This is a genomic window from Streptomyces sp. NPDC104313 (assembly GCF_055583985.1).
Genome location: NZ_JBVJMW010000005.1, coordinates 1 through 57671, shown reverse-complemented (window position 1 = coordinate 57671; position 57671 = coordinate 1). Strand labels below are relative to the sequence as shown.

At 72.0% G+C, this 57671-nt stretch carries 47 protein-coding genes, 1 tRNA gene and 1 pseudogene (1 of these 49 running past the window's edge); 18 read left to right on the top strand and 31 right to left on the bottom strand.

Translation table 11 applies throughout. The features are described from left to right. The 18 genes and pseudogenes from atpB to ACZ60Q_RS13715 form a co-directional block, all read right to left on the bottom strand. Nucleotides 1–822: the 5' portion of a F0F1 ATP synthase subunit A gene (gene atpB, locus ACZ60Q_RS13800; protein WP_469632918.1), read on the bottom strand. Its footprint begins 12 nt before the window's first position; only the first 822 of its 834 coding nucleotides appear in the window; its start codon is at nt 820–822; the stop codon falls past the left edge of the window. A 201-nt stretch (nt 823–1023) separates the two neighbouring features. Then, nucleotides 1024–1464, bottom strand: coding sequence for a hypothetical protein (locus ACZ60Q_RS13795; protein ID WP_469632915.1), 441 nt, complete (start codon nt 1462–1464; stop codon nt 1024–1026). Nucleotides 1465–1731: 267 nt separating this feature from the next. Next, nucleotides 1732–3117, bottom strand: coding sequence for an MraY family glycosyltransferase (locus tag ACZ60Q_RS13790; RefSeq protein WP_469632912.1), 1386 nt, complete (start codon nt 3115–3117; stop codon nt 1732–1734). Between the two features lie 108 nt (nt 3118–3225). Further along, nucleotides 3226–3498, bottom strand: a pseudogene (locus tag ACZ60Q_RS13785) (serine hydroxymethyltransferase); the annotation flags it as partial. Nucleotides 3499–3725: 227 nt separating this feature from the next. Then, entirely contained in the window at nt 3726–4367 is a 642-nt protein-coding gene (locus ACZ60Q_RS13780) for an arsenate reductase/protein-tyrosine-phosphatase family protein (RefSeq protein ID WP_469632909.1), read from the bottom strand. Further along, entirely contained in the window at nt 4364–5011 is a 648-nt protein-coding gene (locus tag ACZ60Q_RS13775; RefSeq protein WP_032763084.1) for an L-threonylcarbamoyladenylate synthase, read from the bottom strand. Before ACZ60Q_RS13775 ends, ACZ60Q_RS13780 begins: the two co-directional genes overlap by 4 nt. A gap of 52 nt (nt 5012–5063) precedes the next feature. Further along, nucleotides 5064–5909, bottom strand: coding sequence for a peptide chain release factor N(5)-glutamine methyltransferase (gene prmC / locus ACZ60Q_RS13770; protein ID WP_469632905.1), 846 nt, complete (start codon nt 5907–5909; stop codon nt 5064–5066). Nucleotides 5910–5951: 42 nt separating this feature from the next. Beyond that, nucleotides 5952–7028, bottom strand: a complete 1077-nt coding sequence (gene prfA, locus ACZ60Q_RS13765; RefSeq protein ID WP_469632902.1) for a peptide chain release factor 1 — start codon at nt 7026–7028, stop codon at nt 5952–5954. A gap of 165 nt (nt 7029–7193) precedes the next feature. Beyond that, nucleotides 7194–7418, bottom strand: a complete 225-nt coding sequence (rpmE, locus tag ACZ60Q_RS13760; protein WP_469632899.1) for a 50S ribosomal protein L31 — start codon at nt 7416–7418, stop codon at nt 7194–7196. A gap of 163 nt (nt 7419–7581) precedes the next feature. After that, entirely contained in the window at nt 7582–8685 is a 1104-nt protein-coding gene (locus tag ACZ60Q_RS13755) for an LCP family protein (protein WP_469632896.1), read from the bottom strand. Between the two features lie 293 nt (nt 8686–8978). After that, a complete protein-coding gene (locus ACZ60Q_RS13750) occupies nt 8979–10694 on the bottom strand; it encodes a trypsin-like serine protease (RefSeq protein ID WP_469632894.1) in 1716 nt (571 codons plus the stop codon). 243 nt (nt 10695–10937) lie between these two features. Then, nucleotides 10938–13013: a transcription termination factor Rho gene (rho, locus tag ACZ60Q_RS13745; RefSeq protein WP_469632892.1), complete on the bottom strand. Its 2076-nt coding sequence runs from the start codon at nt 13011–13013 to the stop codon at nt 10938–10940. Between the two features lie 391 nt (nt 13014–13404). After that, nucleotides 13405–14322 carry a homoserine kinase gene (gene thrB / locus ACZ60Q_RS13740; RefSeq protein ID WP_469632890.1) on the bottom strand — a complete coding sequence of 306 codons (918 nt, stop codon included), beginning with the start codon at nt 14320–14322 and terminating at the stop codon, nt 13405–13407. 404 nt (nt 14323–14726) lie between these two features. Then, nucleotides 14727–15797 carry a threonine synthase gene (gene thrC, locus ACZ60Q_RS13735; RefSeq protein WP_469632888.1) on the bottom strand — a complete coding sequence of 357 codons (1071 nt, stop codon included), beginning with the start codon at nt 15795–15797 and terminating at the stop codon, nt 14727–14729. 7 nt (nt 15798–15804) lie between these two features. Beyond that, nucleotides 15805–17103 carry a homoserine dehydrogenase gene (locus tag ACZ60Q_RS13730; protein ID WP_469633813.1) on the bottom strand — a complete coding sequence of 433 codons (1299 nt, stop codon included), beginning with the start codon at nt 17101–17103 and terminating at the stop codon, nt 15805–15807. A gap of 257 nt (nt 17104–17360) precedes the next feature. Beyond that, complete coding sequence (gene lysA / locus ACZ60Q_RS13725) at nt 17361–18752, bottom strand: diaminopimelate decarboxylase (RefSeq protein WP_469632885.1); 1392 nt, start codon at nt 18750–18752, stop codon at nt 17361–17363. Between the two features lie 32 nt (nt 18753–18784). Then, the gene (gene nrtL / locus ACZ60Q_RS13720) at nt 18785–19933 is read right to left on the bottom strand and encodes an ArgS-related anticodon-binding protein NrtL (RefSeq protein ID WP_469632884.1); all 1149 of its coding nucleotides are present in this window, start codon (nt 19931–19933) and stop codon (nt 18785–18787) included. Nucleotides 19934–20126: 193 nt separating this feature from the next. Beyond that, the gene (locus ACZ60Q_RS13715) at nt 20127–20540 is read right to left on the bottom strand and encodes a response regulator (protein WP_469632881.1); all 414 of its coding nucleotides are present in this window, start codon (nt 20538–20540) and stop codon (nt 20127–20129) included. Between the two features lie 211 nt (nt 20541–20751). On the opposite strand from ACZ60Q_RS13715, the gene ACZ60Q_RS13710 reads away from it, so the two are divergent. Then, a tRNA-Arg gene (locus tag ACZ60Q_RS13710) sits at nt 20752–20823 on the top strand. 357 nt (nt 20824–21180) lie between these two features. On the opposite strand, the gene ACZ60Q_RS13705 is transcribed toward ACZ60Q_RS13710, so the two are convergent. Beyond that, a complete protein-coding gene (locus ACZ60Q_RS13705; protein ID WP_469632879.1) occupies nt 21181–21771 on the bottom strand; it encodes a hypothetical protein in 591 nt (196 codons plus the stop codon). 226 nt (nt 21772–21997) lie between these two features. Beyond that, nucleotides 21998–22189 carry a hypothetical protein gene (locus tag ACZ60Q_RS13700; protein WP_469632876.1) on the bottom strand — a complete coding sequence of 64 codons (192 nt, stop codon included), beginning with the start codon at nt 22187–22189 and terminating at the stop codon, nt 21998–22000. A 251-nt stretch (nt 22190–22440) separates the two neighbouring features. Between ACZ60Q_RS13700 and ACZ60Q_RS13695 the strand changes: the two genes are divergently transcribed. Further along, nucleotides 22441–24126 (top strand): hypothetical protein, encoded by a 1686-nt coding sequence (locus tag ACZ60Q_RS13695; protein WP_469632873.1) that lies wholly within the window; start codon nt 22441–22443, stop codon nt 24124–24126. Here ACZ60Q_RS13695 and ACZ60Q_RS13690 read toward each other — a convergent pair. Continuing rightward, a complete protein-coding gene (locus tag ACZ60Q_RS13690) occupies nt 24095–25981 on the bottom strand; it encodes a serine/threonine-protein kinase (protein WP_469632870.1) in 1887 nt (628 codons plus the stop codon). The two genes, ACZ60Q_RS13695 and ACZ60Q_RS13690, sit on opposite strands and share 32 nt — an antisense overlap. A 180-nt stretch (nt 25982–26161) precedes the next feature. Then, nucleotides 26162–27340: a non-homologous end joining protein Ku gene (ku, locus tag ACZ60Q_RS13685; RefSeq protein WP_469632869.1), complete on the bottom strand. Its 1179-nt coding sequence runs from the start codon at nt 27338–27340 to the stop codon at nt 26162–26164. 78 nt (nt 27341–27418) lie between these two features. Here ku and ligD point away from each other — a divergent pair, with 78 nt between their 5' ends. The 9 genes from ligD to ACZ60Q_RS13640 all read left to right on the top strand — a co-directional run bounded on the left by ligD (nt 27419) and on the right by ACZ60Q_RS13640 (nt 38114). Continuing rightward, on the top strand, nt 27419–28309 hold the full coding sequence (ligD, locus tag ACZ60Q_RS13680; protein ID WP_469632866.1) for a non-homologous end-joining DNA ligase: 891 nt from the start codon (nt 27419–27421) through the stop codon (nt 28307–28309). A 224-nt stretch (nt 28310–28533) separates the two neighbouring features. Next, nucleotides 28534–30741 (top strand): PBS lyase, encoded by a 2208-nt coding sequence (locus tag ACZ60Q_RS13675; protein WP_469632863.1) that lies wholly within the window; start codon nt 28534–28536, stop codon nt 30739–30741. Then, a complete protein-coding gene (locus tag ACZ60Q_RS13670; protein ID WP_469632860.1) occupies nt 30738–31052 on the top strand; it encodes a zinc ribbon domain-containing protein in 315 nt (104 codons plus the stop codon). Before ACZ60Q_RS13675 ends, ACZ60Q_RS13670 begins: the two co-directional genes overlap by 4 nt. 216 nt (nt 31053–31268) lie before the next feature. Continuing rightward, the gene (locus ACZ60Q_RS13665) at nt 31269–32012 is read left to right on the top strand and encodes a hypothetical protein (RefSeq protein WP_469632857.1); all 744 of its coding nucleotides are present in this window, start codon (nt 31269–31271) and stop codon (nt 32010–32012) included. Next, the gene (locus tag ACZ60Q_RS13660) at nt 32009–33388 is read left to right on the top strand and encodes an ATP-binding protein (protein WP_469632854.1); all 1380 of its coding nucleotides are present in this window, start codon (nt 32009–32011) and stop codon (nt 33386–33388) included. Before ACZ60Q_RS13665 ends, ACZ60Q_RS13660 begins: the two co-directional genes overlap by 4 nt. 93 nt (nt 33389–33481) lie before the next feature. After that, nucleotides 33482–33982, top strand: coding sequence for an SH3 domain-containing protein (locus ACZ60Q_RS13655; protein ID WP_469632852.1), 501 nt, complete (start codon nt 33482–33484; stop codon nt 33980–33982). Nucleotides 33983–34130: 148 nt separating this feature from the next. Then, nucleotides 34131–35510, top strand: coding sequence for an FtsW/RodA/SpoVE family cell cycle protein (locus ACZ60Q_RS13650; protein WP_469632849.1), 1380 nt, complete (start codon nt 34131–34133; stop codon nt 35508–35510). Next, nucleotides 35507–36964 (top strand): penicillin-binding transpeptidase domain-containing protein, encoded by a 1458-nt coding sequence (locus tag ACZ60Q_RS13645; protein WP_469632847.1) that lies wholly within the window; start codon nt 35507–35509, stop codon nt 36962–36964. Before ACZ60Q_RS13650 ends, ACZ60Q_RS13645 begins: the two co-directional genes overlap by 4 nt. 46 nt (nt 36965–37010) lie before the next feature. Continuing rightward, nucleotides 37011–38114 (top strand): amidase family protein, encoded by a 1104-nt coding sequence (locus ACZ60Q_RS13640; RefSeq protein WP_469632844.1) that lies wholly within the window; start codon nt 37011–37013, stop codon nt 38112–38114. A 137-nt stretch (nt 38115–38251) separates the two neighbouring features. Here ACZ60Q_RS13640 and ACZ60Q_RS13635 read toward each other — a convergent pair whose 3' ends face one another. Continuing rightward, nucleotides 38252–39124 (bottom strand): hypothetical protein, encoded by an 873-nt coding sequence (locus tag ACZ60Q_RS13635; protein ID WP_469632841.1) that lies wholly within the window; start codon nt 39122–39124, stop codon nt 38252–38254. Nucleotides 39125–39267: 143 nt separating this feature from the next. After that, nucleotides 39268–40380, bottom strand: a complete 1113-nt coding sequence (locus tag ACZ60Q_RS13630; RefSeq protein ID WP_469632838.1) for a ferritin-like domain-containing protein — start codon at nt 40378–40380, stop codon at nt 39268–39270. Between the two features lie 269 nt (nt 40381–40649). Here ACZ60Q_RS13630 and ACZ60Q_RS13625 point away from each other — a divergent pair, with 269 nt between their 5' ends. The 5 genes from ACZ60Q_RS13625 (at nt 40650) to ACZ60Q_RS13605 (ending at nt 47231) form a co-directional block, all read left to right on the top strand. Next, on the top strand, nt 40650–41585 hold the full coding sequence (locus tag ACZ60Q_RS13625) for an AurF N-oxygenase family protein (protein ID WP_469632835.1): 936 nt from the start codon (nt 40650–40652) through the stop codon (nt 41583–41585). Nucleotides 41586–41635: 50 nt separating this feature from the next. Next, nucleotides 41636–42412, top strand: coding sequence for a TetR/AcrR family transcriptional regulator (locus ACZ60Q_RS13620; RefSeq protein ID WP_469632832.1), 777 nt, complete (start codon nt 41636–41638; stop codon nt 42410–42412). A 4-nt stretch (nt 42413–42416) separates the two neighbouring features. Further along, nucleotides 42417–42704, top strand: a complete 288-nt coding sequence (locus ACZ60Q_RS13615) for a hypothetical protein (RefSeq protein ID WP_469632830.1) — start codon at nt 42417–42419, stop codon at nt 42702–42704. Between the two features lie 102 nt (nt 42705–42806). Further along, nucleotides 42807–45701, top strand: coding sequence for an outer membrane protein assembly factor BamB family protein (locus ACZ60Q_RS13610; RefSeq protein ID WP_469632827.1), 2895 nt, complete (start codon nt 42807–42809; stop codon nt 45699–45701). A gap of 162 nt (nt 45702–45863) precedes the next feature. Next, nucleotides 45864–47231: a C40 family peptidase gene (locus ACZ60Q_RS13605; RefSeq protein ID WP_469632824.1), complete on the top strand. Its 1368-nt coding sequence runs from the start codon at nt 45864–45866 to the stop codon at nt 47229–47231. A 62-nt stretch (nt 47232–47293) separates the two neighbouring features. On the opposite strand, the gene ACZ60Q_RS13600 is transcribed toward ACZ60Q_RS13605, so the two are convergent. The 5 genes from ACZ60Q_RS13600 to ACZ60Q_RS13580 are packed head-to-tail and all read right to left on the bottom strand — an operon-like array spanning nt 47294 to nt 53391. Next, nucleotides 47294–48529 (bottom strand): styrene monooxygenase/indole monooxygenase family protein, encoded by a 1236-nt coding sequence (locus tag ACZ60Q_RS13600; RefSeq protein ID WP_469632822.1) that lies wholly within the window; start codon nt 48527–48529, stop codon nt 47294–47296. A 57-nt stretch (nt 48530–48586) separates the two neighbouring features. Then, the gene (locus tag ACZ60Q_RS13595) at nt 48587–49237 is read right to left on the bottom strand and encodes a GTP-binding protein (protein ID WP_469632819.1); all 651 of its coding nucleotides are present in this window, start codon (nt 49235–49237) and stop codon (nt 48587–48589) included. Then, on the bottom strand, nt 49218–49631 hold the full coding sequence (locus tag ACZ60Q_RS13590; RefSeq protein ID WP_469632817.1) for a DUF742 domain-containing protein: 414 nt from the start codon (nt 49629–49631) through the stop codon (nt 49218–49220). Before ACZ60Q_RS13590 ends, ACZ60Q_RS13595 begins: the two co-directional genes overlap by 20 nt. Next, nucleotides 49628–50119: a roadblock/LC7 domain-containing protein gene (locus ACZ60Q_RS13585; RefSeq protein WP_469632814.1), complete on the bottom strand. Its 492-nt coding sequence runs from the start codon at nt 50117–50119 to the stop codon at nt 49628–49630. Before ACZ60Q_RS13585 ends, ACZ60Q_RS13590 begins: the two co-directional genes overlap by 4 nt. Continuing rightward, nucleotides 50116–53391, bottom strand: coding sequence for a sensor histidine kinase (locus ACZ60Q_RS13580; protein WP_469633809.1), 3276 nt, complete (start codon nt 53389–53391; stop codon nt 50116–50118). Before ACZ60Q_RS13580 ends, ACZ60Q_RS13585 begins: the two co-directional genes overlap by 4 nt. 365 nt (nt 53392–53756) lie before the next feature. Here ACZ60Q_RS13580 and ACZ60Q_RS13575 point away from each other — a divergent pair, with 365 nt between their 5' ends. Next, nucleotides 53757–54551, top strand: coding sequence for a hypothetical protein (locus tag ACZ60Q_RS13575; RefSeq protein WP_469633806.1), 795 nt, complete (start codon nt 53757–53759; stop codon nt 54549–54551). 81 nt (nt 54552–54632) lie between these two features. Here the strand turns inward: ACZ60Q_RS13575 and ACZ60Q_RS13570 are convergent, their stop codons facing one another. Further along, on the bottom strand, nt 54633–55115 hold the full coding sequence (locus ACZ60Q_RS13570) for a MarR family winged helix-turn-helix transcriptional regulator (protein ID WP_469632811.1): 483 nt from the start codon (nt 55113–55115) through the stop codon (nt 54633–54635). 539 nt (nt 55116–55654) lie between these two features. On the opposite strand from ACZ60Q_RS13570, the gene ACZ60Q_RS13565 reads away from it, so the two are divergent. Next, entirely contained in the window at nt 55655–56407 is a 753-nt protein-coding gene (locus ACZ60Q_RS13565) for a polysaccharide deacetylase family protein (RefSeq protein WP_469633804.1), read from the top strand. A gap of 127 nt (nt 56408–56534) precedes the next feature. Here ACZ60Q_RS13565 and ACZ60Q_RS13560 read toward each other — a convergent pair. Then, nucleotides 56535–57671: S16 family serine protease (locus tag ACZ60Q_RS13560; protein WP_469632808.1), on the bottom strand; the 1137-nt coding region annotated here is incomplete at its 5' end.

Here is a 57671-nt window from a genome sequence, read left to right as displayed (position 1 = left end):
TTCGAGTGCCTGGGACAAGTACGTGGCGGTCAGCACGGTGAACACGTACGCCTGGAGCGCCTGAATGAACATCTCGAAGACGGTCAGGGCGAGTGTCACGGCGAACGACGCGGTGGCGTACACGGTGCCGAGCACGGTGCCGAGCATGTACCAGGTCGCGATCGTGAAGACCAGAATGAGGATGTGACCCGCGAACATGTTCGCGAAGAGCCGGACCGCCAGCGTGAAGGGGCGCACGAAGATGTTCGAGACGAACTCGATCGGCGTCAGGATCACGTAGATCGGCTTGGGAAGACCACTCGGTACGCACAGGTTACGGATACCGCCGACGAAGCCGTGGGTCCGGAAGGTCACCGTCATGTAGACGACCCAGACGAGCAGAGCCATGCCGACCGGGTAGGCGATGAGCGAGGTCACCGGGATCTGCGCGAGCGGGATGATCGCCCAGAGGTTCATCACCCAGACGAAGAAGAACAGCGACACCAGCAGCGGGACGAACGGCTCGCCCTTCTTGCCGATGATCTCCTTGGCGATGCCCCGGTGCACGAAGTCGTAAAGGGCTTCGGCGATCATCTGCAACTTGCCCGGAACGACCTTGGGCTTGGAGAAGCCCATCCAGAACAGGGTCACGATCGCAATCGTTCCGATGATCGCCAGCAGCATCGGCTTGTTGAACTCGACCGGCCCGATCGTGAAGATCGGGTCGAAGATGAACGACCACGCGCTCGGGGCTGGGAATCCGCACGAGCCCTGGAACAGGTGGCAGTCAACCTCGAAGGCGAGCGTCTGGGCGTCAGCAGTCACCAGGAGCTCCTTCTGCATGGCGCATGGATACGGCTACCTCGTTGGATCGGAGCGGCTGGCAGCCGCAGGTCGGCACCGGACTGGTTTCTTACGGTGGGGAGGCGGCGGCCGGGCCCGAAGCCTCGCGATGAATCAGGCGACAGTCGTGTTGTCCGCGCCCGCGATACCGCAACCGAGACCGGACGATAGCAGCATGTCGAACAGGGCTTTATCCCGGCCCTACTGGTCATGCTTCCCCTTGGTTCCGCCCGGGGTGTTCCGGCTCTCCGCCTCCGGATCGACGTACAGGGTCTTACTCCTGGCGTGCAGCACGGTCTGCGTGATGATCCACGCGATCACCGAGACGACCAGCGTCAGGGCGAAGACCTGGAGATCGAAGAGCGACGTGTCCTTGATGCCCATGATGAACACGAGCAGGAGCACGAGCTGGACCGAGTAGACCAGCAGCCCCATGCCCTGGAAAAGTTGAGGCATGGCCCTGCCGACCCACTGGAGCGCCAGCTGTCCGAGGGCCATGAAGAGAATGACCACCAGGCAGCCCACCACAGCACCGATCGCCCCCTTGCCGCCGACGACGAGCCCGCCGACAAGCGTGGCGATGGCTCCCACCGCGGCGGTGGGGATGGCGATGCGCAGTAGTTCGCGCATGTCGGACTGCATGGCGGCAGCTCCACTGGTCTGAGGGGAGGAATGGGGCGTCGTCATGGACGAGCGTAGGCCCGGTCCGCGAGGCGGATTCTCGGGCCAATGGACCGTCCTACCAGGGTCCTTCGGCTCCGTCACTGGGTCTCGTGAACGCTATCACAAACTATTTGATGAGGTCTTTACCTCAAAAGTGTGCCAACTGTCACACATGAGAGTGAATCCGTGCCTGCACGCAGGACAAGACGGCGCAATGTCTGGTAATGCACCGCGAGTTCCGAATCGTCAGCGCGAGGAGTCGATCGAGCGGCGATCCGGAAACCGCGAACGAGCGCCGATCGCGGTAGCGCCGTTGACGCCGGACACTCCGACCGCCACGGGAGCCCGCTCGGCGGCCTCCTCGCCCATCGACGCGCCCGCCGAGCCCTGTTGGGCCCCGGAGGCCACGGGCGCCGGCTTCACCTCGTACGGGGCGGAATCCGGCTCCGCGGCGCGGTGGCGATAGCGCGGCGGAACGAAGCGGTTGGCCCAGTGCGGGGCACGCGGGGTGAAGCGCGGCATCAGCAGCAGGACGAGGCCCACCGCGCTCGCCGCGATGATGACGAACACGATCCACGAGGACGCCGAGTGCACCGAGTAGCCGACGGCGCCGAAGGCGATGAGGGCCGACCAGAAGTACATGATCAGCACGGCCCGGCTGTGCGAGTGGCCGATCTCCAGCAGCCGGTGGTGCAGGTGGCCCCGGTCGGCGGCGAACGGCGACTGGCCGTTCCAGGTGCGACGGACGATGGCGAGGACCAGGTCGGCGGCCGGGATCGCGATGATCGTCAGCGGCAGCACCAGCGGGATGAAGACCGGGAGCAGCGCGTGGGTGGCCTCGCGCTCGCTGCCCTCGAAGATCTTCATGAGGTCCGGGTCGACCTGGCCCGTGATCGAGATCGCACCCGCGGCCAGCACCAGGCCGATCAGCATCGAGCCCGAGTCGCCCATGAAGATCCGCGCCGGATGCATGTTGTGCGGCAGGAAGCCGAGGCACATGCCCATGAGGATCGCCGCGAACAGCGTCGCGGGGGCCGCCGCCTCGATCCCGTACCCCATCCAGAGGCGGTACGCGTACAGGAAGAACGCCGCCGACGCGATACACACCATGCCCGCCGCGAGCCCGTCCAGGCCGTCGACGAAGTTGACCGCGTTGATCGTGATGACGACCAGCGCCACCGTGAGCAGCGTGCCCTGCCACTGGGTGAGGGCGACCGTGCCGACGCCGGGGATCGGCAGCCACAGGATCGTGAGCCCCTGGATGACCATGACGGCGGCGGCGATCATCTGGCCGCCGAGCTTGATCAGGGCGTCGAGCTCGAACTTGTCGTCGAGGACGCCGATCAGCCAGATCAGGGCGGCGCCGGAGAGCAACGCCCGCGGTTCGTTGGAGAGTTCGAAGACACTCTTCAGGTTGAAGAGGTGGTCGGCGACGATCAGCCCCGCGCACAGTCCGCCGAACATGGCGATCCCACCGAGCCGGGGTGTCGGCTCCCGGTGGACGTCGCGCGCACGGATCGCGGGCATCGCCCCGACCGCGATGGCGAACTTACGCACCGGTCCGGTCAGCAGATAGGTCACCGCCGCCGTGACACAGAGCGTCAGCAGGTAATCACGCACGGGCTGCCCCACAGAACTCGCCGGCCATCCAAAAACCACACCCTAGTCTCTGAAACAAGGACTCCACGGTACGGATGATGGTTGCACAGGGTTCGTGTGCCCCGGACAGCGCGGAGTCCACTACCCCGGATACGGCGGATTGCGCGCGGTCAGTTCACGGACCTCCGCCGCGATCGGGCTCACGTCGCCCGGCTCCCGTACGGCCGCTCCGAACAGGGCGGCGATCGGGGCCATGTCCCCGTCGTCCATCCCCTGGGTGGTGACGGCCGCCGTGCCCAGCCGGATGCCCCGGGCGTCCCCGTACGGCAGGGCGCAGGTGTCCAGGACCACACCGGCCGCCGCCGGCCGCTCTTCGCGCGGAGGACCCCGGCGACCTCGGGGTCTTGGCGGAGCGGGGCGCCGGGGTCATGGGGCAGGGCGCCGGGCGCGGGCGGCACGGCTGCGGGTGCGGCGGGAGAGGTGACCGGCATGGGACGGCTCCGGGCCTGGAGGCGGGTGCGCCGGCGAGGGGTGCCGGTGTCAGCTCCCCTGTAGGCCGGGGCCGGGCGCTGTGCCCGCTGTCGCGGGGTGCCGTACGCCGGTCGACGCACCGGCCCCCGGTGCGGCGCGGATACGTCCCGTCAGTGCGGGGCGCGTACGCCGGTGAGCGCGGTGACCACGGGGTCGAGCGCCTGGTTGATCTCGTCGCCGACGGAGCGGAAGAAGGTGATGGGGGCGCCGTAGGGGTCGTAGACCTCGTCCGCCTCGGCGGTCGGGGCCAGCAGCCAGCCGCGCAGCGCGGCGGCGGCGCGCACCAGGGCGCGGGCGCGCTCGACGACGCCCTCGTCGCGCGGGTCGGGCAGGGTGGCCGGGTCTATGGCCCGTACCAGCCGGGTGAACTCCTTGAGCGTGAAGGTGCGCAGGCCCGCGGAGTGGCCCATGGAGATGACCTGGGCGCGGTGGTCGCGGGTGGCGGTGAGGACCAGGTCGGCGCGGATCACGTGCTCGTCCAGCAGCTCACGGCCGACGAAGCCGGTGGCGTCCGCGCCGAAGTCGGCGAGGACGACCTCGGCGTTGGCCTCCATGGGCGCGCCCTCGTGGCCCCAGGTGCCCGCGCTCTCCACGATGAGGCCGCCGCTGAGCGGGTCGCCGAGGCGGCCCACCAGGGCATGGCGGGTCAGCCGCTCGGTGATCGGTGAGCGGCAGACGTTGCCGGTGCTGACATGGAGGATGCGGAAGGTGTCGGCCCGCCCCGCTATGCCACGCCCCTCGGGCGCGGTCAATTGGCCACCTCGAGGTCGGGGACCACCTTGCGCAGCTCCTCTGCGGAGAGGGCGCCGGCGCGCAGCAGGACCGGGGTGGCGCCGGTGACGTCGACGATCGAGGACGGCACGATGCCGGGCGTCGGGCCGCCGTCGAGGTAGACGGAGACGGAGTCGCCGAGCATGCCCTGGGCGGCGTCGCAGTCCTCGGGCGAGGGGTGTCCGGTGAGGTTGGCGCTGGAGACGGCCATCGGGCCGACCTCGGTGAGCAGCTCGATGGCCACCGGGTGCAGCGGCATCCGGATGGCGACGGTGCCCCGGGTGTCTCCGAGGTCCCACTGGAGGGAGGGCTGGTGCCGGGCCACGAGGGTGAGGGCGCCGGGCCAGAAGGCGTCGACGAGCTCCCAGGCCTCCTCGGAGAAGTCGGTGACCAGGCCGTGCAGCGTGTTCGGCGAGCCGATGAGGACGGGGGTGGGCATGTTGCGGCCCCGGCCCTTGGCGTCCAGCAGGTCCGCGACGGCCTCCGAGGTGAAGGCGTCCGCACCGATCCCGTACACGGTGTCGGTGGGCAGCACGACCAGTTCGCCCCGGCGGACGGCCGATGCGGCCTCGCGCAGGCCCGTGGTCCGGTCGGTGGCGTCGTTGCAGTCGTATCGCCGAGCCATCAGCCGGCCTCCTGGAGCGGGTACGGGTACGGGTGGTGGTGCCGGGGGCCGGTCACGGCATGGCCTTGCGGGCGGTGGCGAACCGGGGCCGCTTGTTGAGGTCGGGGTGGTCGGCGGCATCCGCCCAGCCCCGTTCCTCGGTGAAGATCCACGGAACCTGGCCGCCCTGGGTGTCGGCGTGCTCGATGACGACGAGGCCGCCGGGGCGCAGCAGGCGGTGGGCGGTGCGTTCGATGCCGCGGATGGTGTCGAGGCCGTCCTCGCCGGAGAAGAGGGCCATCTCCGGGTCGTGGTCGCGGGCCTCGGGGGCGACGTACTCCCACTCGGTGAGGGGGATGTACGGCGGGTTGGAGATGACCAGGTCGACCTGGCCGTCGAGCTCCGGAAGGGCGCTCAGGGCGTCTCCGCGGTGCACGGTGACCCGGGACCCGTCGGCGTTCTTCCGCGTCCACCTGAGGGCGTCCTCGGACAGCTCCACGGCGTGCACACGGGAGCGGGGGACCTCCTGTGCCATGGCGAGCGCGATGGCACCCGATCCGGTGCACAGGTCGACGACGACGGGCTCGACGACGTCCATCGCGCGCACCGCGTCTATGGCCCAGCCGACAACGGACTCGGTCTCCGGGCGGGGCACGAAGACACCGGGTCCGACCTGGAGCTCCAGGTAGCGGAAGAAGGCGCGGCCGGTGATGTGCTGGAGGGGTTCGCGGGCCTCTCGGCGGGCGATCGTCTCCCAGTACCGGGCGTCGAAGTCCGTGTCGGGCACCGTGTGCAGGGCGCCCCGCTTCACCCCGTGGACGAAGGCCGCGAGTTCCTCGGCGTCGAATCGCGGTGAGGGGACACCGGCGTCGGCCAGCCGCTGGGTGGCCTGGGCCACCTCGGCGAGCAGCAGGTTCATCGCGGTTCTCCGTACGGGTTACGGGTGTGCGGGGCGGGTCGCTTACGCGTTGGCGAGCTTGGCGGCGGAGTCGGCGTCGACGCAGGCCTGGATGACGGCGTCCAGCTCTCCGTCGAGCACCTGGTCCAAGTTGTACGCCTTGAAGCCGACGCGGTGGTCCGAGATGCGGTTTTCCGGGAAGTTGTACGTCCGGATCTTCTCGGAGCGATCGACGGTGCGGACCTGGCTGCGGCGCACGTCGGAGGCTTCCTGTTCGGCGGCCTCCTGGGCGGCGGCGAGCAGCCGGGAGCGCAGGATGCGCATGGCCTGCTCCTTGTTCTGGAGCTGGCTCTTCTCGTTCTGGCAGGAGGCGACGACGCCGGTGGGCAGGTGCGTGATGCGGACGGCGGAGTCGGTCGTGTTGACGGACTGGCCGCCGGGGCCCGAGGAGCGGTAGACGTCGATGCGCAGGTCGTTGGCGTGGATCTCGACTTCGACCTCCTCCGCCTCGGGGGTGACGAGCACGCCCGCGGCGGAGGTGTGGATGCGGCCCTGCGACTCGGTGGAGGGCACGCGCTGCACGCGGTGCACGCCGCCCTCGTACTTCATCCGGGCCCAGACGCCCTGGCCGGGCTCGGTGGCGCCGTTGCCGCCCTTGGTCTTCACGGCGACCTGGACGTCCTTGTAGCCGCCGAGCTCGGACTCGGTGGAGTCGATGATCTCGGTCTTCCAGCCGATGCGCTCGGCGTAGCGCAGGTACATGCGCAGCAGATCGCCCGCGAACAGGGCGGACTCGTCGCCGCCGGCGCCCGCCTTGATCTCCAGGAGCACGTCCTTGTCGTCGCTGGGGTCGCGCGGGACGAGGAGGAGGCGGAGCTTCTCGGTGAGCTCTTCGCGCTGCTTCTCCAGGTCCTTGACCTCGGCGGCGAAGTCGGGGTCGTCCGCGGCGAACTCGCGCGCGGTCTCGATGTCCTCGCCGGTCCGCTTCCAGGTCCGGTACGTGGAGACGATCGGGGTCAGCTCCGCGTAGCGCTTGTTCAGCTTGCGCGCGCCCGCCTGGTCGGAGTGGACCGACGGGTCGGCGAGCTTCGTCTCAAGACCGGCGTGTTCACCGATCAGTTCCTCGACCGCCTCGAACATTCGGGGGCTCCTGGTTGGTTGTGCGTCTGCGGGCCTGCTGGAGGGCGTACTGCCCGGTGGGGTGTCCAAGGGTCCAAGGGTGGCTCCCCCGGGACACCCGACCGGAAAAAACGCCGGTTCCGACGCCCCCGGGAAGAGGGCGCCGAGAACCGGCGCAGTGGCTCGCTACTTGCTGGCGGAGCCGGCAGCCTTGCCGAAGCGGGCCTCGAAGCGGGCCACGCGGCCGCCGGTGTCGAGGATCTTCTGCTTGCCCGTGTAGAACGGGTGGCACTCGGAGCAGACGTCGGCACGGATGGTGCCGTTGCCGAGGGTGCTCCGGGTGGTGAACGCCGCACCGCAGGTGCAGCTGACCTGGGTCTCGACGTACTCGGGGTGGATCTCGCGCTTCAAGGTGTCTCCTAGTTTCGGGAGGGCGCCGGGTCGTCCGCGCGGATTGCGCGGCCGTGAACCGGGGCCGACGTACCAGTCTGCCAGGACCGGCCGTATCTCCCAAAACCGGGGGCGGAGCGCAGGTATTCCCCGACCGGCCGCACACACAGGGTGACCGGTGGGGCTACTCGAGGACCTCCGCGGCGTCGCCCTTGTCGCCGGCCGACTTCTCGGTGGCGGAGGCGGGGATCGGCAGGTCGTTCCTGAGGGCGGCCCAGACCTGCCGGCCGGCCTCCTCCTGCGGCAGGACCCGGTTCGGGTCGGCCGGGTCGTACTCCACGGGCAGGGTCACCATGTCGACGTTCTTCGCGTCCAGCTCCTTGAGGCCGCCCGCGAAGCCGGTGAGCTTCGTGACGGAGCCGAGCGCGGAGTCGGTGGTGACGGCCTTGGTGGCGGCGTCCGCGAGGCCGTAGAGCTTGGTGGGGCTGGTGAACGCCCCGACGCTCTTCGTCTGGTCCATCAGCGCCTTGATGAACGCCTGTTGGAGCTGGATGCGCCCGAGGTCACTGCCGTCGCCGACGCTCTCGCGGGTACGGACGAGGCCGAGGGACTGCTCACCGTTCAGGGTGTGGGTGCCCGGCTCCAGGTCCAGGTGGCTCTTGGAGTCGTCGATTGCGGTCTTCGTGGTGATCTCGACGCCGCCGAGCTCGTCGATGAGCTTCGTGAAGCCGGTGAAGTCGACTTCCAGGTAGTGGTCCATGCGGATGCCGGACATCGACTCGACGGTCTTCACCGCGCAGGCGGGCCCGCCGACCTCGTAGGCGGTGTTGAACATCGCCCGGTGTTCGGCGGCGACGGGGTCGCCCGTCGTGTCACTGGCGCAGGCGGGGCGCTCTATCAGGGTGTCGCGGGGTATCGAGACGACGCTCGCGGACTTGTGGCCCTTGTCGACGTGCAGGACCATCGCCGTGTCGGAGCGGGCCGCGCCCTCGTCGTCGCCGTACTTCCCGTTGTCGCCGGAGCGCGAGTCGGAGCCCAGCACCAGGATGTCCTGCGAGCCGTCGTCCACCTCGTCGGGACGGTCGGCGCCGAGCTTGGCGTCGATGTCGATGCTGGAGAGGTTGCCGTCGAGCGCCAGGTAGGCGTATCCGAGTCCGGTCCCGCCGACGACCACGACGCCCGCCACCGTCCAGGCCGCGACGACCTTGGCACGGCGTCGGCGGGACGGCCTCCTCCGTCGGCTGCCGGTGCCGCGTACGCGGCCGGTGCTCCTGCTCTGCTCGCTCACGCGTCTCCTCGTCACTCCTGGTGCCCGTGTGCCCCCCCTGCCGTGGTGTTCCACGCGCGGTCGGCCTCTCCCGGAGGGACGGCCGAAGCAGCAAGAAGGGTTGCATACGCGCCTGTGGCCCCCGTCGGACGAAGGGGGCCACAGGACGTTCGGGCGAACGGGCCGTGAGGCGGTGTTCACCTGGGGTTTCGTGCTCGGTACAGCGATGCGTCGGACGGTTCGGGGACCGAGGCCGGTGTGGCCAAGGTCTCGGGCCGGCCGACGTCGGCCGAGGACGGCGGGATCGGCCGAGGTCAGCCGAAGAGGTTGAATCCGTTCCAGCCGGTGCCGGCCTTCAGCTTCGGCCCGAAGGGCTTGGTCGCCGAACCACTGGTCGGGTAGAACCACATCGCGCCGGCGCTGTCACGGACGGTGATATCCGCCTTGCCGTCACCGGTGTTGTCCCCGGTGGCGATGTACGCCGAGAAGTTCCAGCCGGTGCCGACCAGGACCTTGTTGGCGAACGGCGAGGCCACGTTGTGGCGACCGGCGTAGAGCCACAGCCGGCCCTGGGCGTCCCGGGCCAGCAGGTCGGGGATGCCGTCACCGCTGTAGTCGCCCTTGCCGAACACCGTCAGCGATCCCCAGCCGGAGCCCGCCGTGACCTTGGACGCGAAGGTGCCGTCGCCGCGGCCCGGGTAGGTGACGAGGGTGCCCGTGCTGTTGATACCGACGAGGTCGGGGTTCCCGTCACCGGTGATGTCGCCGGGGAAGAGGATGTTCTTGAACGAGGACCAGCCCGTGCCGATCTTCTTCTCGGCCCAGTCCGTACCGTCGAAGTAGAACCAGTACAGGTCGCCGCCGACGCGGTAGACGTAGTCCTGGTAGAAGTCGCGGTCCCAGTCGACCTGACGCACCAGATCGACCGCGCCCCAGTCGCCGAGGGCCACCGGCGCGGTGAGCGCCTTGCCGTTGGAGTAGTACTCCAACGCCTCGCCCTTCGACTGCCGGGCGAACAGGTCCGCCGTGGTGTCGAAGTTGAGGTTGGCGTCGTCGACCCGGGGGTTGATCTGCCCGAAGAACGAGCTGACCTTGGAGTAGACGCTGTACGCGCCGGTGGCGACGCAGTCCCGGACACCCCACGAAACCACGCCCGCGATACGGCCGTTGACCACGAGTGGACCACCGGAGTCGCCGTTGCACGGCGATACGGTGCCCTCGTCCTGGCCCGCCGCCGGCACTCCGGCACACGTCATCTTCCCGGCCGTGAACTCGGAGCCGTAGAAGGACGCGCAGGTGGAGTCGGCGTTGACCGGCACCATGGCCTTGCGCAGCGTCGGCGAGATGGCCTCGCTGGTGGAGCTGGTGCGGCCCCAGCCGTAGACCGTGGCTCGGGTGCCCTCCTTGTACAGCGCCGTCTCGGCACCGGAGGCAGGCTGGAGCGTCTTGTACGGCAGGGCCGCGCCCAGCGTCAGCACGGCGACGTCGCTGCTCAACTCGACGTCGTCGTACGCGGGGTGGACCCACTGCCGCCAGACGCCGACGGCCTGGCCGCCGTTCAGGTCACTGCCGACCGGGAGCTTGGCGGTGCCGCCCACGACGGCGCCGTACTTGTTCCAGTCCAGTCCGTCCACGCAGTGCGCGGCGGTCAGGACCTTGGCCGGCGCGACGAGCGTGCCACCGCAGAAGTAGCTGTCGTCGTCCGCGGTGCCGGATGTTCCCTTGTCGTCGTAGTAGTGCAGCTGCACCATCCACGGCGCCTCGGAGATCAGGGCTTCGGACCCTCCGATGATCTTCGGATCGGCGGTGCGCTCCGGCGCCGGTTCCGTGACTCCGCCGGGCGCGGGCGCACCCGACTCGCCCTCCGCCAGCCGGGCGGCCGACCCCTTGACGGTGTCGAGCAGTTCGGCCCGCGGTACGTCGGACCGCTTCTGGGTGCTCTGCTTGCCCGGAAGCGGGACCGTGTCCGTGGCCTGCGCGGGAGTGGAGGCGAGTGCCCCCGCTCCCAGGGCGAGCACGGCAGTTGCCACGGGGAGGGTAAGGAAACCCCTCCGTCTGCCAGATGTCACAGGACTCCCCTCGATGAACACGGCGCACCTCGGTGACGGCGCCGTGTACGTGCACGCGAAGGAGAAAGTTCTCCCCACTGGAGACACATCACAGTGGGAATATAGAAAATACGTTCCCCCCACCTGGTGGCGCTGATCGTATAACGCGAAAACGCCCTCGTCACCGGAGTAACGGGGCGCTTTCGCGGAACAGCGGGAAGAACGTCAGTCGTTGCCGTTACCGCTGCCCGGCGTCGTCTTCTGGATCTGGAGCAGGAACTCCGCGTTGGACTGGGTCTTCTTCATCCGGTCCAGGAGGAGCTCGATCGCCTGCTGCTGGTCGAGCGCGTGCAGCACCCGGCGCAGCTTCCAGACGACCGCCAGCTCGTCGGTGCCGAGCAGGATCTCTTCCTTACGGGTGGAGGACGCGTCGACGTCCACCGCCGGGAAGATGCGCTTGTCCGAGAGCTTCCGGTCGAGCTTGAGCTCCATGTTGCCGGTGCCCTTGAACTCCTCGAAGATCACCTCGTCCATGCGCGAGCCGGTCTCGACGAGCGCGGTGGCCAGGATGGTCAGCGAGCCACCGTCCTCGATGTTGCGCGCGGCGCCGAAGAAGCGCTTCGGCGGGTAGAGCGCGGTCGAGTCGACACCACCGGACAGGATGCGGCCGGAGGCCGGCGCCGCGAGGTTGTACGCGCGGCCCAGGCGGGTGATCGAGTCGAGCAGGACGACCACGTCGTGGCCCAGCTCCACAAGGCGCTTGGCGCGCTCGATGGCCAGCTCGGCGACGGTGGTGTGGTCCTCGGCGGGACGGTCGAAGGTCGAGGAGATGACCTCGCCCTTCACCGACCGCTGCATGTCGGTGACCTCCTCCGGACGCTCGTCGACCAGGACGACCATCAGGTGGCACTCGGGGCTGTTGACCGTGATCGCGTTGGCGATGGCCTGAAGGATCATGGTCTTGCCGGTCTTCGGCGGGGCCACGATGAGCCCGCGCTGGCCCTTGCCGATCGGGGCCACCAGGTCGATGATCCGCGTCGTCAGGATGTTGGAGTCGGTCTCCAGACGGAGCCGGTCCTGCGGGTAGAGCGGCGTCAGCTTCTGGAACTCGGGGCGGCCGCGGCCCGACTCCGGGGCCATGCCGTTGACCGAGTCGAGGCGGACCAGCGCGTTGAACTTCTCGCGCCGCTCGCCGTCCTTGGGCTGGCGCACCGCGCCGGTGACGTGGTCGCCCTTGCGCAGACCGTTCTTGCGGACCTGGGCCAGCGAGACGTACACGTCGTTCGGGCCCGGCAGGTAGCCGGAGGTCCGGATGAACGCGTAGTTGTCGAGGATGTCCAGGATGCCCGCGACGGGGATCAGGACGTCGTCGTCGGCCACCTGTACATCGCTGGCGAAATCGTCGCGGCCACGACGGCCACGGCGGTCGCGGTAACGGCCGCGACGGCCGCGACGGCCGCCCGCCTCGTCGTCGAAGTCGTCCTGCGGACCGTTGTCACGGTTCTGCTGACCCTGACCCTGGCCTTGGCCCTGACCCTGGCCCTGGCTCTGCCCCTGGCCCTGACGCTGCGGGCGCTGCCCGCCGCCGCCCTGCTGACCCTGGTCGTCGCCCTTGCCGCGGCGGTCACGCTGACGCTCACGACGCTCGCCGCGCTCGCCACGGTCGCCCCGCTCACCGCGGCCCTGACGGTCGCCACGACGGCCCTCGGCCGTGTCGGCGGCGGCCTCTGCCTTGGCGTCGCCCTTCGGCTCGCCCCGCTCCTCGGTCTTCTGCTCCGCCTGGGGCTCCGCCTTGGCCTTGACCTCGGTCTTCGCCTCGGTCTTGGTGTCGGGGCTGCCCGCCTGCGCGGTCGCACGACGGCGACGACGCTCGCCCGAGGGCTGGTCGTCGCTGGCCGGCTGACCGGGGATGTCGATCTGCTGCTGGGCCGTGTCCTTCTCGGTGGCGGCAGCGGCGGCCTCGTCCCCGGTGCGCGCCTTCGAGGTCGCGCGGCGCTTCGGCTTGCCCTCCGCCTCGGCGGGGGCCGCCGCGGCCTTGGAGGAGGCCTTGGGGGCTGCGGATCCGCCACCCGCCTGCGCCTCCTTGATGACCTCGATCAGCTGGCTCTTGCGCATCCGCGCAGTGCCCCTGATACCGAGGCCGGACGCGACCTGCTGCAGCTCGGCCAGGACCATGCCCTCAAGGCCGGTGCCGGAGCGGCGGCGCCGTGCGGTGGTGCCAGTGGCAGCACCTTCGGCGGGCGCGGCGCTGTCGACGCTCTTGTCGGCAGTCACGCCCATCAGATCGGTGGTGTCGCTCACGAAGGGTCCTTCCCTGGAGCGGACGTCGGCCTTCTGGCTCGGCGACCGGTTGTGCTGTCCGACTGCGGTCTGTTGATCTTGCTGGATCGCGGACCTTGCCGGGGCGGTGGTCCGCCGGGTGTACGGCGGAGAGATGAACGTGCGGGGTCCGGCGCGAGATCCCCCTGCTCGGCCCACTCCTGGACCAGCGAGGGGTGTCGTGCCGGTTCCGGAGCGTGCTCGAAACTGCTCAGGCAGGCTGCTCAGGCAGTTGGGGAGGCTCCCGGAAGAATGGTGGTCCCGGAGGGGGACACGAAGCAACGCGCCTAGAAGACGTCGGTTGCAGACTTGAGGTTAACACTACCGGCTCCAACAAACATTCCCCCTCTCGCCCACCGGTAATCACATGCGGTTACGCGGCCAGCGGCAGCACCATGGCGCCCCTCGCGTCGAGGGCCAGCCGGTTCGCCGCCCAGCCCTCCCCCGCCAGTCGGGCGACCTTGTCGGCCGAGCCCTCCTCCGTCAGCGCGAGGACCGTGGGCCCCGCACCGGAGATGACCGCGGGCACACCGTCGGCGCGCAGACGGCCCACCAGCTCCACGCTCTCCGGCATCGCGGGGCCCCGGTATTCCTGGTGGATCCGGTCCTCGGTGGCGGCGAGCAGCAGTTCCGGGCGGCGGGTCAGGGCCTCGACGAGCAGGGCCGCCCGGCCGGCGTTGAGGGCCGCGTCGACGTGCGGGACGGTGCGCGGAAGCAGGCCGCGCGCCGTCTCGGTGAGCACCGGGCGCCCCGGTACGAAAACCACCGGGACGACGGATTCGGCGGGGTCCATCCTGATCGCCCGGGCCGCGCCGCCGTCCATCCAGGCGAGCGTGAATCCGCCGAGCAGACAGGCCGCGACATTGTCGGGGTGCCCCTCGATCTCGGTCGCCAGCTCCAGCAGGGCCTCGTCATCGAGGCGGACGTCGCCGCCCGTCGTCACCGCGCGGGCGGCGACGATTCCGGCGCAGATGGCGGCGGAGGAGGAGCCGAGGCCTCGGCCGTGCGGGATGCGGTTGGCGCAGACGATCTCCAGCCCACGGGGCTGGCCGCCGAGCAGGTCGAACGCGGTGCGCAGGGAGCGCACGAGCAGGTGGCTCTCGTCGCGGGGCAGCGTCCGGCTGCCCTCACCTGCGATGTCGATATGCAGCCCGGAGTCGGCGACCCGGACGACGACGTCGTCGTACAGCCCCAGCGAGAGGCCCAGGGAGTCGAACCCGGGCCCCAGGTTGGCACTGGTTGCGGGGACGCGCACCCTGACGGCGGCGGCTCGGAACGCGGGACCGGCCATCGGTCGGACCACTCCTTGTAAGGCGGCGGGGATGCAGTGCGGGTGGCTCTGCGGCGGCGGGGCGTGCGGACGGGCTCACGGGCGGGGGCGAACGGTGGGGGTCGGGGCGGTGGGGGTGGGGGTCGGGGGGTGCGGAGGGATCCGAAACGGTGCGGGAATCCGGCGGCCGGCCCGACGGCCACGACGGGAACCGCAGACGTGGCGGTCCGGCGGGCGGATGCCGGGCGGATGGGGTACAGCTTATCGAAGGAAGGTTCTGTGGCGACATAGGGCGCACAGGAGGCGCACGATGCGTGTCGCCCGCCTCCCATGCGCTCTCCGCCCCGGAAAGGGGCTGGTTGAGCGGGTTGCCGCCGTCGCCCGGGCCGGTCGCGGCGCTTGCCGGCGCCCGGCCCGGGACCCGATCAGAGGAGTCCGAGCTTCTCGGCGGCGGTGGCCGCGTCGACCGGGACGGTGACCGGCTGCGGTGCTCCCGCGACGGCCCAGTCGGGATCCTTGAGGCCGTTGCCGGTGACCGTGCAGACGATGCGCTGGCCGGGGTCGACCTTGCCCTCTTCGGCGGCCTTGAGCAGGCCGGCGACGGAAGCGGCCGACGCGGGCTCCACGAAGACGCCCTCCTGGGAGGCCAACAGCCGGTACGCGGACAGAATCTGCCGGTCCGTCACCTCGTCGATGAAGCCGCCCGACTCGTCGCGGGCGGCCAGGGCGTAGTCCCAGGAGGCCGGGTTGCCGATGCGGATCGCGGTGGCGATCGTGGACGGGTCCTTGACGACCTCGCCGCGCACGATGGGAGCGGAGCCGGAGGCCTGGAAGCCCCACATGCGCGGGGAGCGGGTCGAGACGCCGTCACCGGCGTACTCGGTGTATCCCTTCCAGTACGCGGTGATGTTGCCCGCGTTGCCGACCGGCAGGACATGGATGTCGGGGGCGTCGCCGAGCGCGTCGACGATCTCGAACGCGGCGGTCTTCTGGCCCTCGATACGGACCGGATTGACCGAATTGACCAGCGCCACCGGGTAGTTGTCCGAGAGCGAGCGGGCCAGCGTCAGGCAGTCGTCGAAGTTGCCGTCGACCTGGAGGATCCTGGCGCCGTGCACGAGCGCCTGGCCCATCTTGCCGAGCGCGATCTTGCCCTGCGGCACGAGGACGGCGCAGACCATCCCGGCGCGCACCGCGTACGCCGCGGCGGAGGCCGAGGTGTTGCCGGTGGAGGCGCAGATGACGGCCTTCGCCCCCTCCTCCTTGGCCCGGGTGATGGCCATGGTCATGCCGCGGTCCTTGAACGAACCGGTGGGGTTGGCGCCCTCGACCTTGAGGTGCACCTCGCAGCCCGTGCGCTCGGAGAGGACCTGCGCCGGAACGAGCGGCGTACCGCCCTCACGAAGCGTGACGACGGGCGTCGTGCTCGTGACCGGAAGCCGGTCCCGGTACTCCTCGATGATGCCGCGCCACTGGTGGGTGCCCTTGCTGGTCATGGGTCCTTTACTCCCCTTCAACACGCATGATGCTGGCGACACCGCGCACGGTGTCGAGCTTGCGCAGCGCTTCGACGGTCCCGGAGAGGGCGGCGTCGGGCGCGCGGTGGGTGACGACGACGAGGGATGCCTCGCCGTCCGAGTCCGGCCGGCCCTGCTGCCGCACCGTGTCGATGGATACGCCCTGCTCGGCGAAGACCGTCGCCACCTGGGCGAGCACGCCCGGCTTGTCGGCCACGTCGAGGCTGATGTGGTAACGCGTGACGACCTCGCCCATGGGGCTGACCGGCAGGCGCGTGTAGGCGGACTCACCGGGGCCGGTGGCCTCGCCCAGTTTGTTGCGGCAGACCGCGACGAGGTCGCCGAGAACCGCGGAGGCGGTCGGCGAGCCGCCGGCGCCGGGCCCGTAGAACATGAGCTGCCCGGCCGCGTCGGCCTCGATGAAGACCGCGTTGTACGCCTCGCGGACCGAGGCCAGCGGATGGCTGAGCGGGATCATCGCGGGGTGCACGCGGGCGGTGACGGAGGCCCCGTCGGCGGCGCGCTCGCAGATGGCCAGCAGTTTGACCGTGCAGCCCATCCGGCGGGCGGAGGCGATGTCGGCGGCGGTGACCTCGGTGATGCCCTCGCGGTGCACCTCGCCGATCTTCACGCGGGTGTGGAAGGCGATCCCGGCGAGGATCGCGGCCTTGGCGGCGGCGTCGAAGCCCTCGACGTCGGCGGTCGGGTCGGCCTCGGCGTATCCGAGGGCGGTGGCCTCGTCGAGCGCCTCGGAGTAGCCGGCGCCACTGGTGTCCATCTTGTCGAGGATGAAGTTGGTCGTGCCGTTCACGATGCCGAGCACCCGGTTGACCTTGTCCCCGGCGAGCGACTCGCGCAGCGGACGCACCAGCGGGATGGCCCCGGCGACGGCGGCCTCGTAGTAGAGGTCCCGGCCGTACTTCTCGGCGGCGGCGTGCAGGGCCGCGCCGTCCTCGGCGAGCAGCGCCTTGTTGGCCGAGACGACGCTCGCGCCGTTCTCGAAGGCGGTGGTGATGAGCGTCCGGGCCGGCTCGATGCCGCCGATGACCTCGATGACGACGTCGATGTCGCCCCGCTCCACGAGCGCGGTGGCGTCGGTGGTGACCAGTGCGGGGTCGATGCCCTCACGCACCTTCGAGGGCCGACGGACGGCCACGCCGGCGAGCTCGACCGGCGCGCCGATGCGCGCCGCGAGGTCGTCGGCGTGTGTCGTCATGATGCGCGCCACCTCTGAGCCGACCACACCACAGCCCAGCAGCGCCACCTTCAGCGGACGCGTACGCATCATCCGACCTCGTCTCTCATACCTGGACCCTCCGGCGATGGGGGGCGGCGTCGCGGTGCTGGGCACGCGCGTCTGCGGCGTTGTCGTCAATCACCATGGCTCCGCCATGCCTCAATCCTCCGCCTTGCAGCCGCACGCACCCGGCAGCGCTTCTTCTCCCGCCCCCATCGCCGGAGGGCCATGCTCATGTGTGGACCAGTCTCACTCACCGGACGGGAGTTTCTGACCCTCGTCCGGATCCTGAGATAACTATTTCATCAGCCGACATCGAGACGCAGGAGATCTTCCTCCGTCTCGCGCCGGACGATGACGCGCGCCTCTCCGTCGCGGACCGCGACGACGGGCGGGCGCAGTGCGTGGTTGTAGTTGCTGGCCATGGAACGGCAGTACGCGCCGGTGGCGGGGACGGCGATCAGGTCGCCGGGAGCCAGATCGGCGGGCAGGAACGCGTCCTTGACCACGATGTCGCCGCTCTCGCAGTGCTTGCCGACGACCCGGACGAGCATGGGTTCGGCGTCCGAGGTGCGGGAGACGAGCGCGACGCTGTATTCGGCGTCGTACAGCGCGGTGCGGATGTTGTCCGACATGCCGCCGTCGACGCTGACGTACGTCCGCAGCCCCTCCAGGGGCTTGATGGTGCCGACCTCGTACAGCGTGAACGCGGTCGGTCCGACGATGGCGCGGCCCGGCTCGACGGAGATACGGGGGGTGCGCAGCTTCGCGGACTCGCACTCGCGGGTGACGATGTCACTGAGCGACTTGGCGATCTCGTGCGGTTCGCGGGGGTCGTCCTCGGAGGTGTACGCGATACCGAGACCGCCGCCCAGGTCGATCTCGGGCAGTTCGACGCCGTGCTCGTCGCGGACCTCGGCCAGCAGCCGCACCACGCGTCGGGCGGAGACCTCGAAGCCGGCCATGTCGAAGATCTGCGAGCCGATGTGCGAGTGGACGCCGATGAGTTCGAGACTGTCGAGCGAGAGGGCGCGGCGCACCGCCTCGGCGGCCTGCCCGTCGGCGAGCGCGATCCCGAACTTCTGATCCTCGTGCGCGGTGGCGATGAACTCGTGGGTATGGGCCTCGACGCCGACGGTGACGCGGATCTGCACCCGCTGGCGGACGCCGTGACGCTGGGCGATGTGGGCGACGCGGGCGATCTCCTGGAAGGAGTCGAGCACGATCCGCCCGACGCCCGCCACGACGGCCCGCTCGATCTCGGCGACGGCCTTGTTGTTGCCGTGGAAGGCGATGCGCTCGGCGGGCATGCCCGCGTCGAGGGCGGTGGCCAGCTCACCCCCGGAGCAGACGTCAAGATTCAGCCCCTCTTCCTTCAACCAGCGCACGACGGCGCGGGAGAGGAAGGCCTTCCCGGCGTAGAAGACGTCGGCGTCCGGCCCGAAGGCGTCCGACCAGGCGCGGCAGCGGGCGCGGAAGTCGCTCTCGTCGAGGAAGTAGGCGGGGGTGCCGAACTCCTCCGCGAGCCGGGCGACGGTCATCCCGCCGACGGTGAGGGCGCCGTCCGCGTCGCGGGTGACGGTGCGCGACCAGACCTTCTCGTCGAGGACGTTGAGGTCGGCGGCGGGCGCGGAGTAGTGCCCCTCGTTGAGGACGTCGGCGTGACGGGGTCCTGCGGGGTGTGCGGAGCGGCTCATCGTGATGTTCTCTCGGGTCTCTTCTGATCGCGTCAGAGGTGTTCGGGCGCGCGGATGCCGAGCAGGGACAGGCCGCCTGCCAGCACCGTCCCGGCGGCTTCGGCGAGAGCCAGCCGGGCACGGTGGGCGGCCGAGGGTTTCTCGTCACCGGCGGGCAGGGGCGGGCAGGAGTCGTGGAAGTCGAAGAACGCGTGGGCGACGGCTTCCAGCTGCCGGGCGACCCGGTCGGGCGCACGGTGACGAGCTGCCGCGAGCAGGACGCCGGGGTGGTCGGCGATGAGATCGAGGAGGGGGCGGGCGGCGGCGTCGTCATACAGGGGGCCTTGGCCGTGCGTGGCGTGCGTGGCGTGGCTCTCACGGTACGCGGCGGGCTCGGCGTGCGCGGCGGGCTCGGCGTCCGGCGCGTGCTCGGCGCTGAAGCCGAGGAGGGCGGCCCCGCGGGTGAGGGCATGGGCCCTGGCGTGGGCGTAACGGACCCGGAAGAGCGGGTTGGCCTCGCCCTGGACGAGCAGTTCGGGTCCGAGGGCGGCGCGGTCGTGTCCGGCAGGCCGCAGGAGCCCCCAGCGGGCCGCGTCGGACCCGAGCCGCTCCAGCAGCTCCCCCGCGGTGGCCCCGGCGGGGACGGGCCGGATCCCGGCGAGCGGCACGGGGGGCGTCCCGTGCGCGTCGACGGTGACGCCGAGGCGGACCCAGTCCGGGTCGGACGCCTCCTGGCAGCTGACCCGGACCCGGGCGCCCTGGGCGATGACGAGCCGGCGCACGGCGTGGGCGGTGACGGCGGCACGCACCTCCCGCGCGTGGTGGAACTGAAGGACCTCCTCCCGGAGCGCGTCCCCGTGTCCGTACGCGAGGCCCTGTTCCCGTACGGCGTCGAGCACGGCCCTGTCACCCTCGGCCGGGGCGTCGAGGGTGAAGCTCAGGAACCCCGGTCCGGTGATCTCGACCCGTCCGACACCGGGATCGGCGGCGAGGCGTTCGCGCAGAACGCGGGCGACCTCCAGAGCGGGCAGCCCGGCGGGCCCGGCGAGCTGGAGCGCGACGGCGCAGGCGTAGTCCCCGCTGCCGCCGGGCCGGGTCCTCTCCACCCGCACGCGCGCGGGCACGGGTGCGCGCAAGGCATCCTCGTCGACCGCGCGGCGCACGGCGTGCAGCACGGTCCGGGAGAGGTCGGCGGGGGTCACGGGTCAAGCGTAGGCGAGAGAGGGGGGCACTTCGCGACCCGGTTTCGCCATACGGTCGGCCGACCTCGGTCCGACGCCCTTGACCAGCCGGGCCCGGGACAGCTGCCCCGCTCGGCCGGACCGACGGTGGCGCCCCGGTCGGCCGGACCCGGCGGCGGCGGCCCGGGGAGCCGGAACCCGCCGGACGCCCCGGTCAGCCGGTGGCGCTCCCCGCCCGCCCGGCACCGCGCCGACCGTCCACCGAGGTCGCGTCCTCCCCCGTCACCAGCCGGCGCATGATCCGCACCAGCTCGCTCGGCTCGAACGGCTTCGCCAGGAACGCGTCGACCCCGGCCGCCACGCCCGCGTCGACCTCACAGGGCGTACAGGCGCTGATGACGGCGATGGGAAGACGGCAGGTCCGGGGGTCGGAGCGCAGGCGGGTGGCGGTCTCCAGGCCGTCCAGCCGGGGCATCACGACGTCGAGGGTGATCGCGTCGGGGCGGACCCGCTCGACCAGGTCCAGGCATTCGACACCATCGGCCGCGGTCACGACCTCGAAGCCCTCCAGCTCGAGATTGACCCTGATCAGCTGCCGGATGGCCTTGTTGTCGTCGACAACAAGCACGCGGCCGTACGCCCCTGACACCCTTCGAGAATAGGCCGGTCGAAGGGGCGGCGTCAGGGTTTTGTCCACTTCCGCCCCGGACGGGTGGCAACCGCTTCCGAGCCTCCCGGACGAGGACGGATGAGGGGCGGCGGCACGGCGGAATACCTGTTCACGGACACCCTGTGGGAGCTGGTAGTGTTTCACCCGTCGCAGAGCAGCACCGCGATACGCCCCCGTAGCTCAGGGGATAGAGCATCGGCCTCCGGAGCCGGGTGCGCAGGTTCGAATCCTGCCGGGGGCACTTCCGGAAAGAGGGCCTGGCCTGTGTGTGAACACAGGCCAGGCCCTTTCTCGTGCATGCCGAACGTGAACGGTCCTCCGACCGCGTGATTTTCCCCGCGGCACCGGCTCCCCGAGCACGGCGAGACCGAAGTCGATCACCTTGGGGCCGTAGCGGGCGAGCAGCACGACTCGCCGTGCTCCCCGCCGGCTCGGGTCCGCCAACATCCTTCACCCTACGGGCTGTTACGCGGCCGAGCGTTTGGCACCCGATCGAACCCCCGGCGACCACGGCACGGCCGTCGGCGGTGCGTGCGAGAACGCCGCGGCTTCCCCCCGGACGAGGGCGGGGCAAGGCAGCACCGCCCCGTCGAGTGGGTCAGAACCTCCCGTTGACCGGGATCCAGCCGGACCAGGTCTCGGGCTGGTAGAACCTGCCGGTGTCGCCGTCGTAGCGCAGGACCCGAAGACGTACGTTCCCGTCCTCGTGGTAGTCCTTGTCGCAGGTCGCCCAGGTGTCCACGCCGAGCTTGTTGACACAGACCTCCTCGGCGCGCCCGTAGTCGGTGTAGACGCCGACGGCCGCGGACATGCCGTCCTTCTTCGTATCGCCCGCCCAGATGATGTCCCCGTTGTGCTGGAAGCACCCGCCGACGCCGTAGGCGGAGATCGAACCGAGGCACGTGTTCGTCGACGGAGCGCCCTTGGCCGCTGCCATGGCCTCAGCCCGTCCGGCCGGCTCCGCGATCTCCAGCAGTTCCGCAGGTTCCGCAGGTTCCGCAAGGAGGGGAGCAGTCGCCCCGGGCTCGGTGGCCCCACCTTCGACGATCCGCACGTCCGCCGGTATCCGCACTTCCCGGGGGCTCGCCGGTGCGTCGGCGGCCACCGCCGGCGTCGCGGTGACCGCCGAGAACACGAGCGCTGACGCCCCGGCGAGAACGCTCGACTTCGAGCGCCAGTTTTCACGCATGCTTCACTACCCCCGCGCCTGACCTCTGTTACGAGATCACATTTCACTATGTGAACAGAATGTGAGACTAAGAGATCACCGTGACCGATGGAAGGGGCCTCTGTGACGCAGGGGCTCCATGGTGCGGATGGTGCACACATGACAGGCACGCCGCGGACACAGCGGGAGGGGCGGGCACACGCCTGTGACTGCCCGCCCCTCCCGCGTACCGGCGCGCGTACCGACGTCACCGCACGGGAGGCCCCTGGGCCGGCTCTCCCTCGGCGATGTCGTGGAACGAAAGATCGAGGGCGCACTCCGCGGGGATCGCGGCGGAGTCCGCCTCGCGCTCCGCCGGGCCCGCCCCGACCCGCCCGTCCGTCTCGGGCGGAGCTGCCTGACGCTCGCCCGCCTCCAGGCAGCCCGCCGGGCCGTCCACGGGAACAGGCGTCGTGAAGGGCCGGGTCGGTGGATAGGGTGCGCTGCCCGGCGAGCCCGGGCGCGAAGGTGATCGGACGGATCCGGGCCGCGAGCGGCGGGAGGCGGGAGGCGTGATGGAGGGGCACTGTTCGACACCGGCCGGCCTCCGATGTGGCCGCACAGCGATCTCCTGTGGTCGTCGTGCTTGGAGCGGGACGGAACCGGGCAGGTTTGCCAGGACTTATGAGGCTCGACGGCGGGGGGACCGTTATGGAGTCCGATGACCGGTACGGGGCCCCGGGGCGGAGCGCCGAGGGGAGCGGGTGGGGCGGGGCTGTGCCGCCGCCTCCGGACGGGGCGCCCGGGTTCGGGCCGCCGCCACCCTCCCACGCGCCGACCGTTGGGCCGCCGCCGCCCGGTGCGCCTCTGCGTGCGGTCGGCGCCGCGCTGCTCAATCTGACCGGGCTCGGGCTCGGTTACGCCCTGTTGGGGCGCTGGGCGCGGGCCGCGGTGTGCTGGGCGGCGTCGGCGGTGCTGTTGTGGGCGGCGTTGCCGGCCGATCCGGACGGGGTGCCCGGGGGCGTCCTCGTCGGGTATCTGTTCGTGCTGGTGCTCGCCGCCGCCGACGGGGCCCGGATCGCCCGGCGTTCGGCGCTGGGCGGGGCATGGCGGCCCGTTCTCGCGGTCGGGCTCGGCATGGTGCTGCTGGCCGTTCCGGCGGGCGGGGCCGTGGTGTACGGCTCCGCACGGGACGAGGCGCGGGAGCAGCAGCTGCTGGACCGACTGGCGGGCGGGGACGAGCGGGTCGCGGCGGCCTCACGGCAGCCGTTCGACTCGGCGAAGGGCGAGTACGAGCGGGCGCTCGACGTCTATCGCGCGCTCGGCGAGGACCATCCCGGCTCCCGGGCCGCGAAGCTCGTCCCGGACCGCCTGAAGGCGTACTACGACGCCGTCTCCGCCCCGTACGCCGAGAAGCGACTCTGTGAAGCCGTAGCCCCGTTGACCTATCTGCGGACACTTCCGGACTCGGTGGACGAGAGGCTGCTGGGCGCGCTCGCCGCATGGCCCGACGAACCGCTCGCCGCGTCGTTGTACGGGTGCGGTGTGTCGCGTCTGGGCGGGCCGGGCGGCGGCGGTACGGAGCTGGGAGAGCTGTTGCGCACGTTCCCCGACTCCGCCTCCGCGCGGCAGGTGGGGCCGGCGATCGGGAAGCGGATCAAGGACCAGGTCGCGGCGTTGAAGGGGGCCGAGCCGTGTGCGGCCACGGAGGTGCTGCGGGGCCTCGGAGCCACCGCGTCCGACCTGCCCGCCGAGGGCGTGAGGGCGCTGCGCGGCGATGCCGACCAGGGTGTTGTGGACGGGGTGTACGCCTGTGGGGTCGACCAGTTCAAGGACGAGAAGTTCGGCGACGCGCGCACGACGCTGACCGATTTCGCGCGGACGTACAAGAGCGACGGGCGGGTGCGGCAGGCGCGGAACATCGCCATAGCCGCGGAGATCGCCGAGGACCGGCCGGCGGCGGGAAAGCGGCTGCCGCCGTCCAAGCGGCCCGGCGGGGCCCGGATGGAGCTGGTCATCAGCAATGACGCGCCGAACGCGGTCGAGGTGCTCTACACCGGCCCGGTCACCGGCACCGTCACGCTGAAGGCCTGCGCGGGCTGTGAGCGGTACAGCGCCTCCGAGGGCTCGCGGCGGGCTTGCGGGGCGAGCGGCAGGAACTACCCGAAGGCCCGGCTCCAACTCCCCGCAGGGGCGTACCACTTCCTCTACAAGCACGGCACGGGCGCGACCGCCCGGGTGGACAGCTACTCCTCCGGGACGAAGGTCCAGCCGGGCTACACCTTCACCAGTTGCACGTATGTCATCGAGCGGAACCCGTTCGACCTGGACCTTCCGCAGCTTCCGGATCCGATCCGGCCGGTGCTCAGCCCTTGGGGCGCGGGCTCTTCTCGATGACCCGGCCGTCCAGCTCGGCGGTGAGGAAGGCGCCGCCGTGCGAGTCGGAGACGTGGACGCGCAGCACCGGGCGGTCGTCGTGGAAGGGCGACGAGGGGTCCACGATCACGTAACGGCTCTCCGGCTCGTCGACGTTGAGCGTCCTCTCCGCCGTCTTCAGCAGGGCGGGCAGCGCGTCCCAGTCGACGGAGTTCAGGTCGATCGTCGTGGACCCGGACATCAGGGTTCCGCCCATGTCGTCGTTCTTCGCCCGACCGTCGCGGTAGCTGAAGCGGTCGTACAGCGCGGCGTTGGACTTCAGCGGCGCATCGGCGAAGGCGTGCTCGCCGTAGAGGGTGAAATCGGTGACCTTCGTCCCGCCCATGAGCGGCTTCATCGCCTTGACAGCCGCCCGCGCCCCGTCCGGGGTCAGCAGGTCCACGGTCTCCGGTGCCTTCTCCTCGGACCCGCCGGTGTCACCGGGCCCGTCGGAGTCGTCGGCCGCCGGGTCCGGTGCCGGAGCGGAGGCCGAAGGGGCGCCCGCCCGGTCGCGCGGGCGGTCGTCGCTGTCGGAGCCCTTGGAGGAGAACGGGTCGACCGTCCAGAGGACGGCGCCCGCGATCACCACGGCCGAGACGACGGACGACGCGGCGCTGATCCGCCGGACCCGGCGGCCGACGCGGCGGCCGCGCTCGTGCGGGGCGTCGTAGGGGTTGGTGGTGGGCTGCTGGTACGGGTTGCCGCCGGGTGCGGGCGTGGGGGCGGAAGCGGGGGGCGGGAAGCCGTAGCCCGTCGGGACGCGGTCCTCCGGGCCCCCGGACGGGGAGGGCGGGGCGAAGGGCCCGCCGGGCCGGGCGGACGCGGGAGGGTTCCGGTCGGACACGGGTGACGGGAACGGCATGGGCTCAGACGCGGGTCCCGGCCGGGGCGGCGGCGTGGCGGCCGTCCGCGGGGGTGTGCTGTGCACGGCCCCGGGGCGCGCGGACGCGGGCCGTCCCCGTACGGGCTCCGTAGGTGTCGGGGCCGGGCTCCCGCCGGTGCGGGCGGCCTCGGCCAGCAGGCGGTCGAGTGCCTCGGCGTCCGGGCGGGCCGGGACGTCCCTGGTGAGGAGCGCGTTCAGCACCGGGGTGAGGGAGCCGGCCCGTACCGGCGGCGGGATCTCCTCGTCGAGCACGGCGGCCAGGGTGGCCAGGGTGGTGGCCCGGCGCAGCGGGTGGCGGCCCTCCACGACGACGTACAGCATCATGCCGAGGGACCAGAGGTCGGAGGACGGGTCGCCCTCGGTGCCCCGGATCCGCTCGGGGGCTATGTAGTCGGGCGAGCCGATGAGGGCGCCGGTCGCGGTGAGGCTCGTCGATTCCCGGATCGCGGCGATGCCGAAGTCGGTGAGGACGGGGCGGCCGTCGGTGCGCAGCAGCACGTTGGCGGGCTTGACATCGCGGTGCTGGATGCCGGCGGCGTGGGCGGCGCGCAGGGCGGAGAGGATGCCGCGTCCCAGTTCGGCGGCCTCGGCGGGTTCCATGGGCCCGTCGGCGAGCCGGTCGTGCAGGGAGGAGCCGGCCACCAGCTCCATCACGATCCACGGGTAGCCGTCCTCGCCGGGGTCGACGATGTGGTGGACGGTGACCACGTTGGGGTGGTCGACCCGGGCCAGGGCGCGCGCCTCGCGCAGCACCCGGGCGCGCAGGGTGCGGGCGCCTTCGGGGTCGTATTCCGCGAGCGCCGGGTCCGGGGGCCGTACCTCCTTGAGGGCGACATCGCGGTGGAGCGCCTCGTCGCGGGCCCGCCAGACCATGCCCATGCCACCGCTACCGAGCCGCTCCACCAGCGTGAAGCGGCCGTCGATCACCCGTCCCGAAGGGGCCTCTGCGCTCATGGGCCGTAGCGTACGGGGGGCGTACGACAGTGGGGCGGCGGGCCGTGCGGACTGCCGGGCGGCCATGGCGCCGGGCGGCAACACACCGTCGGCCGCGGCTCGTCGACGCGGCGCCGCCGGGCCGCGGCGGCCTCGGGTCGCGTCTCCGTTCGGCCGCCTCTCCGTCAGGCCGCCTCTCGGTCAGGCCGACGTTCGTCTGCGGGAGGATGTCGTCTTCTTCGCCGCCGTGCCACCGCTCGACGACGTCCGCTTCTTCGCCGTGGTCTTCTTCGCGGTGGTCTGATTCGCCGTGGTCTCCTTCGCCGTGGTCTCCTTCCTGGTCGTTCGGCTTCCGCCGCTTCCGCCGCCCCCTGCCGACTTCTTCGCCGCCGACGTGGACTTCTTCTCGCCGGTGGACTTGGGGGCGGGCTTCTTCGTCGTGGAGCTTCCGGAGCGGGTGACCGTCTTGCCGGTCGGGGTGCGGTGCGTGGTCTTCCGCGCGGCTTCGGTGGTCTGCGAGATCTTCCCGGACGTCTTTGACGAGGCCTTCTTGATGGGGTGGACATCGGCCATGTCGCCTTCGCCGCTGCCGCCTTCGTCGTCCCGGGACTTCCTGGCCGCCCGCACGCTGTTCTCCAGGGCCGCGATCAGGTCGATGACCTTGCCGCCGCCGGTGTCCTCGGGTTCGGCCGGGAGCACACTCCCGCCGGAGGCCTTCGCGGCGACGAGTACCTCCACCGCCTCCCGGTAGTCGTCGTGGAGGCTGTCCATGTCGACCTCGCCGAGGGTGTCCATCAGGGCGTCCGCCAGGTCGAGTTCGACGTCGCGGACCGTGACGTCGCCGTCCGGGGCCGCGTCCTCGGGGGCACGGATCTCGTCGGGCCACAGAAGGCCGTGCATGGCGATCACCTCGTCCACGACGCGAAGCATGCCGAGCCGTTCGCGGCCACGCAGGGCGTACTTGGCGACGGCGACCTTGTTGCTGCGCTTGAGGGCCTCGCGGAGCAGCGTGTACGGCTTGGCGGCCGGGACTCCGTTGGCGGAGAGGTAGTACGCCGCGTCCATCTGGAGGGGGTCGATCCGGTCGGCGGGCACGAAGGCGACGATCTCGATCGTCTTGGCCGTGGGCAGCGGGAGCTGGGCCAGATCCTCGTCGGTGATCGGGATCATCGTGCCGTCGACGTCCTCGTAGGCCTTGCCGATCTCGTCGCCGGAGACCTCCTCCTCGTCCAGTTCACAGACCTTGCGGTACCGGATCCGGCCACCGTCGGCGAGGTGGATCTGCCGGAAGCTGATCGAGTGGTTCTCGGTGGCGTTGACCAGCTTGATCGGGATGCTGACCAGCCCGAAGGAGATCGCGCCGTTCCAGATGGACCTCACCGTTCACCCCTTGCCGACCGTTGAGCACCCTTGAGGCACTTAAAGAGCTTTGGCATGGTTTCGTGTGACTCTTATCGTATGACGCCGATCACCGAGGTGGAGGGGCGACGGGTCTCGCTCAGCAATCTCGACAAGGTCCTGTATCCGGCCACCGGAACGACCAAGGGCGAGGTGCTGCACTACTACGCGGCCACTGCGGGCAGCGTGATCCTGCCCCATCTCCGCGATCGCCCCGTGTCCTTCCTGCGCTACCCGGACGGGCCGGACGGCCAGCTCTTCTTCACCAAGAATCCGCCACCCGGTACACCCGCCTGGGTGGGAACCACCGCCGTTCCCCGGAGCCAGGACCCGGGCGCCCGGCAGGTGGTGGTGCGGGATCTGGCCTCCCTGATGTGGGCGGCCAACCTGGTGGTGGAGTTCCACACCCCGCAGTGGCGTGAGGACGCACCGGAGATCGCCGACCGCATGGTTCTCGACCTGGACCCCGGCTCCCCCGCGACCGTCGTGGAGTGCTGCACGGTGGCGCTCTGGCTGCGTAAGCGCCTCGCGGCCGACGGGCTGACCGCGTACGGGAAGACGTCCGGGTCCAAGGGAATACATCTGCTGGTCCCGCTGGAACCGACCCCGTCCGGCGAGGTGTCCACGTACGCGAAGCGGCTCGCCGTGGAGGCGGAGGCGGCCCTTCCGGCGCTGGCCCTGCACCGGATGAAGCGCGCCCTGCGGCCGGGCAAGGTCTTCGTCGACTTCAGCCAGAACGCCGCGTCCAAGACGACCGCCACGCCCTACACCCTGCGCGCCGGGCCCGAGCCCACCGTGTCGGCCCCGGTCACGTGGGACGAGGTCGCCGAGTGCCGGGAGGCCGGCGCCCTGGTGTTCCGGGCCGGGGACATGGCCGCTCGGCTGGATCTGCACGGCGATCTGCTCGCGCCCCTGAACAACCCGGGACAGGCGCGTCCGCTGCCCGCGTGACACACCCCCGGTTCACAGGAATCCACAGCCGAATCGTCTTGACCGGGTCATGACCTTGTTACGGCGCGAGGAAAGGCCACAAGTGGCGGGTGGATTGTCGGACCCGTGGTGCACACTCTGCGCAGGCGCTTTCTCCATGGCGCGCCGGGAGGGGTGTGACGGACAGGGCTCGCCACGGGGGCGCACCTGTCCGGGCGCTGCCGTGATCGTGGGGAGGGGATGGCGTGTTCTCGGGGATCGACGAGGTCGACTGGGCCTCGATGGAGCATGCCTACGGGCCTGCCGATGATGTGCCGGAGCTCCTGCGGGGGCTCGCCTCCGCCGATCCGGCGGAGCGCGAGGCGGCGCTCGACGGTATGTACGGCGCGGTGCACCACCAGGGCGACGTGTACGCGTGCACGCTCGCGTGCATCCCGTTCCTGTTCGAACTGGCCGTGGACCCGGGGGTGCAGGACCGCGGGAGCGTGGTCGAACTGCTCACCAGTATCGGCGGCTTCGACCTCGACGAGGACGACGAGGCGGAGATCGACGAGGACGAGATCGAGGGCGCCGCGAACTACGCGATGGCGGCGGCGGCGGTCACCGCGGGTGCGGGGGTGTTCTTCGAGCTGATCGCCGACGAGGACCCCGGGGTGCGGCTCGCGGCCCCGCTGGCGCTCGCCACGCTGCACCGGCACCCCGTGCGGGTGCTCGCGCTGCTGCGGGAGCGACTGCCGGTGGAGCCCGACGAGGAGGTGCGGCTCGCCCTCGTGGAGGCGGCCGGGCGCGTCGCGCTGCGGCACCGGCCGCTGGCGGGGCGGGTCGCGGAGTGGCTGGGCCGGCTGGTGTCACGGGCGCACTCCCCGGGTCTGCGGCTCGCGGCCCTGGCCCAGCTGGCGCGCTGTTCACCCGACGGGCTGCCCGGCGATGTGGTGCCGGTGGTCTCGGGGCTGCTGCGCGAGATGCGTGAGACGCCGGGCGAGTCCACCCCGGAAGGGGGCGGGCCGGAGGGGGACAGACCGGATCCCGGCCGGGGCCCCGACGCGGAGCCGGTGGATCCGGACTCCGAGCCGGTGGACGTGGACGCGGAGCCGGTGGCCACCGGGGAGACCTGCCGGGGCGAGCAGGTCGCGACGCCGACGCTCGTGGGGCAGTTGCGGTCGCTGTCCGCGCAGGAGAACGCCGGGCGCGGCACTCCTTGGGCCGCCGACCTGCTGCGCACCCTGCATGTCGGCCTCGACGACCGGGTGGGCGACCGCACGGCGCTGCTCGCCGACCAGTTGCGCAGCCCGGACAGCCGGCAGCGCATCGACGCCGTGCGGATGAGCGGCGGGCTGATACGGGCCTGGCGCGGCCCCTACGAGGAGTTGGTGGCGCTCGTCGGCGATCAGCTGTCCGCCCCCGAGCCCCGGCTTGCCGAGGCCGCGTCCCATGTGCTGGAGGAGTTGTTCGGCCTGGCCGCGCCCGCCGCGGACGCCCTGGCCGCCCGGCTGGCCGACCGCCCCGGGGACTGGGTGAAGTCCTGGGCCAGTGGTCCGCCCGGGCTCGGCTCCACGGTGAAGGCCCTGGCTCGCCTCGGCGACGCCCGGGTGGTGCCCGCGCTCGCGGCGGCGCTGGAGCTGCCGCAGGTGGCGCACGACGTGGGCCTCGCGGTGGGCCACCTGGGAGCGGCGGCCCAGCCGCTCGCCGGTGCGCTGCGGCACCGGCTCGCGGAGGTGAAGCTGGACGAGGGCGCCTACGACCGGGCGAGCCCGCTGCTGGCCGGGCTGACCGGGCTGCGGGCGGGCGAGGCGACCCCCGAGGTGCTGCGGGTGCTGCGCGGGGCGCCGGAGTACCGGGGCGAGTGGCTGTGTACGGCGGCGCTGCGGGCGCTGGGTTCGTTCGGGCCGGCGGCGCGGGAGGCCGTCCCGGAGTTGCGGGCGCTGATCCGCCGCCCGGGGTCGGCCTCCGCGACGGAGGCGGCCGAGGCACTGTGGGCGATCTCCGGGGACGCGGACGCGGTGCTGCCGGCGCTGATCGAGGGCCTCCAGTCGCACCATGTGCACGACCGGCGGGCGGCGGCGGTGGCGCTGGGGGCCCTCGGGCCGCGCGCCGCGGTGGTAGCGCCCCGGCTGCGCGGGCTGCTGGCGCATGAGGAGCTGTGGCTGCGGGTCGACGCCGCGATCGCGCTGTGGGAGGTGTCCGGCCGGTCGCGGGAGACCGTCGAGTCGCTGCTCGCCGACTGGGAGCGGAGCCGTCATGTGCGGGTCCGGGTGGCAGAATGTGTGGCACGGATGGGGCCGGTCCCGGAGGGGTCGGCCGCGGCACACGTCCTGCGGAGCGAACTCGCCTCCGTACGCCGTCACAACGCGATGGACGGCGGGTACGGCAGTCATGACATCCATGAGGACGAGAAGCTCCTGGCACTGTGCCGACGGGCACTCCGGGGGACGGGGAAAGGAACCACGGCATGATCATTTTCGGAACCAAGGGCTACCTCTACCAGCTGGCCATCCTGACGATGGTGTGCGGCTGGTGCGGCAATCCGGCGGCGCACACCCTGCGCAAGCGGGTCACGAAGTTCACGCTGTTCTTCGTGCCGCTGTTCCCGTTCTCGTCGAAGTACGTCACGCAGTGCACGTTCTGCGGTGGGGAGCGGCAGATACCCAAGGAGGAGGCGGACCGGTTGCTCGCCCAGGCCGCGGCCGGGCAGGACGGCAACGCCCACGGCCAGGCCCAGCAGCCCGGTTTCACGCCTCCTGGGCAGAACCCGTACCAGCGCTGAACCCGTACCGGCGCTGATCCGTACCAGCGCTGATCCGTACCGGCGCTGATCCGATTCGGCGCTGATCCCGCGGCCCTCCTGACCGCCCCGGCCCCGTGGTCCCACGACTGCGGGGCCGCACAACGTTACGCAGGGGTACGAAGTCGGCATTGCGCACGGTCGTCCGATTAGGGTGTGAGACCGCTGTGTCGTCCGTCGTCGAAGAGGAGGCGAGCCGTGCGCCCGCACCGCGTCCCGGCGGCGCCCCGTACCGCCGTGTCCGCCCTCGCCTCGCTCGTCCTGCTGTCCGGCTGCGGCGCGGCCGGCGAGCTGAAGAGCGCGGGGGACGCGCCGTCGGCCGTCCAGCCCAAGAGCCTCTGGCCGGATCTGCCGCCCGCCTCCGCCGCCCCGTACGACTACGGCGAGGGCGAGACCGCGCGTATCCCAGGGATCCGGTTGACGGACGGCGACGTACGGCGGCTGGACCCGGTGACCGTGGCGCAGGCCGGGCTGAAGGCGAGGACGGACCGGGACAGCGGCCTGGACGAGCTGCCGGACGGGACGGTCCGGCAGATCGAGGCGTGCCGGACCGCCCCGGACGACTGCCCGGTCCTCCCGCCGTACTACCGCGACCTGACCGGCGACGGCAGGGACGAACTGGTGCTCGGCATCCGGATGCCCGACCGACAGCTCGCCGTGCGCGTCTACATGCCGGACGAGGGCCGGCTGACCCGGATCATGTCCACCTACGACGCCGTCATCAGCGTTGAGCTGGCGGGCCGGGACCTGATCATGCGGGCTCCCTCGGTGATCCCGGGGTACGAGTACCGCACCGCGTGGTCCTGGGACGACCGGCAGCGAGCGATGCTGCCCACCCGGGACGAGATCCTACGGACGCCCGAGCACCGGAAGGCACCGAAGCCCTCCCCGGAACCATCCGCGTCCTCCGCGTCGCCCACGTCCGCCACGGGGGCGCGATGAGGCGGCGTCGGTTCCGCTCGCCCTCCTGGACCGCGAGCCTCACCTGGAAGTCCGCGGTCTTCCTGACCGTCATGTGCTGCACCCTGGCCGCCCTCCTCGGCTTCCTGGTGCACACGGCGGTCACCCGGCAGACGGTCGAGCAGGCCCGGGAGAAGACGCTGAGCCGGCTGGAGGTGGTCACCGACGCGTACGAGGCCGGGGAGCCGCTGCCCCCGGGGTCCGGCATCGACCCGCCGGGCCTGCCCGCCTCGCTGCGCGCCCTGGCCGCGAGCGGCGAGCGGGGCACCGTCGTCGCGGACGGGCCGCACCGGCCGGGCGACCCGGACGGGCGGAGCGACCCCGCCATGTGGGCGGCGGGCCCGGCGGACGGGCGGGCGCTGGCCACCTGGACGGACTACGGCCACAGCGCCCGCACGATCGGCGGCCTCGACCGGGCGATCATCGGCTCCTCACTGCTGGCCATCGCCGCCACCCTGCTCGTCGGACTGTTCGCCGTCGGCCGGGTGACCCGCCGGCTCCACCAGAGCGCCCGGGTGGCCCGCCGGATCAGCGCGGGCGATCTCGACGCCCGGGTGCACGATCCCCGGACCGCGCGCCCGGTCCGCGCCCAGGACGAGGTGGCGATCGTGGCGGGCGCGCTCGACACCATGGCCTCGACCCTCCAGCGCAAGCTCCAGACCGAGCAGCGCTTCACCGCCGATGTGGCGCACGAGCTGCGCACCCCGCTGACCGGCCTGTCGGCCGCCGCCGAACTGCTGCCGCCGGGCCGCCCGGCGGAGCTGGTGCGCGACCGGGTGAAGGCGATGCGGGCGCTGACGGAGGACCTGCTGGAGATCTCCCGCCTGGACGCCCGTACCGAGCAGGTCGACCTCGCCGTGCATGATCTCGCGCCGGTCGCGGAGCGGGTCGTCCGGGCGTCGGGCACCGACACCGAGGTGCGGGTGGCGGGCGCGGCCCGGGTGGAGACCGACCGGCGGCGCCTGGAGCGGGTGATCGGCAATCTGGTGGCCAACGCCCATCGGCACGGGGGCCCTCCCGTGGTGCTGAGCGTGGACGGCCCGGTGGTCTCGGTGCGCGATCACGGCCCGGGTTTCCCCGCGTATCTGCGGGACGGCGGGCCGCAGCGGTTCCGCACGGACGGCGCGGGCAAGGGGCACGGGCTGGGGCTGACGATCGCCCTCGGCCAGGCCCGGGTGATCGGCGCGCGGCTGGATTTCGGCAATCCGCCGGACGGCGGGGCGCTCGCCCGGTTGACCCTGCCGGAGTACGTGACCCTCGACGACGGTGACGCCGACGGGAATCCCGGTGGTGACGGGGGCCCGGCGGGGACGGACGACCCGGACGGCTCAACGGGGAACAGCCCTCACACAACGTGACGCATTGCGGACCGTGAGTGGCGATTCTAGCGTGGTCGGCACGAGCCCAGCTCGTGTCCCCCACGACCCCTTTCCTCATCGCATGGAGGCAGCATGTCCCCCCTGTCCCGCCCCTCGCGGCTCCGCCGGCTCGGTCTCTGCGTCGCCACCGGCACGCTCGCGGCGCTCACGGCCGCCGCTCCCGCCGCTCTGGCGGCCGACCCCCAGCCCGTCGGACAGCGCGCGGAGGCCGCCGTTGCGGACCCGACGTCCGACGAGCTCTCCGCCTCGGCCCTGCAGCGCGAGCACGAGGCCCGCCAGCAGGCCGACAAGGAGGCACAGGCCCCGGGCGAGCAGGCTCGCCCCCAGGCGCCCAGGAGGACCTACAAGGGACGGGTCATCGCCCAGCCGTACCTGCTGCTGCGTGACAAGCCGACCCGCAGCAGCCGCATCGTCGGCTCGGTGGACCACGGCGAGGTCGTCAACATCTTCTGCAAGACCACGGGCGAGAACGTCGACGGCAACGACCGCTGGTACCTGCTGACCGACGGCACCTGGGCCTGGGGTTCGGCCCGCTACATCGAGAACATCGGCGACGCGCCGAAGTGGTGCTGACCTCACATCACCCGCACACCCGCCCGCCCGTGGAGCCCGGCCGTGTCGCCGTCGGCTCCGCGGGCGGGCGCATGTGCCGATGGGATCCAGCCTCGACAAAGGTGTGACATAAAGGAAATACTGCCCACCTCTTGCTACGTTGCGGGGCATGACCGCAACGACGGCGGACGCTCCCCCGCCCGAGCTACGCCTGCCCAAGCGGCGCGGGATGGAGCTCACCCTCCTCGTCGGGGGCGTCCTGATCTCCGTCTTCGGCTACACGGCGGTCGGCCTCGCCCACGACGGCACCGTGCCCCCCGACGTCGCCGGGTACGGCGCCGGGCTCGGCACGCTCGCGCTGCTCGCCCATGTCGCGGTCCGCTTCCGGGCCCCGTACGCCGATCCGCTGCTGCTGCCGATCGCCGTCCTGCTCAACGGGCTCGGCCTGGTGCTGATCTACCGGCTCGACCTGGAGACCCCGAGGGACCAGGCGGCGCCCACCCAGCTCGTCTGGTCCACGCTCGGCGTCGCCCTGTTCGCGGCCGTGGTGGTGCTGCTGCGCGACCACCGGGTGCTCCAGCGGTACGCGTACCTCTCGGTGGCCTCGGCACTCGCGCTGCTGATCGTGCCGATCTTCTTCCCGGCGGTGAACGGGGCGAAGATCTGGATCCGGATCGGCGGACTCTCCTTCCAGCCCGGCGAGTTCGCCAAGATCCTGCTCGCGGTGTTCTTCGCCGCCTACCTGGCCGCCAACCGCAACGCGCTCGCCTACACCGGCCGCACGGTGTGGAAGCTGCAACTGCCCGCCGGCCGGGTGCTCGGGCCGATCGTGGCGATCTGGCTGCTGAGCGTCGGGGTGCTGGTGCTGGAGCGCGATCTGGGCACCTCGCTGCTATTCTTCGGGCTCTTCGTCATCATGCTGTACGTGGCGACCGGCCGGACCGGCTGGATCGCGGTCGGTCTGCTCCTGGCCGCCGTCGGGGCCTTCGTCGTCGGCTCCTTCGAACCGCACGTCCACAGCCGGGTGCAGGACTGGCTGGACCCGTTCGCCTCGATCGACGCGGGGCAGGGGCCGGGCCAGCTCGCCCAGTCGCTGTTCGCCTTCGCCGCGGGCGGGATGCTCGGGACCGGGCTCGGCGCGGGCCACTCCATCCTGATCGGCTTCGCCGCCAAGTCCGACTTCATCCTGGCGACCGCGGGCGAGGAGCTGGGCCTGAGCGGGCTGACCGCGATCTTCCTGCTCTACGCGCTGCTCGTGGCGCGCGGCTACCGGGCCGGGCTCGCCCTGCGCGACCCGTTCGGGCGGCTGCTCGCCATCGGCCTGTCGTCGATCCTGGCGCTCCAGGTGTTCGTGATCGCGGGCGGGGTGATGGGGCTGATCCCGCTGACCGGGATGGCGATGCCGTTCCTCGCGCAGGGCGGCTCGTCGGTCGTCACCAACTGGATCATCGTGGCGCTGCTGATCCGGGTCAGCGACGTCTCGCGCAGACCTCACCCCGAACAGGCCGAGACCGGGATCATCGCCGCGGCCGTGGAGGAGGACCGGTGATCCGCTACATCCGGCGTGCCGCCGCCTTCTGTCTGCTGCTGTTGGTGGCGCTGCTCGTCAACGCGGCCCGGGTCCAGGTCTTCGAGGCCGACGAGCTGGACGACAATCCGGCCAACCGCCGTAACACCATCGCCCGTTACGACCAGCCGCGCGGCAACATCCTGGTCGGCGACCGGCCCGTGACCGGCAGCAGGGAGACCGGCGAGCAGCTGAGCTTCGAGCGCACCTATCTGCACGGCCCGCTGTACGCCCCGGTGACCGGATACGCCTCGCAGACGTACGGCACCACGCTCATCGAGAACGCCGAGGACTCCGTCCTGTCCGGTACGGACTCCTCGCTGGCGCCGCTGCCTTTCTGGAACGAGCTCACGCGGGGCAGGCAGCCGGGCGGCGATGTCGTCACCACCATCAAGGCGTCCATGCAGCAGGCCGCGTACGACGGGCTGAGCGGGCGGCGGGGCGCGGTCGCGGCGCTGGATCCGTCGACGGGCGAGATCCTGGCGCTTGTCTCGACCCCGTCGTACGACCCCGAGCGGCTGTCCGGGACCGGTTCCGCGGTGACCGACGCGTGGACCCGGCTGAACGCGGCCACAAGTCTGCCGATGCTCAACCGGGCCATCCGGCAGACCTATCCGCCGGGCTCCACCTTCAAGATCGTGACGGCGGCGGCGGCCCTCGACGCCCGGGCGGTGACGGACGCCGACGCCCCCACGGACACCCCGTCGCCGTACGTCCTGCCCGGCACGAGGACGACCCTGCCGAACGAGGCGAGAGGCTGCGAGCAGGCCTCCCTGGCGGACGCGATCCGGGTCTCCTGCAACACGGTGATGGCCCATCTGGGGGTGGAGGTCGGCCTGGAGGGGATGGTGGAGACGGCGGAGCGGTTCGGCTTCAACGACACCGGGCTGCGCATCCCGTCCGGGGTGGCGAAGAGCAACTTCGACACGGAGATGAGCGACGATCAGCTGGCCCTGTCCTCGATCGGGCAGTTCGACACGACGGCGACCCCGCTCCAGATGGCGATGGTCGCCTCGGCGGTGTCCAACGGCGGAGATCTGCGCCGTCCGCATCTGGTGGGCCGCGTGACCACCAACGACGGGGACACGGTCCGGCAGGAGGGGTCCGACCCGTACGAGCGGGCGATGAGCCCGTCGACGGCCGTGCAGCTCCAGCGGATGATGGTCGACGTGGTGGAGAACGGCACCGGGGCGAACGCGGCGATCGACGGGGTGAGGGTCGGCGGCAAGACCGGCACCGCCCAGCACGGCGTCGACAACTCCGGGCTGCCGTACGCCTGGTTCATCTCCTGGGCCCAGGCTCCCGACTCCGGCCGCCCCGCCGTCGCGGTGGCGGTCGTCGTGGAGGACGCCTCCGCCGACCGGGACGACATCAGCGGCGGCGGCAGCGCGGCCCCGATCGCCCGGGCCGTGATGGAGGCGGCGTTGGAGGAGTAGCCGGGAAGCCCGGGCGCGCGGAGCGGCGCACCGGCAGACTGGGCCCATGACACGGACGACCTCCGCGGTGGCGCGGGCCCTGGAGCGGATCGGCCGGCTGGACCCGGCGCTGCACGCGTTCACCGAGGTCTGGCCGGACGGGGCGCTCGCCCGGGAGCGGGAGGCCATGGCGCACCGACTCCCGCTGGGCGGACTGCCGTTCGCGGTGAAGGGCCCCTCCGGGATCCGGTCCTTCGCGGCGCGCCGACTGATCGCGGCGGGCGGGTCCCCGGTCGGTGCGACCTCGGTGCCGGGACCCGGCACCCACTGGCAGACCTGGGGCTTGGGCGCGCACGGCCGTACGGTCAACCCGTGGCGGGCCGACCGTACTCCGGGCGGCTCATCGGCCGGGTCGGCGGTCGCGGTGGCGGCGGGGATGGCGGAGCTGGCGACGGGCAGCGACGGGGCCGGGTCGGTCCGTATCCCGGCCGCCTGGTGCGGGGTGTTCGGGCTGAAGACGACGAACGGGCTGCTTCCCTCCCCCGACCGGTCGGGACTGGCCTCGGCCGGGGTACTGGCCCGGTCGGCGGCCGCGGCGGAGCCGTATCTGCGCCATGTGCTGGACGGCCACGAGCCGCCGGCCCGCCCCGTACTGCCGCTGCCCGCCGTGTACAGCGAGGACCTCGGATACGCGGCGGTGGACCCGGAGGTGGCGGCCGTCGTCCGGGCGGCGGTGGACCGGCTCGTCGCGGCGGGGACCGTGCGCCTGCTGGGGCGCGAGGTCGCACTGCTCGACCCGGTGGGGGCCTGGACGGCGGTACGGGGCGGGTCGCCCGACGACCCGGAGGCGGTGCGGGTGCGGCGGACGAACAACGAGCGGCTGGAGGAACTTCTCGGCGGCGGGGCCCTGTTGCTGACCCCGGTCACCCCGAACCGGCCGCACGGCCACGAGGGCCCGGGGGACCTCTACTCCACAGCGCTGACCTGGGCGTTCAACCTGAGCGGGCACCCGGCGGCGAGCCTGCCCGCGGGATTCACCGGGGACGGCTGCCCGGTGGGGCTCCAGTTGGCGGCGGCGCGCGGCGCGGACGTCCGGCTGCTGGCCGCCGCCCGCGCGGTGGAGGACACCCTGCCCGCCGCACCGATGCCGCCCACCGCCGGGCTGCGCTGACGGACGGCAGAGCCGGCAGGGCGGAGGGGCGGCAGGAGGCAGGAGGCAGGGCGGAGGACAGGTTGCCCTGTCGGCGCGTTGCCCTTCCGGGACCGGGCGGGCACTCCGGTCTCCGGTCTCCGGTCTCCGGTCTCCGGTCAGCCGATCGGCTTGCGGGCCTCCTCGCGGACCTTGGCCGTCTCCGCCGCGACCGCCGCCAGGTCGATGGACTTGGCGTCCTTGACCACGCTCTCCGGACGGATCACCGCGATCATCGCGGCGGTGTTGTCGTCGCCCCAGGCGCACATGGGGATGTTCGCGACGCCGCCGGCCTCGTTCGACTGCACGACCTGGCACTCGATCGTGATGTCGTACCCCTCGGGCGTGAACTCCTCGGCGGGTACGACGAGCTTCGCGCCGTCGGCCCCCGCCGCCCCCTCCATGATCTTGCCGCGCATGAAGCCGGGGCTGGCCAGCCGCCCGTACATCCCCGAGAGCACCAGGGCGCCGCCCTTGTCCGAAGCGTAGTGCGCGATGACCGCCTCGCTGTCCCGGATGCTGGGGTCGGGAGTGTCCTCGATCTCCTTGCCCTCGGTCTCCGAGAGGTCCTGCCCCAGGCTGAACTCGCCGTCCAGGAGCTTCTGCTGCACGAGGAGCTTGTACTCCGCCTTCGGGTACGCCAGTTCGGCCCCCTCGTCGGCGAGCCGGGCGACGCCGAAGACGATCGCCCCCGCCACCACCACCGCGCCGACCGCGATCCCGACGATGAGTCCGGTCCGCTTCCCGCGCGGCGGCTGCGGGCCCTGGGGCGGCCAGCCGCCGCCCGCCCCCGGGCCGCCTCCGCCGGGTATGCCGGGCTGACCCCAGCCGCCCTGCTGGGGCGGCGCCGGAGGCTGCTGCGGGTAGCCGTAAGGATGCTGCGGCACGGACGCGGGCGCGGCCGGCGGCGCGCCGTAGGGGTTCTGGCCGTACGGGTTCTGCGGAGACGGCGGCCCGTACGGGCCCTGCGGCGGGTGCGGCGGGGTGGTCATGCGCTCACCGTACGACACGTTTACGAACGGACTTTCGATGCGCCCGATATCGGTATCAGGTCGAGAGGATCGCCCCTGAGCAGCCCGCCCGCCCACCGCCCGATCCCCACCGCCTCCCCACACCGCCACCTCACCGCACCCCCTCAGGCGGCCTCGGCCGCGCCCTCCCCGATCGCCTCCGCGATCTCCGCCACCCGGGCCTCCTCCTCGGCAGCGAAACGTTCGCGGTCCAGTTCCTCGGCTATCTCCTCGTCCTGGGACATCAGCAGGTCGAGGTTGGAGTCGCCGAGTTCGAGGACACCCATGTCGACGTACGCCTTCTGGAGCCGTGGGCCCCACAGGCCGATGTCCTTGACGCACGGGACGATCCGGCTGAACAGGAGCTTGCGGAAGAGCTGGAGGAATTCCGAGCGCTCCGTGAGGTCCTTCGCCTCCTGCTTGCCGATGCCGAAGTTCTCCAGGACCTCGGCGCCGCTGAGCCGGTCGCGCATCAGGTAGCAGCCCTCGATGACGAACTCCTCACGCTCGCGGAGTTCGGCGTCGCTCAGCTGCTTGTAGCAGTCGCGCAGCGCCATCCGCCCGAAGGCGACGTGCCGGGCCTCGTCCTGCATGACGTACGCCAGGATCTGCCGGGGCAGCGGCTTGGTCGTGGTGTCGCGGATCATCCCGAAGGCGGCCAGCGCCAGGCCTTCTATCAGGACCTGCATCCCGAGGTAGGGCATGTCCCAGCGGGAGTCGCGCAGGGTGTCGCCCAGCAGCCCCTGGAGGCTGTCGTTGACCGGGTAGAGCATGCCGACCTTCTCGTGCAGGAAGCGGCCGTAGATCTCGGCGTGCCGGGCCTCGTCCATGGTCTGCGTGGCGGAGTAGAACTTGGCGTCCAGGTCGGGGGCGGACTCCACGATGCGCGCCGCGCACACCATCGCGCCCTGCTCGCCGTGCAGGAACTGGCTGAACTGCCAGGAGGTGTAGTGCTTGCGCAGCTCACCCCGGTCCTTCTCCGTCATCTTCGCCCAGTGCGGGGTGCCGTACAGGGTGAGCGCCTCGTCGGGGGTGCCGAGCGGGTCTGCGGGGTCGACCTCCAGGGCCCAGTCGATGCGCTTGTTGCCGTCCCACTGCTTGTCCTTGCCCTTCTGGTAGAGGGCGAGGAGGCGTTCGCGGCCGTCGTCGTAGTCCCAGTTGAACCGGGCGGCTCCGGTGGCCGGGACCTGCCAGACCGGTTCGGCGGGCGGAGTGGTGTAGAGATCATGGGTGGACACGGACGGCTCCTTCGCCTCGAATGGCTCGACTGGATCGACAAGTTCCGTGACACCGAGGGCAGTTGGGCCCGCCCGTCGACCGCCTCCCTGGCAGGTTCACACGCTGATAGACAGCGGGTCAACAAGTCGCACGAAGTCGCGCCCAAGGGATTGACGGCCTTACTGACAGGTAGTCTCATAAGAGGTGACCGCCGGTAACTCCCGTTCCCGGTCCACCCAGTTCCCGGTGACCCCAGTTCCCGGCAACACCCGTGTGAGGTATTCCCGCCATGACGCCCGTCACCGCTCGCGATGTCACTGTGCTCCGCGACGCACTCGGCCCGCTCCGCGACCGCGAACAGGTCGCCCTGCGGCTGCTCGAATCCTCGGCCAAGCACTCCTTCGATCCCGACACCGAACTCGACTGGGACGCGGCCGTCGAGGAGGGCAAGTGGTTCTGGCCGCCGGAACTGCTCTCGCTGTACGGGACCCCGATGTGGGACCGCATGTCCGAGGAGCAGCGCCTGGACCTCTCCCGGCACGAGGCGGCCGCGCTGGCCTCGCTCGGCATCTGGTTCGAGATCATCCTGATGCAGCTGCTGGTCCGGCACGTCTACGACAAGCCGGTGACCAGCAACCACGTCCGCTACGCGCTCACGGAGATAGCCGACGAGTGCCGGCACTCGATCATGTTCGGCCGCATGATCGACTGGGGCGGCGCGCCGACGTACCCGGTGCCGCGCGTCTACCACAATCTGGCACGGGTCCTGAAGACCCTCTCCACCACCCCCGGTTCGTTCGCCGCGACCCTGCTCGGCGAGGAGATCCTGGACTGGATGCAGCGCCTGACCTTCCCGGACGACCGTGTGCAGACCCTGGTGCGCGGGGTGACCCGGATCCATGTGATCGAGGAGGCGCGGCACGTCCGGTACGCCCGGGAGGAGCTGCGCCGCCAGATGGTGACCGCCCCGCGCTGGGAGCGGGAACTCACCAAGGTCAGCTGCGGCGACGCGGCCCGGGTCTTCTCCATCTGCTTCGTGAACCCGCGGGTGTACGAGAACGTCGGCCTGGACCGCCGCGAGGCCCTGGCCCAGGCACGGGCCAGCGGCCACCGCGCCGAGGTCATGCGGTCCGGCGCGAAACGGCTCACCGACTTCTTCGACGACATCGGCCTGCTGAACGGCGTCGGCCGCCGGCTGTGGCGAAGCTCCGGGCTGCTGGCCTGAAAGCCGTGCGGACGTCAGGTGCGGGTCCCGGTGGCCTTAGGGTCGGTGGCATGACCCCCACCGCCGCAGTCCCGCCGCCCCGGGCGACGTACCGCAGGCTCAGCGTGGAGGAGCGCCGCGCCCAGCTGCTGCTCGCCGCGCTGGGGCTCTACGCCCACCGGGCTCCCGACGAGGTCTCGCTCGACGAGGTGGCGGTGGCGGCCGGGGTGTCCCGGCCGCTCGTCTACCGCTACTTCCCGGGCGGGCGGCAGCAGTTGTACGAGGCCGCGCTCGGCTCGGCGGCCGACGAGCTGACGCTGTGCTTCAGCGAACCGCCGGTGGGCCCGCCCACCGAGCGGGTCGCCCGGGTGCTGGACCGCTATCTGCGCTTCGTCGACGAGCACGACACCGGGTTCAGTGCCCTGCTGCGCGGCGGCAGTGTCGTGGACACCTCCCGCACGACGACGATCGTGGACGGGGTGCGACGGGCGGCGGCCGACGAGATCCTGCGCCACCTCGGGCGGATGGCCGGGGCCGGGGAGCAGCCCGCCGGGCCACGCCTGCGGATGATGGTGCGCAGTTGGATCGCCGGCGTCGAGGCGGCCTCGCTGATCTGGCTGGACGACGGGAAGCGGCCGGCCGCGGCCGAGCTGCGCGGCTGGCTGGTCGACCAGCTGATCGCCCTGCTCGCCGCGACGGCCGCCACCGACCCGGAGACCGCGGCGGTGGTGAACGACCTGCTGGCCCTGGAGACCTCCGACGGCCCGGCCGGGCAGCTGGCGGAACGGGTGATTCCGGTCGTCGCGGAGGCGGCGCACCTGCTGCCCGCCGCCGCTGCGTCAGACTGACCGGGTGAAGAGCGAGAACACCCCTTTCCGAGGCGGCCCCCTGGACGGCCGGGTCCTGCCGGTCCTGCTCGGCCCGACCGGCCATCCGCCGAAGTGGTACGAGGTCCCGGTGCCCTCGCCCGACGGCGGCCCCGCCACCGTGTACGCCTACGCGCGGGTCCCGGCCGGCTACACCAAGCGGCTCGGGCTCCAGCGCGGCTGGGTGTACGAGTACGCCCCCGGGGGCCGCGAGCACCGCACCCTCAAGTGGCCCTGGTCCAGGACTCCCCCGAGCTCCCCGAGCCGCGACTGAGCGGCGGGCGACCGTCCGTGGGGCGCAGGCCCTAAGATCGACGGTCAGGCGCCGGAGGACGGGTCACCCGGTCGCCGTCGGACGGTCACAAGGGGGTGCGCCATGGAGGCGCTGCGTCAGGACGATCCACGCCGCTTCGGCCGTTTCACCGCGCTGGCCCGCTTCCACGAAGGTGCGAGCGCGGTGCGGTACGTGGCGCGGGACACCGCCTCCGGCGAGATGGCCCTCATCACCGCCGCGCGCCCCGGGCTGGCCGGCCTACCGGCGTTCCGCCGCCGCTTCCTGGCCGAGGCGCGGACCGCCGAACGCCTCGCGGGCGGCTGGGTGGCCGCGCCCCTGGACACCGGTGATGAGCCGGAGGTCCCGGCGGACGGGCCGGAACCCCTGTGGACGGCGGCGGTCTACGTCCCCGCGCTGCCACTGGCCGAGGCGATCGGGATCGCCGGTCCGCTGGGCGAGCGGTCCCTGCGGATACTGGGCGCGGGCATCGCCGAGATCCTCTCCCGGGTGCACGCCGCCGGGGCCGTGCTCCAGGGACTGGCCCCCGGCACGGTGCTGCTGGCGGCCGACGGACCCCGCCTCACCGCCTTCGGCCCGCTGGGCGCGGCAGCCTCGGCCCAGGCCGGGCCGGGCGGCCAGCTCTCGGTGCGGCTCGGTTATCTGACACCCGAGCAGATCGAGGGCAAGGAGGTCTCCGCCGCCTCCGACCTGTTCGTGCTGGGCCTGCTGCTGGCGTACGCGGCGACCGGGACGACCCCGTTCACGGAGGGCCCGGCCGAGGAGGCCGCCCGCCGGATCGCCGGGGACGAGCCCGAACTCGACGGCGTACCACAGGCGTTGCGGGAGGTGATCACGGCCTGCCTGGCGAAGGACCCGGCCGAACGGCCCACCGCCGGCACGGTCGCCGCCGAACTGGCCCTGGAGGGCGCCGCGGGCCTCGCCCGGGGCGGCTGGCTCCCCGAACGGCTCGCGGCGGCGGTCGCGGACCAGGAGGCGCGGGTCCTGGCCCTGGAGGTGCCGGAGGAGGAACCGGCGACATCGGAGGAGGACCCGGAGCCGCTGGAGAGGGACCGGCGGACTCCGGAGAAGGCGCCTACTCCTGTCGCGGCAAAGGACCCGGAGCCCGCGGAAGGCCCGGCGGTCCCGGAGCCCGAGGACGCCCGGCCGGTGGACGCACCGCTGGTGGACACGCCGCCGGTGGACACGCCCGCCGCGCCGGTGGAGACCTCCGCCGCCCCGGAGCCCGCGGGAAGCCCCGCGCCCCAGGAACCGCAGGACGCCCGGCCGGTGGCAGTGCCCGCGCCGCGGGACCCCGCCGCCGCACCCATGTCGGCGGGCGAGGGGGCCACCGGGGAGGACCGGGGCACCACCCGGTTCCTCGACACCGGGCCGCGACCGCCGCAGAACGACCGCCCGACGACACAGCTCGCCCTCCCCCACGAACTCACCGCACCCCCGGGGACCGCCTCCGTCCCGGCGGGCCGTCCTGGGCCTCCCGCCCCGCATCCCGCCCTGCCCGCCGCGACCGGCGCCCCGCAGCGGCCGGGCCCTACGCACGGCGGGCCCGCCCCGTACCCCGCGGCGGCGCTCCCCGCCGGGTCCGCCGGTCCCGGCGGCATGGGCAGGGGCCCGATGGTGTCGTTGCCACTGCCTCCCGCGCCGGCCCCCGCGCCCGACCCCGCCGCGAGCCGTCGTACCCTGCTGACCATCGCGGCGGCGGCCGTCGGCGGGCTGATCGTGGGCGGCGGTTCGGTCGCCGCTCTCGGGTCCGGGGACACCGCGGTGGCGACGGACGACAAGCCCGCGCCGAAGCCCCGCCGCACGCTCCCCGGGCAGCCCCCCGAGCCGCGCTGGATCTACGCGCACCCGGCCTCCGAGTCGTCCCCGCTCACCACCGCCGTCTGGCGGGACAGGCTTCTCGTGGTGACCAGCGAGAGCCAGGCGAGCGCCGTGGACCTGCGCACCGGCAAGCGGCTGTGGCAGCGCGCGGACGCGGCGAAGGGGCAGGCCGCACTGGAGGCGGGCGCCGATCTGGTCTTCGTGGCGAGCCCGACGGAGTTCCTGTGGCTGTCGCCGAAGAACGGCAAGGTCGTGCACCGCGTGCGCTACACGGACGCCTTCGGCGACCTGCCGGGGCTCGCCGTCGGGCGGCTGGCCGGGAGTTCCGGGCCGGTCATCTGGTTCCCCGGTTCGCACACGGTCACCGTGAAGGCCCCGAAGCCGAAGAAGGGCAAGAAGAAGAGCAAGGACAAGGAAGTCGTCCAGGCCTACTTCTTCGCGTACGACACCGTGCGGCGCAAGGAGCTGTGGCGGGCTCCCGTACCCGCGGGCCGCGCCCCGGGAACGCCTGCCTACCGGGTGGTCGTGGAACGCTCCTCCGACGTCCTCGTACGGCAGGAAGCGGTCAGCCTGACGGCGGCCGAGGTCAAGGCGGCCAAGGGGAAGGGCTCCATCCGCTCGTTCGACCAGAAGACCGGCAAGCTGCTGTGGACCAAGCAGTACGGGGCGGCCTCCCCCGAGGCGGCCACCGCGGGCGATGAGGACGGGACACTGTACGCGGCGGTCGGCAAGGACCTCCAGGCCTTCGAGACGGACACGGCGAAGCCGCTGTGGCGCGTCGAGGGCGGCGACGGCTCGGTGTTCGGCACCCCACTCGCCGCCGGACACCTGATCCACACCACCGAGCGCAGCCGGCTGGTCGGCGCGGTGGAACGGGAGAGCGGCCGGCTCGTGTGGCGGCGCTCCACGGAGGTGCCGGGCATCGGGAACGCCCCGTCGCTCACGCTCAGCGGCAGCGGGAAGACCCTGATCGCCGCCGACGCCGTCCAGGTCACGGCGTTCTCGGCGGCCGACGGCGAGCGGCTGTGGAAGTTCCAGGACATCGGGTCGGCCGACCCCAAGGGGGCGACGGTGAGCGCGCCGTACCGGGCGCTCGCCGCCGGGAAGACCGTCGTCGTCCAGCGGGACAGGTCCTTCTACGCCTTCCCGGTGGCCTGAGGCCCCGGCCCCCCTTTCCTCACCACCGCCGTCCGGGGGGTCCCCCGGGCGGCGCGCCGCCCGGTGCTTGCGTCACCTGACCACACGTGACCCGATGATCGGATTCGCCCATTTAGGGACGAGCCCGTAGCCGGGCCGCGTCTCCGTCACGGAGGTGATGTCGTGTCAGGCAGACTCCTGCGCGTGGTCTGCACGGCCTCGCTGGCCGCGGCGCTCACGGTCTCCCCCGCCACCGCCGTGCCGGCCGAGCCCGGCCCCGTACCGTCCGAGGAATCCGCACCGCTCGCCGAGGAGGCCGCCGGGACGGACTCCGCGGACTCCACCGGCACGGAGGACGCAGAAGGCGCTGAGGATCCAGTGGACGCTGCGGGCCTAGAGGATCCGGTGAGTCCCGCGGACGCGGAGGGCCCTGCGGAGGAGTCCCCCGGCGCGGCCGATCCGGACGCGGCGGAGGTCGACGCCGAGACGGCTCTCGCCGCACCCGAGGCGCCCAGGAGCGTCGCCGCCCTGCTGCGCGAGCTGCGGACCCGTTACCAGGCGACGGAGGAGGCCAGCGAGGCCTACAACGCCACCGCCGAGAAGCTGAAGCAGCGGACCGCGCAGGTGAAGAAGGTGAACGCCGACCTGGCGAAGACACGGGCCGCGCTGGAGCTCAGCCGCGGGGACGCCGGGCGCCTGGCCAGGGAGCAGTACCAGGGGCGTACCGAGTTCTCCGCGTACCTCCGGCTGCTGCTGTCCCGTGATCCGCTGCGGGCCCTGGACCAGACCCATGTCGTGGGGCGGCTGGCCGCGAACCGCGCGGCGACGGTGGACCGGCTGACCGACCACGCACGCCGGGCCGACACGCTGGCCGCCGCCTCCCGCAAGGCGCTGGACCAGCAGAAGAGGCTGGCCCACCGGCAGAAGAAGCAGCGCGACGCCGTCCGCGGCAGGCTGAAGGAGGTCGAGGGGCTGCTGGCCACGCTCTCCGAGGAACAGATGACCCAGCTCGCCGGTCTCGAACAGCGGGGCGTGGACGAGGCGCAGCGCGACCTGGTCGCCTCCGGGGCGCTCAGCTCCACCCGGCCGCCCACCCGGCAGGGCGGCGACGCCGTCGCGTACGCGGTCCGGCAGATCGGCAAGCCGTACGTGTGGGGGGCCGAGGGCCCCGATTCCTTCGACTGCTCCGGGCTCACCTCCCAGGCCTGGTCGGCGGCGGGGCGGACGATCCCGCGCACCTCGCAGGAACAGTGGAGGCAGCTCCCCAGGCTGCCGGTCTCCGCGCTGCGCCCCGGGGACCTGGTGATCTACTTCCCGAAGGCGACCCACGTGGCGCTGTACATCGGCAACGGCCTGGTGGTGCAGGCGCCCCGCCCCGGCACGACGGTCAAGGTCTCGCCGCTCGCGTCGAACCCACTGCTGGGCGCCGTCCGGCCCGACCCCGGCGGCACCCCACTGTCCACGTACACGCCCCCGGAGCTGCCCGAGGGCGCACGCGACGGCGCGGACACCGGGTACGGCACGGACGCGGCACCGGACGCCACTCCGTAGACCTGGACCCCGGCGGCCGGACCGGCGGTGCGGGTCCGGCCGCCGAAGCGGTGGGCGGGCGCTCAGGCTCCGGTGAGCGAGGCCAGGTAGGCGTTCGTCTTCTCCGGCTCGTAGAAGAAGTTCTCGAAGTCCGCCGGGTCGTTGAACCCGTTGGCGAAGCGGTCCGCGGCCGGCTGGAGCTGACCGGCCGCGCCGATCAGGTTCAGCACGTGCTCCGGCGGGACGCCGAGCATCGCGTTGGTCCACTTCGTGACGTGCTGCGCGGTCTCCCAGTAACCGTCGAACGTGGACTGCATCCACTCCGCGTCGAACTCCTTGTCGCCGTGCTCGACGATCGAGTCGAGGTAGGCATTCGCGCACTTGGAGGCCGAGTTGGAACCCTGGCCGGTGATCGGGTCGTTGGCCACGACGACGTCCGCGACGCCGAGGACCAGTCCGCCGCCGGGCAGCCGCCCGATCGGCTTGCGGACCGTGGGGGCGTAGCGGCCGGCGAGGGTGCCGTTGGCGTCGGTCAGCTCGACCTTGGTGGCACGGGCGTACTCCCAGGGTGTGAACTTCTCCATGAGCTCCAGCGTCTTCGCCAGGCGCTCGGAGGGGTCCTTGATGCCCTGGAAGGTGTCCAGCGGTCCGCCCGGGACACCCTCCCAGAAGAGGATGTCGGCGCGGCCGGAGGTGGTGAGCGTCGGCATCACGAACAGTTCGCCGACGCCCGGGACCAGGTTGCAGCGGACCGCGTCGAACTCCGGGTGCTCGGGACGTGGGCCCATGCCGTGGACGTAGGCGACGGCCAGCGCGCGCTGCGGGGCGTCGAACGGCGAACGTGCCGCGTCCCGGCCGAACATGGAGACCAGCTCGCCCTTGCCGGCCGAGACCATCACCAGGTCGTAGATGCGGGCGAAGTAGTCCAGGTCGGAGACGGCCGCCCCGTGGATGACGAGCTGACCGCCGCGCTGGGCGAAGGTCTCCATCCAGCCGGCCATCTTCACGCGCTGGTCGACGGACTGGGCGAAGCCGTCCAGTTTGCCGACCCAGTCGATGGCGCGCGAGGAGTCGGGGGCGGCGACGGAGACACCGAGGCCCTCGATCCTCGGGGCCTGGGACTCCCAGAAGTTCAGCTGGTAGTCCCGCTCGTGCTGGAGCGCGGTCTGGAACATGCACTGCGTCGACATGACCCGGCCGGTGCGGATCTCGTCGGCCGTGCGGTTGGACATCAGGGTGACTTCGTAGCCTCTGGACTGAAGCCCCAGGGCCAGCTGGAGCCCGGACTGGCCGGCTCCGACTATGAGTATCTTCCGCATCGCGGCTCTCCGTTGTGTGTGATCCAGCGCTCCGCCGCTCCGTGCGGAGCCGCCGGGCTATGCGGGGGTGGCGTCGAGAGCATGGCCCACAAGGGCCAGGAGCGACTCGACCACCGTGATCCTGTGACGAGCGTCCATGATCACTATCGGGACCCGCGGGGGTACGGTCAGGGCTTCCCTGACGTCCTCCGCCTCGTAACCGGGCGTCCCCTCGAAGTGGTTGACGGCCACGATGTACGGCAGCCCGCAGCTCTCGAAGTAGTCGAGCGCGGGGAAGCAGTCCTCCAGGCGCCGGGTGTCGGCGAGGACGACCGCGCCGATCGCCCCGCGCACCAGGTCGTCCCACATGAACCAGAAGCGCTGCTGGCCCGGGGTGCCGAAGACGTACAGGACGAGGTCGTCCTCCAGCGTGAGCCGGCCGAAGTCCATGGCCACGGTGGTGGTGGTCTTCTCGGGCGTCGCGGTGAGGTCGTCGGTCTCCTCGCTGGCCTGGGTCATCAGCGCTTCGGTCTGCAGCGGCGTGATCTCGGAGACCGAGCCGACGAACGTTGTCTTGCCGACGCCGAATCCGCCCGCCACCACGATCTTGGTGGCGGTGGGCGCGCGGGTGTGGTCGAGCTGCCAGGCCTGGAGGGACTCCTCGGCCTGTTCCCGGGGCCCCGGCTGGCGCGGGGCGAAGAGCGGCGCCTCAGAGACGGCGGAGTCCATTGAGCACCCTTTCGAGCAGTGCGCGGTCGGGCTGGCCGGCGCCGTGGCCGGTTCCGTACACGCGGATCTTTCCCTGGTCGGCCAAGTCGCTGAGCAGCACCCGGACGACTCCGAGCGGCATCTTCAACAGGGCCGAGATCTCCGCGACCGTACGCATCCGGCGGCAGAGTTCGACGATGGCCCGGAGCTCCGGCATCACTCGCGAGGCGAGGTTGCCGTTGGTGAGCTCGCGGCGCTCGTCGGGTGCTTCGAGGGCCGCGACGAACGTCTCGACCAGCAGGACGTGCCCGAACCGGGTGCGACCGCCGGTGAGGGAGTATGGGCGGACCCGGGCGGGGCGTTTGTCCGCCCCGCGGACGGGGAGTCGGGGGGCGGGTTCCGCGGCGGTGGTCACAGGGCGCTCTCCATCGATGTGCGCAGCTCACTGCGGAGTTCGGGGGTGAGTACGTGTCCGGCCCGGCCGACGAAGAGGGCCATGTGGTAGGCGACGACGCTCATGTCGCAGTCCGGGGCGGCGTGGACGCCGAGGAGGGAGCCGTCGCTGATCGACATGACGAAGACGCTGCCCTCGTCCATGGCGACCATCGTCTGTTTGACGCCACCGCCGTCCATCAGCTTCGCGGCTCCGACGGTCAGCGAACCGATGCCGGAGACGATCGTGGCCAGGTCGGCGCTGGATCCCTTGGGCCCGTCCGACGTTCCGGCGGCCGGTCCGGCCGCCTTCGCGGTCAGATGGCCGGGGTCGGAGGAGAGCAGCATCAGGCCGTCGGACGAGACGACGGTGACCGAGTGGACCCCTGGCACCTCCTCCACGAGATTGCTCAGCAACCAGTGAAGGTTCCGGGCTTCGGTACTCAGCCCGAATGTGCTGGGCGCAGTCAACTGCGTGCCTCCTCGACTGTGTCCCCCGTCTCTTCGTTCCGGCCGTCCGCCCAGCCGCCGGTCTCGGCGGTCCGTGCGGTCCTTGCGTCAGGTGCGTCCTGTGCGGCGCCTGTGGCGTGTGCGGTGGTGGTCGGGTGCCCCGTACGCCCGGTGGGTACGCCCCCGGGGTCGGCGACGGTGATGCCGCCGGTCTCGGCGATCTCCGCCTCGACGTCGCGCCGGCCCTCCTTCGCCGCCTGGTGGAAGCTGCCGAGCCGACGGCGCAGGGCGTCCCGGTCGAGGCTACCGGGGCGTCCGGGGGCGGGGGTCGAGTCGGGCCGGACCACCTTGGGGGTGCGCTTCGGCAGCCCCTTGTCGGTGATCCGCCCGGCCTCCGGGCGGCGGGGGCCGGGAACGGTGTCGGCGGGGGTCGAGGCCGCTTCGGCGTGGGGGGCGGGGCGGAACGCGGGCCCGTCCGGGTCCTGGCCCCCCGGGCCGGTCTCGGCCGGGCGCTCGTGGCGGTCGGGGCCGATCGCGTACGGGTCGACGGCGGCGGGCACGGCAGGGGTGTCCAGCACTGCCGGGACGTCCGGAGCCGTGGGTACCACCGGGGCCGTCGGGCCGGCCGGGGCCGGAGGAGGCTTCGGAAGCCGGACCTGGATGGTGATCTCGGAGTCCGACTCGACTCCGGCCCCGTCCTCGGTCTCGGCCCCGCCTTCCGTCCCGTCTTCCGTCCCGGATTCGGCCCCGGACCCGGCTTTGGTCCCGGTCCCGTTCTCGGCGACCGGCTGCCTCGCGTCCTGCTCCTGCTCCTGCGGCGGTACGGCGGTGGCTTCCGGGTCCTCGTCGGCCACTGCGTTCTCGGCCACTGCGTTCTCGGCCGCCGCGCTCTCGCGGATCGTCCGCTCGGCGGCGATGATCAGCGGGTCGACGGCGGCCAGGGGCCGGCCAGCCGTCTCGGGGGCGTTCTCCGCGACCGGGTCCGACGCCGCCTCGGGCTCCGGAGTCGGTGCCGGGCCCGGCGTCGGCTCCGCTTCAGTGGGCGTCCCGGGCCCGGGCGCCGAGGGCGGCAGGGGTGAACGACTGGGCAGGGCGTTGGAGTTCGCCTCCGCCACCGAGCCCGGCAGGTTGAGCGTGGGCGCGTCACCGGGCAGTTGCACGGCGGGCGGTGAGGAGGCGGGCAGGGAGTTGGGCAGCAGGGCGCTCGGCAGAACGACGACGGCCGTCACACCACTCCCCTTCTGCTCGCGCAGCTGGACCCGCACTCCGTGGCGGGCGGCCAGCAACGACGTGACCTGGAGGCCGAGTCCGGCCCCGGTCATATCGACGTGCCGCTCCCCCGGCTCGAACGAGGCCGCGTCAGCCAGCCTGGCATTGAGTTCGCCCATCCGGACCGACGACATGCCGATGCCCGCGTCCGACACGGAGAGCATCACCTCGCCGCTTTCCAGCAGCCAGCCGGACAGCTCGACATGGGAGTCGGGCGGCGAGAAGGAGGTCGCGTTCTCCAGGAGTTCGGCGAGGAGGTGGCTGAGGTCATCGGCGGCGAACCCGGCGATCTGGGCGTGCGGTGGCAGGGACTGGATGGTGACCCGCTCGTACCGCTCGATCTCGCTGACGGCCGCGCGCGCCACGTCGACCAGCGGGATCGGCCCCGCGTGGCCGTGGCCGTGCTCGGCGCCGGCGAGGACGAGCATGTTCTCGCTGTGGCGGCGCATGACCGTGGCCATGTGGTCCAGCTTGAACAGGGTGGCCAGGTGCTCCGGGTCCTGCTCGCGCTCCTCCAGGCCCTCGATGACGCCGAGCTGTCGCTCGACCAGTCCGAGGGTGCGCAGGGAGAGGTTGACGAAGGTGTGGTTGACCGTGTTCCGCAGCTGCTCCAGCTGGGTGGCGAGCTCGGTGGCCCGCGTCTGGAGTTCGGCCCGCTGGGCGATGAGGGTCTCACGGCCCGCGACCAGCTTGGACCGTTCGCCGGTGAGGCTGTCGACGCGTCCGCCGAGGTCCTGGTGCAGGGTGGTGAGCCTGCCGTGCAGGGAGTTCATCGACCGGACGACCTGGGCGAACTCGTCGTTGCGGCCGGTGTAGCGGACCGGCTCGGCGCCCTCGGGGTCCTCGGCGAGGCGCGCGGCGCCGATGCGCAGGACGGCGAGCGGCTGGGTGAGGGTACGGGCGACGGCGGTGGAGACGCCGACGGCGAGCAGGAAACAGCCGCCGAGCAGGGCGATGCTCAGTTCGAGGGCGGTGACATCGTCGTCGCGGAGTCCCTCCAAGTGCTGGACCTGGCCGGTGGTCAGGGCCGACTCGACGCTCCGCATCCGGTCGACGCGGGCGGAGAGCGCGGCCTCCAGCTTCTGGGGGCTGATCCCGCGCTCCGCCTCCGAGAGCTCGGGGCGGTCGGTGAGGCGGGTGAGGTGCTTCTCCGCGTCGTTGACCTCGGATCCGGTGACGGTGGCGGAGAGCTTGTCGCGGGCCTCCGGGTCCGCCGCCTGGTCGAAGTCGGCCAGCGCGGCCAGCTCCCGGACGCGGGCCTGCTGGGCGGCGGCGCTCAGCTCGTCGCGTTCGCGGTCGAACCGGGTGTCGCCCTCGTCCCGGGTCGCCACGGGGAGCCCGGTGAAGGGGTCCGTCCGAGCCGTCGGCCCGGTGCTCGGCACGGCGAGCGCGGCGAGGAGGAGCCCACGGGTGGCGGAGGCCTGTTCGGACGCGCCGCCGAGAGTGAGCGGGGCCCGGGTGGCGTCGGCGGCGCGCGGCGGGGTCTTCTCCGCCAGTTCGGCGGCGATGCCATGCAGCTTGGCGATGATGTCGGAGTACGCCTGGTGCGCCTCCAGGGCCGAGCCCTTGCCGGTCAGCGCGGAGCGGCGCAGCGAGGGAACCGTCGAGAGGTCGCGGCGCAGCGCAGCGGAGGCCGCCTCGTGGATCTCGTCGATCTGCTGGTCGACGCGGGTGGTGCGGGCGGTGCGGTTCTTCGCGCCGTCGTTGTCGTCGGCACCCTCGTCCCGGCCGTCGGCGATGTACGCGGAGATGGCGTCACGCTCATCGGCGAGGGAGTGCCCGAGGGTGACCGCCTGCTGATTCAGCTCGGCGAGGGTGACCAGCCGCTGGGACTCGGTCAGATCGGCGGAGGCCCCGAGCACGGCGGGGGCGCCCGCCGCTAGGACGATGACGCCGACGACCGCGACTCCGGCGACCAGTCGGCTGCGCACCCGCACGGTCCGCCTGTCCGCATCGGGTGCCGGAGGCGTCGCCCCGGAACCGTCGCGCGTCGTGCCCTTGCTCCGCGGCCGCTTCTTCTGCACCGGTGCTCGCAATCTTGACTCGTCCACCCTTGAAGCGGAGGTGACGCACGGTCACATGGAAGGGCGCCCCGCTCCTGGTACGGCTTCTGACCATTCCAGCGCTTTTGAGAGGGGGGCGCGCATCAACCGCTCCGCCACTCGAAGGAGTGAACATCACTCTTGAGTTGGCGAACAAGTCTCCCCTGGTGCGCCCCTGACCATGCGTGGACCATGGGGTGGAACTTCCGCTCCGCCTTTGGCAGGATGCCCGCCCGCATCGGTCCGGAGCCGCCCCCCTCCACCCCGTGCGCCCACCGTTGACCTGCTGGTACAGGCCGTTTCCGGTCGCGTACGGAGAAGGTGAAGGGCTCGTGCAGACTGACGGCATGCGCATCGAACTCGCCACCGCGCCCGGAAGCCCCGAACGCCCCAACGAGGACTGGGCCTCCGGGGCCCTTCCCGCGTCCGGCCAGGGTGGTGTGCTGGTCCTGCTCGACGGCGTCACCCCACCACGGGGGGACGACGGTTGCGTGCACTCGGTCCCGTGGTTCACCGCACGGCTGGGCGGTGCGCTGGTGGAACTGTCCGGTTCCCGACCCGACCTGACGCTGACCGAGGTTCTGGCCGAGGCCATCTCCCGTACAGCCGACACGCATCGAACCACCTGTGACCTTTCTCACGTGCGCACACCTCAGTCGACCGTGGTGCTGGCGCGTTGGGACGAACGCGCGATCGAACACCTGGTGCTGTCCGACTCGGCGCTGCTGATGGAGTCCCGCGACGGCACGGTCCGGGCGGTCCTCGACGACCGGCTGGACCGACTGCCGCCGGAGTCGCTCGCCTCGAACGAGATCGCCGATTCCACGGCGCGCAACAAGGAGGGCGGCTTCTTCACCGCCGCCGCGGATCCGTCGGTGGCGGCGCGCGCGGTGACCGGCAACACCCCGGCGTCCGGCGTCAGGGCCCTCGCCGCACTCACGGACGGCGCGGCCCGCTGGACGGAGGTGTTCGGCGAGGGTGACTGGAGGGACGCGCTGGAGCTGCTGCGGAAGGCGGGGCCGCAGGGCCTGATCGACCGGGTGCGGGAGCTGGAGGACGCCGACGCGGAGGCCGGGCGCGTACGGCTGCGGCAGGGCAAGACGCACGACGACGCCACGGCGCTCCTGGTGGAGCTGGACTGAGCACGCGACGGGCGGCAGAGCGGCTCGCGGCGAGCGCGGCGGCAGCCCTACGGATCCCGGCGGGCGCGACCGCCCCGGCGGTCAGCTCTCGGCGCGGGCGTTCAGCTGGTGCAGGAGCCGGGCCAGTTCGGCGACCTCGGCCCGGTCCCAGTCGGCCAGTTTGCTCACGTAGCGCCCCCGGCGCGCGTCCCGGACGCTGCGGAAGCGGGCCAGACCGCCGTCGGTGAGATGGACCAGCCAGGCCCGCCCGTCGGCCGGGTCGGGCTCGCGGGCCACCAGCCCGAGGTTCTCCAGGGAGTGCAGCTGGCGGCTCATGGTGGCCTTGCCGACGCCGAAGTAGGCGGCCAGTTCGGTGGCCCGCTGCCGGCCCGCCGCCTCCAGCCGGACGAGCAGACCGTAGGCGGCGGGCTCCAGTTCGGGGTGGACCTCCCGGGCCATATCGCCCGAGGTGGCGCGCGCCCGCCGCAGGAACACGGCCAACTCGCGTTCCAAGGCCAGAAATTCGTGGTCCACACCACTTCCGTCCGTCGCGCCCGGCTCCGGCTCGCTGTCGTTCCCGCGCACGTCAGTACCCCTCGTACGGTTTCCTGCCGATGAAAGTCTCTTCCGCGACCGGTCAACGCCGCGGTTCGGTCAGTATTTCGCAGGAGCAGACCAACGGCGGCGGCCCGGCCCTCTTCCACCCCCCGGGTCTACGTGCGTCGCGTCACCGGCGGCGGGACTGATGACATGGGCACACCATTTCATGCGCCCGGCCCACCTCCGCACCCGCAGCCACAGCCCTCCCGGCCCCACCCCGCCCCGGAGGCGCGCTCACGCCTGTGCGCGGATCCGGCGCACCGCACACGTCCCGCACACCCGGCGCGCCCGGAAGGCCGGGCCCCACCCCATCCCGCCCGCGACAACGCGGGCTTCGGCGCCACCGACCGCCGCGGGCGACCCGGTACGGCACGACAGCCGGCGAGCTGCCCATCGGCCGGGGCTTCCGCGGTCCCGGACCTCCACTATGAACTCCGTGTATACGCACGATGTATAGTCCTCGGCGTACCGCACACCTGTGCGGGATTTCCCGCACAGAGGAGTGATGTGTCGTGTCCACAAAGATGCCGTTGACCAAGGTGGGGTTGACCGCGGCGCTGGTGACCGCGCTCACACTGACGTTGAGCGGCTGCTCGATGGACACCACGGCGCCGGGCTCGGCACGAGGTGAGGCGGCCTCCGACGCCAAGGGCTCATTCGGGTCGGTGGACTGCCGCAAGGCCAAGTGCATCGCCCTGACCTTCGACGCGGGACCGGGCAAGGACACCCCGAGGCTGCTGGACATCCTCAAGGAGAAGAAGGCGCGCGCCACCTTCTTCCTGTTGGGCAAACACCACGTCATCAAGCATCCCGACACGGTGCGACGCATCGAGGACGAGGGCCATGAGGTCGCCAACCACACCTGGACGCACAAGGTCCTGACCGACCAGAAGCCGGACGAGATACGCGCCGAGCTGGAGAAGACGCAGCTGGCCATCGAGAAGATCACCGGCAAGAGGCCCCGGCTGATGCGCCCGCCGCAGGGCCGCACCGACGACACGGTCTCGGACATCAGCAAGGACCTGGGGCTCTCCCAGGTCCTGTGGAGCGCCACCGCCAAGGACTACTCGACGAACGACTCCGCGCTGATCAAGAAGCGGATCCTGGATCAGGCGAGCAAGGACGGCGTCATCCTGCTGCACGACATCTACAAGGGCACCGTCCCCGCCGTGCCCGGGATCATCGACGCCCTCCAGAAGGACGGCTACACCTTCGTGACCGTCCCCGAGCTGATGGCCCCGGCCGTCCCGGAGCCGGGCACGATCTACCGCCCCTGACCGGTCCGGAGAGCGCACGGACCGAACGGCCCGCCCCCGTCGCCTCGGGATGCGGTCCGTTCGGGATGTCCGTTCGGGATGCGGTCCGTCGCGGGAAGGGGTCCGGTCGGGACGGGCCGTTCGGCGGTCAGGCCGCGGCCGGGATCCTCGCCTCGGTCCCCTCCTCGGTCCTGGCCCCGGGACCGGCCGAAGCCGGGGCGAGGGCGATCTCCAGGACCTGGCGGACGTCGGTGACCGGGTGGACGTCCAGCTTCTCCAGCACCTCGGCCGGGACGTCGTCCAGGTCGGCCTCGTTGCGCTGGGGGATCACCACGGTGGTGATGCCCGCCCGGTGGGCGGCCAGCAGCTTCTGCTTGAGGCCGCCGATCGGCAGCACCCGCCCGGTCAGCGACACCTCACCGGTCATCGCCACATCCGTACGGACGAGGCGCCCGGAGAGCAGCGAGGCCAGGGCGGTCGTCAGGGTGATGCCGGCGCTCGGGCCGTCCTTGGGGACCGCGCCCGCCGGGAAGTGGATGTGCACACCCCGCTCCTTGAGGTCCGCTACCGGCAGCTCCAGCTCCGCGCCGTGCGACCGCAGGAAGCTCAGCGCGATCTGCGCCGACTCCTTCATGACGTCCCCGAGCTGACCGGTCAGGGTCAGTCCGGACGCGCCGGTCTCCGGGTCGGCGAGCGACGCCTCGACGAAGAGGACGTCACCGCCCGCCCCGGTCACCGCGAGTCCGGTGGCCACGCCCGGCACCGCGGTGCGGCGCCCGGCCGGGTCCTGGGCGGACTCGGGCACGTGGTGCGGACGCCCGATGAGGCCGCGCAGATCAGCGTCGGTCACCGCGAACGGCAGCTCGCGGTCGCCCAGTTCGTGCTGGGCCGCGACCTTGCGGAGCAGTCGGGCCACCGCCCGCTCCAGATTCCGTACACCCGCCTCGCGGGTGTACTCGCCGGCCAGCTTGCGCAGCGCCGACTCCTCGAGCGCGACCTCGTCCTCCTCCAGTCCGGCCCGCTCCAGCTGGCGCGGGAGCAGGTGGTCCCGGGCGATGACGACCTTCTCGTCCTCGGTGTAGCCGTCGAGGCGGACCAGCTCCATACGGTCGAGCAGTGCCTCCGGGATGGCTTCGATCACGTTGGCGGTGGCGAGGAAGACCACGTCGCTGAGGTCGAGCTCGACCTCCAGGGAACAGACACCCCCTCGGAAGGTCTGACCTTCCGGCCGGTACACGTTCCAACGAACGGTGTGCCCCTGGAGACATCGAGGAATCCCGTGGTC

Coding starts and splice junctions, on each gene's coding strand:
- ACZ60Q_RS13795 (WP_469632915.1), bottom strand. CDS start 1,464: ATGCAGTCCGACATGCGCGAACTACTGCGCATCGCCATCCCCACCGCC.
- ACZ60Q_RS13775 (WP_032763084.1), bottom strand. CDS start 5,011: ATGGCTCGGCGATACGACTGCAACGACGCCACCGACCGGACCACGGGC.
- prmC (WP_469632905.1), bottom strand. CDS start 5,909: ATGAACCTGCTGCTCGCCGAGGTGGCCCAGGCCACCCAGCGGCTGGCC.
- prfA (WP_469632902.1), bottom strand. CDS start 7,028: ATGTTCGAGGCGGTCGAGGAACTGATCGGTGAACACGCCGGTCTTGAG.
- thrB (WP_469632890.1), bottom strand. CDS start 14,322: ATGGCCGGTCCCGCGTTCCGAGCCGCCGCCGTCAGGGTGCGCGTCCCC.
- thrC (WP_469632888.1), bottom strand. CDS start 15,797: ATGACCAGCAAGGGCACCCACCAGTGGCGCGGCATCATCGAGGAGTAC.
- ACZ60Q_RS13730 (WP_469633813.1), bottom strand. CDS start 17,103: ATGCGTACGCGTCCGCTGAAGGTGGCGCTGCTGGGCTGTGGTGTGGTC.
- lysA (WP_469632885.1), bottom strand. CDS start 18,752: ATGAGCCGCTCCGCACACCCCGCAGGACCCCGTCACGCCGACGTCCTC.
- ACZ60Q_RS13705 (WP_469632879.1), bottom strand. CDS start 21,771: ATGCGTGAAAACTGGCGCTCGAAGTCGAGCGTTCTCGCCGGGGCGTCA.
- ACZ60Q_RS13695 (WP_469632873.1), top strand. CDS start 22,441: ATGGAGTCCGATGACCGGTACGGGGCCCCGGGGCGGAGCGCCGAGGGG.
- ACZ60Q_RS13690 (WP_469632870.1), bottom strand. CDS start 25,981: ATGAGCGCAGAGGCCCCTTCGGGACGGGTGATCGACGGCCGCTTCACG.
- ligD (WP_469632866.1), top strand. CDS start 27,419: ATGACGCCGATCACCGAGGTGGAGGGGCGACGGGTCTCGCTCAGCAAT.
- ACZ60Q_RS13670 (WP_469632860.1), top strand. CDS start 30,738: ATGATCATTTTCGGAACCAAGGGCTACCTCTACCAGCTGGCCATCCTG.
- ACZ60Q_RS13660 (WP_469632854.1), top strand. CDS start 32,009: ATGAGGCGGCGTCGGTTCCGCTCGCCCTCCTGGACCGCGAGCCTCACC.
- ACZ60Q_RS13655 (WP_469632852.1), top strand. CDS start 33,482: ATGTCCCCCCTGTCCCGCCCCTCGCGGCTCCGCCGGCTCGGTCTCTGC.
- ACZ60Q_RS13650 (WP_469632849.1), top strand. CDS start 34,131: ATGACCGCAACGACGGCGGACGCTCCCCCGCCCGAGCTACGCCTGCCC.
- ACZ60Q_RS13640 (WP_469632844.1), top strand. CDS start 37,011: ATGACACGGACGACCTCCGCGGTGGCGCGGGCCCTGGAGCGGATCGGC.
- ACZ60Q_RS13635 (WP_469632841.1), bottom strand. CDS start 39,124: ATGACCACCCCGCCGCACCCGCCGCAGGGCCCGTACGGGCCGCCGTCT.
- ACZ60Q_RS13625 (WP_469632835.1), top strand. CDS start 40,650: ATGACGCCCGTCACCGCTCGCGATGTCACTGTGCTCCGCGACGCACTC.
- ACZ60Q_RS13620 (WP_469632832.1), top strand. CDS start 41,636: ATGACCCCCACCGCCGCAGTCCCGCCGCCCCGGGCGACGTACCGCAGG.
- ACZ60Q_RS13610 (WP_469632827.1), top strand. CDS start 42,807: ATGGAGGCGCTGCGTCAGGACGATCCACGCCGCTTCGGCCGTTTCACC.
- ACZ60Q_RS13600 (WP_469632822.1), bottom strand. CDS start 48,529: ATGCGGAAGATACTCATAGTCGGAGCCGGCCAGTCCGGGCTCCAGCTG.
- ACZ60Q_RS13595 (WP_469632819.1), bottom strand. CDS start 49,237: ATGGACTCCGCCGTCTCTGAGGCGCCGCTCTTCGCCCCGCGCCAGCCG.
- ACZ60Q_RS13575 (WP_469633806.1), top strand. CDS start 53,757: ATGCGCATCGAACTCGCCACCGCGCCCGGAAGCCCCGAACGCCCCAAC.
- ACZ60Q_RS13565 (WP_469633804.1), top strand. CDS start 55,655: ATGCCGTTGACCAAGGTGGGGTTGACCGCGGCGCTGGTGACCGCGCTC.